We start from the raw sequence: 57,671 nt of genomic DNA, 5'->3' as shown, positions 1-57,671 counted from the left end.
AAGCACCCCGGCGCGGGTATTGGCGAGGCCGCGCGCTGCCACGGCGAGAGCTTCGGACCACGACGCGGCCACGAGTGAACCGTTCTCGCCGCGAATCATCGGTGAGGTGATCCGGTCGTTCTCGGTGGCGTAAGCGAATGCCCAGCGGCCCTTGTCGCAGTTCCACTCCTCGTTTACTTGAGGGTCGTCACCGGCGAGCCGCCGCAATACTTTCCCGCGCCGATGGTCAGTCCGCTGTGCGCAACCGCTGGAACAGTGCTCGCAGACACTCGGGCTCGAGACGAGGTCGAACGGCCGGGCCCGGAACCGGTACGACGCTCCAGTCAGGGCACCCACCGGGCAGATCTGGACCGTGTTCCCTGAGAAATATGACTCGAACGGTTCATTCGTGTAGATGCCGACTTGCTGTAGCGCGCCGCGCTCCATCAGTTCGATGAACGGGTCACCCGCCACTTGCTGCGAAAAACGGGTACAGCGCGCGCACAGCACGCAGCGTTCCCGGTCGAGCAGCACCTGCGACGAAATATTGATCGGTTTAGGGAAGGTTCTTTTGACGTCGGTGAAGCGGGACTCGGCTTGCCCGTTGGACATGGCCTGATTCTGCAGCGGGCACTCACCCCCCTTGTCGCACACAGGGCAATCGAGGGGATGGTTGATGAGGAGCAACTCCATGACACCCTTTTGCGCCTTGTCCGCGACCGCTGAGGTGAGCTGGGTTTTGACGACCATGCCCTCGGTGACGGTTGTCGTGCAGGACGCGAGTGGCTTGCGCTGTCCCTCGACTTCGACGATGCACTGGCGGCACGCGCCCACCGGATCGAGGAGGGGATGGTCGCAGAAACGCGGGATCTGAATGCCGATCAGTTCGGCGGCGCGGATGACGAGCGTGCCCTTGGGGACGCTCACCTCGATGCCATCGATGGTCAGCGTGACGAGGTCAGCGGGAGCGACATCGCTGCTGTGCGAGTTGCTTGTGACTGTCATAGGGCTCCCTCTTCCACTCGTTCGGCCATGAGAGTGGACTTGTACGGGTCGAACGGACACCCATCTGGCAGATGCGCAAGGTACTCGTCCCGGAAGTACTTGATCGACGACATGATGGGGCTTGCCGCACCGTCACCGAGCGCGCAGAACGATTTACCGAGGATGTTGTCGGAGACGTCAAGCAACTTGTCGAGATCCGCTTCCGTGCCGAGCCCGTTTTCGAGGCGTTCCAGAATTTGGACGAGCCAGTACGTGCCTTCCCTGCACGGTGTGCACTTCCCGCACGACTCATGTGCGTAGAACTCCGTCCACCGCAGAACCGCGCGGACCACGCACGTAGTGTCATCGAAGATCTGCAGGGCCTTGGTGCCGAGCATTGATCCCGCCGCGCTGCACCCTTCATAGTCAAGCGCGACGTCGAGGTGTTCCTCGGTGAAAATCGGGGTGGAAGAGCCGCCTGGTGTCCAGAACTTCAGCTTGTGTCCGGCCCGGATCCCACCGGCATAGTCGAGTAGTTCACGCAATGTGATGCCCAACGGAGCCTCGTACTGCCCCGGACGTGTGACGTGACCGGACAGTGAATAGAGGGTGAAGCCGGGCGACTTTTCAGTGCCCATCGACCGGAACCAGTCGATGCCGTTGAGGATGATCGGCGGAACGCTCGCGATCGACTCCACGTTGTTGACCACGGTCGGGCAAGCGTAGAGCCCCGCGACGGCTGGGAACGGTGGTCGCAGCCGGGGCTGCCCGCGCCGGCCCTCCAGCGAATCGAGGAGCGCGGTTTCCTCGCCGCAAATGTAAGCCCCAGCTCCGGCATGCACTATCAGTTCGAGGTCGTACCCGCTACCGAGGATGTCACGCCCCAAATACCCGGCCTCGTACGCTTCCGCGACGGCTGCTTGCAGGCGTCGCAGGACTGGAACGACCTCGCCGCGCACATAGATGAACGCGTGGCTCGCCCGGATTGCGTACGCGGCGATGATGACTCCCTCGACGAGGGCGTGCGGCGTTGCCAGCATCAGGGGAATGTCTTTGCAGGTGCCCGGCTCCGACTCATCCGCATTGACGACGAGGTAGTGCGGTTTGACGGTGCCATCCTTCTCGGGCCCCTGCGGTATGAACCCCCACTTCATGCCAGTGGGGAAACCAGCACCGCCGCGGCCGCGCAAACCTGCATCCTTGACGGTCTGAATCACCTCGTCGGGTGGCATCCGCAGTGCTTTGCTGACGGCCTGGTAGCCGTCGTGACGGCGGTACGCGTCCAGCGTCCAGGTTCCTGGAGCGTCCCAGTACCGGCTGAGGAATGGGGTCAGCGGCATGTCACTCTCCCTTCACTTCCGGCGCGTCCGTCACGTCCGGGCTGGTTTCGGAGGTCGCGGATTCTGGGGGCACGGTGGCTGACGGTGCGGGCGCAGGGGCATCCGCGGTTCGCTCCGCGGCTTCTGGCTCCGTCCCCTCGGCTCTGGATGCCGATAGGGTGGGGCGGTCCGGCGCCTCGGGTGCTTCCATTCCACGTTCCCGGGCGATGCGCAGTCCGATGAGGGTGGGGTCACCAGGTTCGGTGTCCAGCGCGCCAGGACGCGGATCGGGGAAACCAGCGAGGATGCGTGCTGTCTCGCGGAACGTGCAGAGCGGAGCACCTCGGGTGGGTGTGACGGTCTTGCCCGACCGCAGATCGTCGACTATCTGCTTTGCCGACTGTGGGGTCTGGTCGTCGAAGAACTCCCAGTTGATCATCATCACTGGGGCGTAGTCGCACGCCGCGTTGCACTCGATGTGTTCCAGCGTGACTTTGCCGTCGGCTGTCGTTTCTCCATGGCCGATGCCCAGATGCTTTTTGAGTTCAGCGAAGATCATGTCTCCGCCCATCACAGCGCAGAGAGTGTTGGTGCAGACACCGACGTGATAGTCGCCGGTGGGCGTTCGCCGGTACATCGAGTAAAACGTCGCGACCGCGGCGACTTCGGCGCCGGAGAGTCCCAGGTGCCTCGCACAGAAGTCGATCCCCGCGGGTGTGATGCAGCCGTCTTCGGACTGCACGAGATGCAGCAGCGGCAGCAGCGCTGACCGGGACTCGGGGTAGCGCGCGATGATCTGCTCAGCGGCCTCGCCGAGCCGTTCGCTGATGTCCGCTGGGTAGCTGCCGCGGGCACCCTCCCGGACGATGAGACCTTTTTCCTCGGGCTTCTGCCCGAGCTGAAGGAAAACTGGCTCCTGTGTGGTCATCGGTCCACTCCACCCATTACGGGGTCGATGCTGGCGACCGCGGCGATGACGTCGGCAACCATGCCGCCCTCGCACATCGCTGCAACGGCCTGAAGGTTCGTGAACGACGGATCCCGGTAATGCACACGGTAGGGGCGCGTGCCGCCGTCACTTACCATGTGCACGCCAAGTTCGCCGCGCGGCGATTCCACCGCCGTGTACACCTGCCCAGCGGGCACCCGGAAACCCTCGGTGACGAGTTTGAAATGATGGATCAGCGCTTCCATCGACGTATCCATGATCTTGCGAATGTGCTCGAGGGAATTCCCCAGACCGTCGGGGCCGAGTTTCAGCTGTGCAGGCCAGGCGATCTTCCTGTCTTCGACCATGACGGGGCCGGGACGGAGCCGGTCGAGGCACTGCTCGACGATCTTCAGCGACTCCCTCATCTCTTTCACCCGGATGAGGTAACGGCCATAGCAATCACAGCCGGTGTCCGTGATGACGTCGAATTCGTAGTTCTCGTACCCGCAGTAGGGCTGTGACTTGCGCAGATCGTGCGGCAGCCCGGTGGAACGCAGAATGGGACCGGTGATTCCGAGGGCCATGCAGCCTGTGAGGTCCAGGTAGCCGACGTCCTTCGTTCGCGCTTTCCAGATCGGGTTCTCACTGAGTATCAGCTCCATCTCGCGGAGCCTTTTCGGCATCAGCGCAAGGAGGTCACGAACCTTTCCGATGCCCTCCTCCGAGATGTCCTGAGCAAGTCCGCCTGGGCGAATGTAAGCATGATTCATGCGCAACCCGGTTACCGCCTCGAAGACGTCGAGTACCTGCTCACGCTCACGGAAACCGAACAGCATCGGGGTGCTTGCGCCCAGTTCGAGGGCGCCAGTAGCGAGCGCGACAAGATGCGAAGAAATCCGGTTCAGCTCCATCAGCAAGACACGGATGACGCTCGCGCGCTCAGGGATCTGCTCAGTGATGTCGAGCAGTCGCTCAACACCGAGGCAGTAGGCCGTTTCGTTGAAGAACGGGGACAGGTAGTCCATGCGCGTCACGAAGGTGACGCCCTGGGTCCAGTAACGGTATTCGAGGTTCTTTTCGATGCCCGTGTGGAGGTAACCGATGCCGCAGCGGGCTTCGGTGACGGTTTCCCCTTCGATCTCGAGTATCAGCCGCAGCACTCCGTGCGTCGAGGGATGCTGCGGCCCCATGTTCACGACGATCCGTTCGTCGTCAGCCCCCTTGGCCGCCTCGCTGATGCTCTCCCAGTCCTGGCCGGACACGGTGAAGACGGACTCGCCGCGCGTGTCTTCGCTCATCAGTTGTAGGCCCTCCGCTCGTCCGGCGGCGGAATAACCGCGCCCTTGTATTCGACCGGGACACCGCCGAGCGGATAATCCTTGCGCTGAGGATGCCCTTCCCAGTCATCGGGCATTTCGATGCGGGTCAGCGAGGGGTGACCGTCGAAAATGATCCCGAAGAAGTCGTAGGTTTCCCGTTCATGCCAGTCATTCGCCGGATACACGCTGTACAGCGACGGGATGTGCGGGTCAGCATCCGGTGCAGCCACCTCTAGGCGGATGCGCCGGTTGTGGGTGATCGACATCAGCGGGTACACCGCGTGCAGTTCGCGCCCCTCATCTTCTGGGTAGTGAACGCCGCTGACCCCGAGGCACATTTCGAATCGCAGCAGCGTCGCGTCGCGGAGTAGCTTCGCGACGAGCACCAGATGGTCCCGGAACACGTGAAACGTCATTTCGCCGCAGAACACGACGACCTTCTCGACTGCTTCATCGAAAGCCACACCTTCAGCGTCGAGTGCCGCGGCGAGTGCATCCGCCACGTCGTCGAAGTAGCCGCCATATGGGCGGGGTGAGCTGCCGGGCAGCTTCACTGGGCGTACGAGCCGCCCGTATCCGGAGGTATCGCCGCTGCCCCGCACTCCGAACATGCCCCTGCGGACGTCGATCACTTCGGATCGTGCACTGCGATCGGGGACGCTTCCCTCGGGACCTGCTGTCGCCTCTTCCTTGCGATTCTTGTCGTGAGAGTCCGTCAACGAAGCAGTCCCTTCAATTCGATCGTCGGACGGGAGGCGAGCGCAGCTTGCTCGGCCGCACGCACGGCTTCGTCGCGATTGACACCGAGGGGCATCTCCTGGATTTTGTCGTGCAGCTTCAGGATCGCGTGTAGCAGCATCTCCGGCCGAGGCGGACATCCGGGCAGGTAAATGTCAACGGGGACGACATGGTCGACGCCCTGCACAATCGCGTAGTTGTTGAACATGCCCCCAGACGACGCACACACACCCATCGACAGCACCCACTTCGGCTCTACCATCTGGTCGTAGACCTGACGCAGTACCGGCGCCATCTTCTGGCTGACCCGGCCGGCCACAATCATGAGATCGGCCTGTCGCGGTGATGCCCGGAAAGCCTCCATACCGAACCGCGCGAGATCGTAGCGCCCGCCACTGGTCGCCATCATCTCGATGGCGCAGCACGCGAGCCCGAACGTCGCAGGCCACAGGGACCCTTTACGCATGTAGCCCGCCAATTGTTCGACTGTGCTCAGCAGAAAACCGCTTGGCACCTTCTCTTCAAGACCCATTGTTTTGTACTCCCGGCACGCTTAATCCCAGCTAAGACCGCCGCGCCGCCACTCGTAGGCGTAGGCGACGGAGACGTTGAAGATGAACAGGGCCATCGCCGCGAGGCCAAATAAGCCGAGCTCGTCGAAGTGGATGGCCCACGGATAGAGAAATACGATTTCGATGCCGAAAATGATGAACAGCATGGCTGTCAGGTAGTACTTGATGGGGAAACGCCCCGCCATCGGCTGCGCTGCGGGCTCAATGCCGCACTCGTACGCCTCGAGTTTCGCGCGGTTGTATCGCTTCGGCCCCACAACCGACGCGATCACGACGGAAACTACCGCGAAGACTACGGCGATCACTCCGAGTACAAGGATCGGCACAAAAACGTTCATCGCCGGAACTTCCCCTCCTCGCGCTACTGTTCCGAGCCGCCTGTGGGCGGGCCGTCCTGCAACCGCATGGTGACGGGCGATCGCTGTGAGGTGGGCTGGCGATCACTCCATCCCTTGAAGCCGAACATCTTTCGGCCGCACTCTTGTGAGCTAGGTCTCAGCCTACCGGGAGGGTGACGTAGTTGGCTTGATCTTTAACAAGTCCAGTGTCGCGGAGGGGACGCCAGGGATGTTTGACTTCCGCCGCGACGGGCTACGTAACGGGAGTAGCTTGTTTACTGAGTGTTCCCTTTTGGCGGCGGGAGGGCATTCGTGGCCGGTCCGATTGATGAGGCAGCGCAGTTCCCCTTGTCTTCCGCGCAATACGGAATCTGGTTCACGGAAAAACGTGCTGGCGGTCTGCCGCTGGTCATGGCGCATTACGTGGAGATTCGCGGCGCCATCGACACTGGCGCGCTGCAGGCCGCGATTCAGCGAGCGAGCGATGAGTTCGGGTCGCCGTCACTGAAAGTGGTCGAGGTGGCCGGCGAGCCCTGCCAATACGTGGATGCCGCACGCGTGCACCGGCTTGAAGTCGTCGACCTGCGTGCGGAGCGAGATGCGATATCAGCTGCTCAGGCCTGGATGCAGCGCGACTTCAGCGAACCGATGGACCTGGCGCACGATGTGCTTGCGCGAGCGTGTCTATTGCAGATCGCCGATGACCGCTACTTCTGGTATTCGAAGATTCACCACATCGCCACGGACGGGTATGGGGGTCTCGTCATCACCGAGCGGATCGCGGAGATCTACAACGCCGCGCTCCGCGGAGAGACTGCCGCGCCGCAGAAGCGTGCCACGCCGCAACAAATCTTCGATTCTGAAATCGCGTACCAGACGAGCGCTCGGTGGGAAAAAGACCGCGATTACTGGCGGGAGCACCTCCGCGAACTCCCCGCACCGGTCAGTCTGTGTGATAGCTCAGCCCCGCCAGCCGCTTACGACCTCGTGTGCTCGGCTGCGCTGCCCCGTCACGTCGACCTCCGCATGGACGAGGTCGCTGCTGATCAGCGCGTGAGCGCTGCACAGATCCTCATCGCTGCCTTCGGCAGCTACATGCTGCGGATGACCAATTCCGACGACATGCTGCTGAGTCTGCCTGTTACGGGCCGCACCACGGCCGTTCTGCGGCGGTCCGCCGGGATGCTCGCGAATGTCTTGCCGATCCGGATCAGGCTCGCCGCGACGACCACCGTCGGGGAACTGATCCATTGTGTGAATCAGCAGCTCACCGCATCGCTGCGGCATCAGCGTTATCGGTTTGAAGACATGCTGCGCGACGCTGATGTGCCACTGGAGGAGAAGGGTCTGCTAGGGCCGACCGTGAACCTCATGTTCTACGACTCCACGATCGCGCTGGGCGACGCGGTAGGTGAGTACCACATTCTGCGCTCCGGGCTTCTCGAAGATCTGCAGGTAAACGTCCTGCAGACGAGCAACGACTCACCGATCACCGTGGAATTTCACGGCAATCCGAACAGATACTCGCCTGTGGTGCTCGAGCAGCACCACAGGCGTTTTCTCGCCTATCTCGAAGACCTCCTCTCCGCTGACCTAGACAGGCCGGTCATTGCTTGCGGTGATTTCGGGCAGACAGGGGCTGACTGGGGTGGCGAAGCCGCAGTTCCCAGCGGAACGGGTCTGCTCGGGCTGCTCGAAACCGGCGCGACAATTGCGGGTGATAACGCCCCGGCTGTCGTGTGTGGGGGCACCGAGCTGACCTATGGGGAGCTCCTCTCCGCCGTGCGCGCGCTCGCCCGGCTCCTGATCGAGCAGGACGTTGGCCCCGAGGACCTAGTAGCGGTTGTCCTGAGCCGATCGCTGAGCTGGGTGACCGCGCTGTGGGGAACGGTGTACGCGGGTGCTGCTTACATGCCGATTGACCCGTCGTGGCCCAGCGCGCGACAGCATCGGGTCCTCGCCGACGCGGCAGTGCGCGTCGGTATAACGGTCGCGGCACACCGCGAAGCGCTACCGGACTCGGTTCACTGGATCGTCCTCGACGACGTGGACGCGCAGCAGGATCCAGCGCAAGCCAGGATCGGTCTGGTCAACGACGGACCAATCGGTGATGTGGAGCGCCGCGCCCACGTGCGGGCATCGAGCGCGGCATACGTCATCTACACGTCAGGCTCGACCGGCGTGCCCAAAGGCGTCGTCGTGACACACGCCGGGTTGCGGTCCCTCGCCGCCGTGCAAGCACGCCGCTGGCAAATACTCGCAGGTGATCGAGTCCTCGCTGTCGCGTCACCTGGATTCGACGCATCGATGCTCGAGGTCCTGATGGCGCATCCATGCGGCGGGGTGCTCGTCATCGCCCCGCCCGAAATTTACGCCGGTGCTGACCTCGCAGAACTTATGGACCGTGAACAGGTTACTCACACCTTCCTCACACCCGCGGTGCTCGCCACGATTCCCGCCACCGCGCTGAAATCCGTCCGGCATCTAGGTGTCGGGGGCGAAGCCGTACCGCATGAAATCGTCCGGCAGTGGGGCGTTCGCGGCTCGCTGTTCAATGTGTACGGACCTACCGAAACGAGCATGTGGGTATGCGGAAGATACCTTTCGCCCGACAAGCCGGTGGTACTGGGCAGGCCGATACCCGGCGTAGGTGCGGCGGTACTGGATCGCTGGCTGCAGCCGGTGCCGAACGGCTGCATCGGTGACCTGTACCTCATCGGCATACCCCTCGCGCGGGGGTACTTCCGGCGCCCGCAATTGACTGCCGAGCGCTTCGTCGCATGCCCGTTCAGCGCTGCCGGTGACCGGATGTATCGCACCGGTGACCTCGCTCGCTGGGATGCTGACGGTAACCTCGTCTACGCCGGCCGGGCCGATCAGCAGGTGAAGATCCGTGGTCTCCGGATCGAGCTTGGTGAGATTGAAGCGGTGCTTTCGCGCCAGCCGGCTGTGCGCGCTGCTGTAGTCACGGTCCACAATGGCAGCGATGGCGGAACCCGGCTCATCGCGTATGTGCTGCCAGCGAGTGAAGGCACAGAAATTGATGCCGCGGAGGTGCTCGCGGACGCTGCCACGCAGATGCCCGGCTACATGGTTCCGGCGCAACTCGTGTGCCTTGACGAGTTTCCCCTGACGTCGTCCGGCAAGATCGATCGTCGTGCCTTGCCGGAACCACAAGCCTTCACCTCGACCGACGGTTTCGTCGAGCCACGCGACGAGGCTGAACGCCTGATCGCCGAAGCCTTCGCCGACGTACTTGGTGTGCCCGTCACCGATGTTGGCGCTCGCGATTCGTTCTTCGCGCGCGGGGGTGACTCGATCATGGCGATCCAGCTCGTGTCCCGGCTTCGGGCGGCGAACATCGCGCTGACGGCGCAGGATGTCTTTGAACGCGGAACGGTCGCCGAGCTCGCCCAGCTGTTCTCCACGGAACCAGCGCCTGAGCCGGCAATTGAGCTCGCCGGCGAGAACCTCGGGGAAATGCCGCTCACCCCAATCATGGGGTGGCTGGTCGAGCAGGGCAGCGAGACACCGGAGGTGGTGCACCGCTGCGCGCAGACCGCGTTGCTCACGCTGCCCGCCGGAATTACGCACGATGACCTCGTGGCCACGATGCAGGCGGTGCTGGACCACCACGATGCGCTGCGTGTCCAGCTCCACGAGGGAACACTCAGGGTCAGGGGGCACGGTGCTGTTGACGCCTCTGAACTGCTCCAGGCCGTCCCAGTGTCCGGCCTCGCGGGAACGGAGGCTGTCCTCTCCCGCGAAACGGAAGCGGCGGCAGACCGCCTCGACCCCCAAGGCGGCATACTCGCTCAAGCCGTGTGGTTCCACGAGCGTGCTAGCGGCGAAGCTGGCCACTTGCTCCTGGTGGTCCATCATCTCGCGGTCGATGGTGTGTCCTGGCGAATCCTCATCCCCGACCTCATATCGGCATCGTTGCAGGTGGCCGCCGGGGAGCCACCAGAGCTGCCACCGGTGCGGACATCGCTGCGGACATGGACGCGAAAACTGCACGACCACGCCACTGAGCGGCGAAACGAGCTCGAATTCTGGCGACGAAACCTGGATGCGGTCAGGCCCCTGCGCGGATCACGTTCGGTCGATCCCGCGCTCGACGTACACGCCACATGCGAGTCGCTAACGTTTGACCTTCCCGCCGAAATCACCGAACTGATCCTTACTCGGCTCCCATCCAAGTATCGCGCCGGTGCTGCGGATGGTCTGATCACTGCTCTAGCGCTCGCAATAGCTGGGTTCAACGAGCACCCGCGCGCCGCAATCACGCTCGAAAGTCATGGTCGCGAAGACAGTGCGGTGCTGCCCGGCGCAGACCTGTCTCGCACCGTTGGGTGGTTCACCTCGGCGTACCCGGTACTGCTCGACCTCGCCGATGTCGACCTCGACGATGCTTTCTCCGCTGGATCAGCGGCCGGTGTTGCGATCAGACAAATCAAAGAGCAACTCCTTTCCGTTCCAGATAAGGGCATCGGATACGGTCTCCTGCGGTACACCGACCGAGGGACGTCCGACGATCTGCGTGCTCTCCCTCAGCCCGCTGTGAGGTTCAATTATCTCGGCCGCGCGGACGTCCAGCCTGCCGGCGCCGACGCGCAAAGCTGGCTGCCGGTCGGTGGGGGCCGCGCATTCGGGTCTGTCGCGCATCCGCGGATGCCTGTCGCGGCAGCGCTGGATATCACTGCGATCACTGTCGGTACGAACCACGGCCCGGTCCTTGAAATGACGGTGACCTATCCGCAAACCATGCTCGATGTGGCCGAGGTGCAGCGATTCGTGGAGCTGTGGAAGCGCGCGTTACGTGCGCTCGCCTGCCACGCCTCTCAACCGGGCGCAGGTGGCCTTACACCGTCGGACGTGCTGGCGCCCGTCACGATCGAGGACCTCGACTATTTGGCCCAGCAGGGTGGGTTTGCCGACGTGTGGCCGCTCGCACCACTGCAGGAGGGCTTGTTTTTTCACGCCACCGTTGCAGCAGGCCATGCGGATCCCTACGCAGTCCAGTTCGTCCTTGAACTCGAAGGCACCGTGGACGCAAAGCGACTCCAGCGGGCTATCGATGCACTTGTCGTGCGCCATGCCAGTCTGCGCCTGGCGTTCAGGCGGTGCGCGGACGGGCGACCACTTGCGCTTGTCGCCGACGCAGTTGACGTGCCCTTCTCGGTGGTTGAGGCGCCGGCCGGGACATGGCGAGAGATCGCCGACAATGCCCGGGCCGTTCCTTTCGACGTTGACAAGGCGCCCCTACTGCGGGCCACGCTGATATGCGAGCCCCAGCGCGGGCGTGCAAACGATCGGTGGCGGCTGATCGTCACCAACCATCACCTCTTACTCGACGGCTGGTCGATGCCCCTGCTTGTCCGCGATCTCCTCGCCCTTTACGCCGCGGACGGGGAAAGTTCAGCACTGCCGCCCGCAAAACCATTCAGCGACTACTTGCGCTGGCTCGACAGCCGCGCCGAGACAGCGGGTCTCGACGCCTGGCGGACAGCGCTCGCTGGCCTCGAGGAACCCACCCAGACCGCGCCTGCAGCGGAAGCACTCGCTGACGTCAGTGCCCTTCGCACGATCAAGTTCACTCTGAGTGGAGCAGCCACGTCGCGACTGTCAGCTTTCTCGCGCTCAGCTGCGGTCACAATGTCAACGATCATTCAGTTCGCGTGGGGCCTCACGTTGTCCCGCGTGACCGGCGACGAGACCGTCGTGTTCGGTGCGACTGTCTCGGGCCGTCCAGCAGAGGTACCAGGCATCGAGTCGATGGTGGGACTCTTCATCAACACGGTTCCCGTTGTCGTGCGAGTCGATCCGTACGCGCAAGCGGATCGCGCACTCGCGGCGCTGCAACAGCACCACAATGCGATGCTCGATCATCATCATGTGCCGCTGCCTCGTATCCTGCGGCAAGCGCCCCGGTCACTCCGGGGTATCAACCTTTTTGACACGCTTATTGTCCTCGAGTCGTATCCCCTCGATGAGGGTGAAATCGCGGACAAGGACTTCGCCGGACTGCGGGTGACGGGGTATTCAGGTGACGATGCCACGCACTACCCACTCACGCTGCAGACTCATCTCACCAACGGACAGCTCGACGGCGTGCTTCGGTATCGGGGCGACGTCGTTCCTGAAGCCTTGGCACAGTATTGCGCCGCCCTCGTGGAACAGACACTAGAGACCCTCTCGGGTGACCCGAAAACGTCAGTCGGGCGCCTTGGCTTGGCCAGCCGAACCACACATCCCCGCGCTTCTGGAGGCCCACCAGCCGGACAGCATGAAACCCTGGATGAACTATTTCGGCACGGTGCCCGCCTCGCTGGCGCAGAGGCGCCCGCGATCATCACGCCTGGCAGCGACAGCACCTTTGTCAGTTATGGCGCTCTCACGAGTGCAGCCAACCGTCTTGGCCGATTGCTGATCGAGCGCGGTGCCGGCCCTGAGGAAACCGTCGCGGTCGTGCTCGACCGTTCCGAGTATCTGGTGCGCGCGCTGTGGGGGATTGCCGTGGCAGGCGCGACGTATCTCCCAACCGATCCCGCATGGCCTCCTGCCCGGCTTGGATTTGTTCTCACGGATGCCGGAGCCCGTCTTGGCGTCACCGTGTCGCGCTACCGTGACGCGCTGCCCGACTCTGTGCATTGGATCGTGCTCGACGCGGCCGAGACGGAAGCCCGTTCGGCGGAACTCAAAGCGGCGACAGTTACCCAGTCCGAACGTGTCGCCACTCTCCGCACAAACAACACGGCCTACGTGATCTACACCTCCGGGTCGACGGGCATACCCAAGGGTGTGGCGGTCAGCCACGGTGGACTCGGTTCGCTGGCAGCAGTTCAGCGCGAAAATTTCGCCATCGAGCCTTTAGATCGGGTGCTCACGGCTGCCTCGCCGGGATTCGACGCCTCGCTGATGGAGATGCTGATGGCGCTGGCATCGGGCGCTGCCCTCGTCGTCGCTCCAACTGGCATATATGGCGGGGCGGATCTCGCCGCTATAGCGGAGGAAGGGGCGGTGACCCACGCGTTCCTCACTCCAGCCGTGCTCGCATCGCTGCCAGACGGTGCGCTTCCCACGGTACGTGTGCTGGTGACCGGCGGGGAAGCGGTCACCCCCGACGCGGTGACGCGATGGGCGTCCGGGCGCCGGTTTTTCAACGCGTACGGCCCCACCGAAGCCACCATTTGGTCCATCGGCACCCGACTCGACGCTGAGCGCAGCGTCACCATCGGCGCTCCTATCGCGGGCATGGAAGTGCGAGTCCTCGACCGCTGGCTCATGCCGGTGCCCGCTGGTCTGACGGGTGAGGTCTATCTCGTGGGGGAGGGAGTAGCGCGGGGCTATGTGGGGCGACCTGGCCTGACCGCGGAACGTTTCGTCGCGGCTCCCAGCGTCACCCACGGTGCACGCATGTACCGCACTGGGGACCTCGCCCACTGGAATGAACACGGGCAACTTGTGTATGAGGGCCGCGCCGACACCCAGGTGAAGCTGCGGGGTATACGCATTGAGCTGGGTGAAATCGAAGCCACGCTGACACATCAACCGGGCATTTCGCAGGCCACGGTGGTCACTCACCGAGATTCTGCGGAAAGCAGCGAGCGTCTCGTGGGTTACGTTGCGGCTGCGCCGGACATTCAGCCCGCGGATGTGCTCGCAGCTTTGCGGACGGAGCTTCCCGCGCATTTGGTGCCGTCGCAGCTCGTCGTCCTCGAACAACTTCCCATCACGACGTCGGGCAAAGTCGACCGCCGCGCCTTGCCTGAACCGGGGCCGGTAGCTAGCCGCGATTTTATTGAGCCGGTTACTCCGAGCGAGCGCCGCGTCGCCGCGGAATTCGAGGCGGTGCTTGACGCACCTCGTGCTGGCCTCCGCGATTCCTTCTTCGAGTTGGGCGGTGACTCGCTGAGCGCGGCACGCCTCGCGGCACGGCTGGGTGTGGGGGTCCGGGAAATTTTCGACGCGCCGACTGTCGGAGAGCTGGCCCGCCAGCTCTTATCTGGTCCAGTGTCGTGGGCGCCGCTACCGCGACCTGACCCGGTGCCGCTATCGCCCGCCCAGGCGCGTATGTGGATCGTCAACCAGCTGGATACTTCGTCACCCGCGTACAACATCACCCTTGGGCTGCGCTTGCGCGGCCAGCTAGACACCGCCGCGCTAGTTGCTGCGGCAAGTGACGTTGTCGCGCGGCACGAGTCACTTCGCACCGTGTATCCCGCCGGGGAGGGGACACCATATCAACTGGTATTGCCATCGAATTCTTTCAAGATCAGCCACATGCGGGTCGAGAACGATCAGCAATTGAAGGGGCAGATTCGAAACCTCACTCGGAATGGCTTCGATGTCGCGGCAGCGGCCCCGATGCGTATGCATGTCCTGACTCTGAATTCGCAGGATCACGTACTCGTCGCCGTTGTGCATCACATCGCGGCCGATGGTGCGTCGATGCGGCCACTCGCAGCTGACTTGATGACGGCGTACAGGGCGCGGTGCGAGGGACGCGTTCCGAATTGGCCCAGTGAACCCGCACAGCACCCAGACTTCGCGGTCTGGCAGTGGCGTCGGCTGGGAAGCGTGACAGACCCGGAAGCGCTTGCGGGAGCGCAACTCACATACTGGCGACACTCGCTTGCCGGCGCTCCCGAACTGCTGGAGTTGCCTACCGTGAGATCGCGTCCGGCTGTGGCGTCACACGGTGGCGGTGCGGTGCATTTCAGCATCTCCGCAGAGATCGGGAAACGTATCCAGTCCCTCGCTTCGGCCCAGGGCGCGACGCCGTTCATGGTGCTTCACGCGACCCTTTCAGCGCTCCTCTCCCGGCTCTCAGGGATAAAGGACATTGTCGTCGGCACTCCCGTCGCCGGTCGCGGCATACCGGAATTCGACGATCTTGTCGGCATGCTCGTGAATACGGTCGCGCTTCGAACACGGGTTGAACCGAATCAGCGCTTCGAAGACTTTCTCCAGCACGTCAGAATGGTGGACCTCGACGCCCTGCACAACGCGGACATTCCGTTCGAGCAGATAGTCGAGGCGCTGGACCCGCCCCGCACCACCGCACACGCCCCCATCATCCAAGTGGTTCTTGCGCTCCAAGACCCCACGGCCGTTACAGTGCAGCTTCCGGGCATCGACGTGGAGATGCTGCGCATCGACCCGACTGAGAGCCAGTATGACCTGGAAGTGATCCTGGAGCCTGCCCTGGACGGTGCGCCGGGCTATCGCGGCACCCTCGTCTACTCGACTGATCTCTTCGACAACGCCTGGGCGGATGAATTCACAGACACCTTCTGCGGCGCCATCGAAGCCGTAGCCGCATCGCCGCACTCCCCGGTTGGGGCATTGCTGGACGGCGACCACCACCGGCCGGCCCTCACCGGAGGCGATCCGGAGGCGGCGACATCGTTGCGCGACATCCTCACTCGGGGCCGGGTCACCGCAGGCAACGACACACCGGCGGTCATCTTCCCCAGCCTGGCTGGCCGGGTGGAACTGACTTACGAAGAACTCGACCTGAGGAGTTCTGCGCTCGCAGGCATGCTCATTGAGCAAGGCACGCGTCCGGGCGACTATATCGCGGTCGCGACCGGCCGATGTGTCGAGTGGCTCGTCGCGCTGTGGGCGGTTGCGCGACTCGGCGCTGTGTACGTTCCGATCGATCCTGTGTGGCCGTCCTCCCGCATCTCATACGTCCTGACTGACGCGGGAGTCTCGTTAGGCCTCACCGTGTCGGCGCATCGGGGCGAGTTGCCGGATGCCTGCTCGTGGACCGTCCTGGACCAGTCCTTGCCAGTGCGGGGCGAGATCAGCGGTGCGCTGCCCGGCCTCGTCGACGCCGCGGAATGCGCCTACGCGATCTACACCTCCGGGTCGACAGGGACCCCGAAGGGAGTGGCGGTCAGTCACTCTGGACTGAGTTCTCTCGTCGAGGCGCAACGGTCGTGGTTCAGCGCGGGCGCCGGTACGCGCGTCCTCGCCGCCGCCTCACCGGGCTTCGATGCGTCGCTCCTCGAGATCCTCCTCGCACACGGCTGCGGCGGCACCCTTGTCGTCGCTCCCGCTGAAGTCACAGGCGGTGCGCCGCTCGCGGAACTCGTAGCCGCGGAGCGGGTCACTCATGCTTTCCTCACCCCAGCGGTGCTGGCCTCACTTCCCGAGGGGTCGCTGTGCTCGGTGTCGACCCTCGTCACGGGTGCGGACGTCGTCTCCCCGGATGCGGTACGCCGCTGGGCGCCGCACCGGAGCTTCGTCAATGCGTACGGTCCCAGCGAAGCGACAGTGTGGGTGACGGGCGCATCCCTCACCGTGGATGGCGCGGTGACAATTGGAAAACCGATACCGGGCGCGTCCCTGCTGGTGCTCGATGCGTGGCTGAATCCGGTGCTTCCGGGAACGCCGGGGGAGCTATATGTGGCAGGGCCCGCGGTGGCATGGGGCTATATCGGTCAGTTTGGCCTCACCGCATCACGTTTTGTCGCGAATCCGGCCGGATCGGGAACCCGGATGTATCGCACGGGCGATCTGGTGCGCCTCGGCGGCAGCGGAGAGTTGGAATATCTGGGCAGGGCCGACGATCAGGTGAAACTGCACGGTCAGCGTGTCGAACTCGGGGAGGTTGAGGCCGCTTTGCAGGCGTGCCCCGAGGTTGGTCAGGCGGCGGTGGCCCACTGGGGGTCCAGGCTGATCGGGTACGTCGTTGCGGACGGCCCTCTGGATGAGATTGACGTTCTCTCGGCACTGAGTGAGACGCTGCCGCACTACATGGTCCCCGCCCAGTTGCATGTGCTTGACGTGCTGCCATTAACCGCTTCAGGAAAGGTCGACCGTCGCGCGCTGCCCGAACCAAACCGGCTCCCGGCAGCGCGCGATGCCGTGCCACGTACCGACATGGAGCATGCGATCGCGCGGGCGATGGCTGAGGTCCTCCACATCGATCCGTCAGAAATCGGAGTCCGTGACTCCTTCTTCGCGCTAGGTGGCGACAGTATCGTTTCGATCCAGCTCGTTTCCCGCCTATCCGCGGCGGGCATTCCCGTAACGGCACGGGATGTGTTCCAACACAAAACTATCGAACGACTCACGCGCGTGGCAGCGAAGAAGGCAACTGATGCCCCCGAGGTTCTGGCGGAACTGCCAGGTGGGGGCGTCGGTGAAATGCCACTGACACCGATCATGGAGTGGATCCTCGCGAGTAGCGAAGTGGCCACGGCGGGTGATCCCTGGGAAACCCTCGCGACCTTCGCTCAGTCAGCTTTGCTGACGGTGCCTATGGGCGTGACGCGCCGCGAAATCAGCGCGACACTGCAGACCATACTCGACCGGCATCCAATGCTGCGATCACGAGTAGTCCGGCGGGGTAATGAGTGGCGAATGGAGGCGATGCCCACGGGCTCGATCGACGCTGATGCGATCCTCACCGAGGTGGTATGCACACCCGAGGCGTCACCTGGGACAGCAGGTTTCACTTCGTACGTTGAAAGCATGCTGCGCGCAGTCGCGGCGCGGCTTGACCCCCAAGCAGGCCGAGTCGTCGAAGCTGTCTGGTTCCGCGCGGAGCAGGACAGGTTGCTGCTGATCATCCATCACTTCGCTGTCGACGTCGCATCCTGGCGGGTTCTCGTCACGGACTTGGCTGCTGCCTGGCACACGCAGGCTGTAGATGGAGAGCAGCCGGCAGAGATGCCGCACCCGGGCACATCGTTCCGGCGGTGGGCGACCGCGCTGAAAACGAGCGCACACGCGTGGATAAGCGAACTCAACTATTGGACGAACATCCTCAGGCATGACGAACAGCTTTCCGCCCGTCACACGGCGGACGCTGCGCGTAGCCACATCACCGTAGCGGCGCCCGTAGATCTGGCGAAGCGACTCCTCGATATCCCCCGCAGTGCTGGAGGGTCGGTGGACTCGGTCCTCCTCACCGCTCTCGCTCTGGCGACGGCACGATGGTATGGCAACGACATCAGCAACCTCGTTGTCAGTGTCGAAGGGCACGGCCGCGCGGAAACAGCAATTCCGGGCGCCGACCTTTCACGGACCGTCGGCTGGTTCACGACCAGATACCCGCTGCACCTCGGGCCCGTGAGGCATGACTCACGCTGGGATCCCGCGCGAGTGGTCGCTACTTTCCGTCACATACGGCAGGCGCGGGCCTCGGTGCCGCACAACGGCATTGGGTACGGTGTTTTGCGCTATCTGAACGCTGAGACGCGATCAGCTATGGCGGCTTTCGCGCCACCAAGCGTCAGCTTCAACTACCTCGGTCAGATGAACCAGGCACCGCAATTGGGGGCAGACTTCGCGCTCGCGCCTGAGCGTTTGGATACAAGCATGCTTGCGCCGCACGTCGACGATGCAGTCCTGTCAGTGACCGCCGGTGTCGACGAGGGTGGAGAACTCGTAGCGCATGTCAGCGGGGCGCTCGACCGAGGTGCGGTGGAACGCTTTAGCGCATTGTGGATAGAAGCGCTCGGAGCGGTCGCGGGCTGCGCGATGACGAGCCCATCATGGGGCCTGGTGCCGTCAGATGTGCTGGCAGACAACATCACTGTCGCCGACCTGGATCGTTTCACCGCACGCTTTGGACTTTTGGATGATGTGTGGCCCCTGGCTCCGCTGCAAGAGGGGCTGCTCTTCCACACCGCCATGGCGGATTCTGCCGAGCAGCACGCGGATACCTACCTGGTCCAGCTCGTCCTTGAACTCGAAGGCACTGTCGACGCTGATCGGCTCGAGCGTGCAGTGCGGGCGGCAGTTGCGCGCCATGCTGCGCTTCGGGCGGGGTTCACGCGGAACGCGTCGGGCCGACTCGTGCAGGTCATCCCTTCGTCTGTGCACGTTCCGTTCGAGTCTATTGAACTCGCGGGGGAGCAGAGCCGGTGGGACGCAGTCCTGAGACGCGACCGAGAGACCGCGTTCGATCTGAACTCGGCACCGCTGTTGCGTGCGGCGCTCGTACACCTAGGGCACGGGAAGTCGCGTCTGCTGCTGACCCACCATCACGTGCTGCTTGACGGCTGGTCGATGCCGCTGTTCATACGAGAGATATTGCAGCAGTACATATCCCCGGAGAGTGGTGTCCCAGCAGTCCCGGCGGCTGCGTTCAGTGACTATCTCGACTGGCTCCGGTCCCGCGACAGATCTGCGGGAATCGCCGCCTGGTGCGAGGCGTTGAGCGACATCGACGAACCAACGCTGATCCTGCCACCCGAGACGAGCATCCCAGAAACCGCGGACACTGCGAGCACGCAGGTTGATTTGCCGCCGCATGTCTCAGCGGCCGTCGTCGAACTGGCCCGCACACTCGATGTGACTGTCGCGACTGTGATCGAGTTCGCCTGGGCAGTAGTTCTTTCCGGCCTCACCCATCAGAACCGTGTGGTCACAGGTGAGACGGTCTCCGGGCGGCCAGCGGAACTGCCGGGTGCCGAATCGATAATCGGCTTGTTCATCAACACACTGCCGCTAGCTATCCGGCTCGATCCGAGTCAAACTGTCGCAGCCGCGCTGGTGGAACTGCAGCGGCGCAAAGCAGAGCTTGTAGACCATCACGACGTCCAGCTGTCCGAGATCCTGCGCACAATCGGCATGCCCGCCCTGTTCGACACACTGACCGTGTTCGAGTCGTACCCCGGCGATCCAGCAGAACTCGCGAAGGCGCAGGTCGGCGGGATGAAGGTCACCGGTGTGTCGGGCTCAGACCATGCGCACTACCCCCTCATCGTGCAGTCCAGCCTGGCGGCTGAGGGATTACGAATAGTGGTCCGCTACCGGCGTGATCGCGTTCGCGATTCGCTGGCGCAGGCCTGTTCCCATCGCCTCGGCTACGCGCTCGAGAAGGCGATTGATAGCCAGATACCAGTGTCGGCACTCAGAGCAGGCGACGGCGTGCCCTTGCGCTGGGGTGACGAGATTGTTTCACGTGAAGCACTCGACACCGTGCTCCGCTCGGCGCTCGCTCGTGCGGGGAGTGATGCCCCAGCGGTGGTCTGGCGCACCGCGGACGGCATGCACAGCCTCTCGTACGGTGAACTGGACGCACAGTCTGACCGGCTCGCTGAGATTCTGAGAGGTGCGGGAGCGGGGCCGGAGACTCTCGTTGCCGTGGTTACCGGGCGTTCACCGCAGTTGCCCACTGCTTTTTGGGCTGTCATGAAAGCCGGTGCTGGATACCTCCCCATCGACCCGATGTGGCCTCATGCCCGGATTGCCCAGACACTCGCAGACTCCGCTGCAGGCGTGGGCATTACGCTCGCCGCCCACCTTGATTCGGTGCCCACCGGCATCCCGTGGATCGTGGTCGACACGGTAGATCTTTCGCGACCCGCACGCCAGGCGCCACCGCCGCACACAAGGGTCGATCATACGGCGTACGTCATCTACACCTCCGGTTCGACCGGACGCCCGAAAGGGGTCGTCGTCACCCACAATGGACTGGGGATACTCGCCCGAGTTCAGCGCGAACGCTTCCGGATCGCGCCAGGCGCGCGCGTGCTCGCTGCGGCATCACCCGCATTCGATGCTTCCGTTCTAGAGCTCCTCATGGCGTACGGCTCTGGCGCGGCGCTCGTTCTCGCCCCACCGGACACGACGTCGGGTCTGACGCTGGGTGAATGGATCGCCTCGGCCGGGGTCACCCACGGGTTTCTCACCCCAGCGGTACTCGCCACCGTGCCCAGCACTGCCCTGTGTTCGGTTGACGTGCTCGTCACGGGTGCGGAGGCGGTGCCCGAAACACTTGTGCGAACGTGGGCGCCGGGACGACATTTGTTCAACGCGTACGGTCCCAGCGAGGCCACGGTGTGGACGACAGGCACGCGTCTGATCGAGGGTGACCCCGTGACAATCGGAACGCCGATTCCCGCAGCCGGCGCGATAGTGCTGGACGGCTGGCTTCGGCCGGTGCCGACGGGCGTCACCGGCGAGCTTTATCTTTGTGGGCCCGCCCTTGCACGCGGCTATCTCAACCAGCCAGGACTTACCGCAACGCGCTTTGTGGCGAACCCACACACTGCAGAGGGCACGCGCATGTACCGGACCGGCGACCTTGCCCGCTGGACGGCGGAATGGCGCCTGGAGTACCGCGGTCGCGCGGATTCTCAGGTAAAGATTCGAGGTCAGCGGGTAGAACTAGGTGAGATTGACGCCGCCCTCGTCAGCCACACGCACGTACGGGCGGCGGTGACTGTGCTCCACAAGGAAAGCTCCACGGACGGGCAGCGTCCCGTTCAGCAGCTCGTCGCGTACGTGACCCCCACACGCGGCGCGGTGGATTCGGCGGCAGTACTTGCATCACTCGCCGAACGGCTACCGTCGTCGATGTTGCCCGCACAGCTCGTTGTACTCGACGAGCTGCCCCTGACGAGTACGGGCAAGGTGAACCGGCGGGCGCTGCCTGCACCGTCGCGCTCCACTGCCGAGGCCAGTGATCCACCCAGAAATCCGGATGAGCGCCGTGTCACGGAACTCTTCGCAGATGCGCTGAACCTTCCTGCTGCTGCTATTGGACGAAATGAGTCCTTTTTCGCGCGCGGTGGTGATTCGCTGTCCGCAGGTCAGGTGGCTGCGCGGATCGGCGTCAGCGTACGCACAGTGTTCGACATGCCCACCGTCGCGCAGCTCGCACGTGTGGCGCCGAGCGCCGAAGCGGTGATTCCCCGTGATCAGCGGCCTGAACGGGTGCCGTTGTCCCTCGCGCAGACCCGGATGTGGTTCCTCAACCAGTTCGACCCGACGTCTCCGGCTTACAACATCGTGCTGCCGGTACGCGTGCGGGGTGAACTCGATGTCGATGCGCTTCGTGCTGCATTCGCTGATGTCAGTGCGCGCCAGGAGATTCTGCGCACCATTTACCCGGCGGACGCCGGGGTGGGATACCAGCATGTTCTGGATCCACGAGAAGCCGCCGTTGACATGGTCGTCAAACCGATCGACTACGAGAGTGAGCTCGAGCCCGCCGTCCGGAACCTGATGTCGGCGGGATTCGACGTGACACAGGAACTGCCCTGGCGTGCCAGCCTATTTACGCTGGGCCCGACCGACTTCGTGCTGGTGGTCGTGCTCCACCACATCGCAGCTGATGGTGCGTCAATGGAGCCGCTGATGACGGATCTGCTGACCGCGTACGCGGCACGCCGAGCGAAAACGGTGCCGGACTGGACGCCGCTGCCCCTGCAGTACGCCGATTTTGCGCTGTGGCAACGGGCACAACTTGGTGCTGCCGCTGATCCGGATTCGATAGCGGGGCAGCTTGTTCGGCATTGGCGGAAACGCCTCGACGGCCTCCCTGACATGCTTGCGGTGCCATCCGATCTGCCACGCCCTCCGGTCGCCACGCACCGAGGCTCCGCCGTCCGGTTCGACATTCCGGCGGAGTTGCTTGCGCGGATCGCTGAATGTGCGCGCCGCCACGACACCACGGTTTTTATGGCGGCGCATGCGGCACTCGCGACGTTGCTCGCGCGTCTGACCGGCACCAGTGACATCTGTATCGGTGCACCTGTGGCGGGACGCAGCCACAGCGGGGTCGAGGGCCTCGTCGGAATGTTCGTCAACACGCTCGTATTGCGAACCCATATTGATCCGGAAATGACAATCCGTGACGTATTCGCGGAGGTGCGAAGGACCGACACTGACGCACTAGCCCACGCCGACTTGCCTTTTGAGCAACTCGTCGACGCGATGAAGCCTGAACGCGCGACGTCCCATGCGCCCCTCTTCCAGGTGATGCTCGCGCTGCAACAGTCTGGAGCCGCGCCGTTGCGCGCCGGAGATATCGAGATGAGTAGTTTTCCCCTCGATCCGGTCACCTCTCAGCACGACCTTCAGATCGTGCTGGCTCCCGACGGTGACGGGCTCAGCGGAATGGTCATCTATGCGACGGACATCTTCAGTGCGCGCTGGGCGTCCTGGTTTACCTCGCAGTACCTGCGGGCGCTTCGCTTCTTCGCCGACAATGACGACGCGCACGTCGGCGCTCTCACGGCGGGCGCCGCGCCATGGACGGTCAGCGAAACAGAACCACGGGAATCTAGCCGGGCTAGCTTCGCGGAAGTGCTGACCGCGCACGGTAATCCGGCACGCACGCAGACACCGGCAGTGGTGGGCTGGGATGCCGATGGGGTGCGCCACGAACTGTCGTTTGCGGAACTGAACGAGCGCGCGAACTCGCTCGCAGCCGCACTCGTGGCGAATGGCGCGAATGCTGAAACCGTTGTAGCAGTAGCGATCTCACGATCGATTGACGTGGTGATCGCGCTGTGGGCCATCGCCAGGTCGGGTGCCGCGTACCTTCCCGTCGACCCGGCGTGGCCGAGCGCGCGCATCGAGTACGTGGTCACGGATGCGGGTGCGTGGCTTGGCGTATGCGACCGAGGCAGGACACCCGAGATTCCCGAACTGGTGCCGTCAATAACGTGGCTCGCGCCGGATGCGTCCGCCGATCGCCCCGTCACTCTGCGTGCGCCCCGTCCGGCTGAACTCGCCTACGTCATCTACACGTCCGGCTCCACCGGCACGCCGAAGGGCGTCGCGGTGACACATGCCGGCATCGAAACCCTGGCCGAAGTGCAGAGGTCAGAATTCGGTGTTTCAGCTGACGCACGGGTGCTCGCTGCGGCCTCCCCAGCCTTCGACGCCTCCATTCTGGAGGTGCTGATGGCGCACGGTTGCGGCGCGACACTCGTGATCGCACCCCCCGACGTCTACGGCGGGCGCGAACTCGCCCGGCTGATGCGGCGCGAACGGGTGACGCACGCATTCTTGACGCCCGGCGTACTGAGCGAGACACCCACCGAGGGTCTCGATGCGCTGCGCACGGTGATAACGGGCGGCGAATCCGCATCGTCCAGCACCGTCGAACGATGGGCTGAGCACAGGTGCCTGTACAACGCCTACGGGCCCAGCGAAGCGACAGTGTGGGTGAGCGGAACCAGACTCCTTGCTGAACAACCCATCACGCTCGGCGCTCCGATACGTGGTGTGCAACTTGTCATTCTCGACCCGTGGCTCAACCCCGTTCCTGTCGGCGTGACCGGTGAACTCTACGTCGTCGGTGCCGCGCTCGCGCGGGGCTATCTCGGCCGCAGCGCGCTCACGGCCGAACGCTTCGTTGCGTGCCCCTTCGCTGGCGCTGGTGAGCGCATGTACCGCACGGGCGACCTGGCCGCCTGGACGTCAGATCATCACCTTTCGTATCGAGGGCGCGCCGACCTGCAGGTGAAGATCCGCGGGTTGCGCATCGAACTCGAGGAGGTCGAAGCGATCCTCGGCGGGCAGCCAGAGATAGACCGCGCCGTTGCGGTTGTTCCCACGACGAGCGGTCCGACGCGTCTTGTCGCCTACGTGAATCTCGTGCCTGAGCGTGCCGCCCAGTTCGATGAGCGCAGCGTCCTGTCCCGGCTGCGCGCTCAGCTTCCGTCCTACATGGTTCCGGCGCAGCTCGTTGCAGTCGATACGTTCCGCCTGACTACGGCGGGCAAGATCGATCGCCGTGCGCTCCCCGCGCCGCCGCCGTTGCGCCGCGCGAACGACGATGTGCGTGGCCCTCGCACGGAGCGTGAGCGCCTGATCGTCGCGGCGTTCGCTGACGTGCTCGGCGTGCGCAGCGATGACATTGACATCAACACGTCGTTCTTCGACCTCGGTGGAGACTCCCTTTCCGCGGTGCGGGCAGCTGCGCAGATAAGTGATGCACTCGGCGAATCAGTCAATGTGAGAGACGTTTTCGATGCCCCAGCAGCGGTGGACCTTGCCCACCTGCGTACATCCCGCTCGGTCGCGAAACCATTGGTACCGCAACCCCGCGGTGAGTTCGTGCCACTATCCCTCGCACAGACGCGGATGTGGTTTCTGAATCAGCTGGACCCGGCATCACCGGCCTACAACATTTCACTAGCGGTCCGGTTGAGCGGCCCGCTCGATCGGACCGCGCTCGACGCCGCACTCAGGGACGTGGTTGCCCGGCACGAGACACTGCGGACCGTGTATCCCTCCCGTGATGGCGTCGGATATCAGGAAGTGCTTGAGCCGGAGCCCACTCGTGTGCGTCTGGAAACTGTCGCGGTTAGCGGGGAACAGGAGCTGGACGAGGCGCTACGCCGCAACGCCTCCGCCGGCTTTGACGTCTCACGGGCTGTGCCGCTGCGCCTGTGCCTATTCCGGCTCGCGGCAACCGAGCACGTACTGCTGATCGTTGTCCACCACATCAGCGCGGACGGCGGGTCGATGGGTCCGCTTGCTCGCGATGTGATGAGCGCATACGCCGCACGGATACGCGGCGGCGAGCCCGAGTGGGTTCCCTTGCCGGTGCACTACGCCGACTTCGCGATGTGGCAGCGTGACGTCCTGGGGGACCCCCACGATCCCTCATCTCTTGCCGCAGCGCAGATCGACTATTGGCGCAATGCACTCACTGGAGCTCCTGACTTGCTCAGTCTGCCGACGGATCGGCCGCGCCCAGCGGTAGCGTCCGCTCAAGGCGGCACGGTTCGGTTCGAGCTTCCGGCACACACCGCACAGCAGCTGAGGATGCTGGCACAAGACCATCAGTCGACGCTCTACATGGTGCTACACGCGGCGTACGTGGCACTGCTTGCGCGCCTGTCTGGGAGCAGCGACATCTGCGTCGGTACACCGATCTCGGGCCGCGGGCCGCGGGCCCTCGATGATCTCGTCGGGATGTTCGCCAACACGCTGGTGCTTCGTACACAGGTAGACACAAGCGGGAGTTTCGCTGAGCTGCTCGCCCATGTGCGTGAACGGGATATCAGCGCCTTTACCCATACCGAGCTGCCTTTCGAGCAACTCGTCGAGGCGCTGAACCCGCCACGTTCGACCGCGCACAGTCCGCTCTTCAACGTCGCGTATTCCTTCCACAACCTGACGCCCGAAGAGTTTTCGCTGCCAGGACTGCAGGCAAACATCGTGGACCATGAGATAGGTGTATCCCAGTTCGACCTGCATCTCATGGTGGTTGATCACTCGGAGGGTAGCTCGCTGCCGGTGGCATTTACGTATTCCGAAGCGCTGTTCGATCGCGACACTGCCTTTGAATTTGCTGCGTTGCTGAACCGTGTGCTGGACGCTATCTGCGCGGACGTGCATGCCATAGTCGGTGACCTCGAGCTAGTGCCGGCCTTAGAGCGCGAAACCCCTGAGCTGACAGCGGAGTACGGAACGCTCGTGGAGATGTTCGAACACCAGGCGCAACGGACCCCGGATTTGCTGGCTTTCGTGGGCAGGGACGGGGCCCGCACCTACCGGGATTTTCATGCTCGTGCGAATCAGTTTGCGCGGCGACTTATTGCGTGCGGTCTTGGCCCAGGACACACCGTGGGTATCGCGATGCGGCCCTCGGAGCGGATGCTAACGGTCCTCCATGCGGTGATGAAATGTGGTGCGGCCTACGTACCTCTCGATATCGAGCATCCCCCGGAGCGCATCGCGCACGTGATGCACGTGGCCGGCGTCGGGCACGTGGTCGCGGATGACGGGGTACAGCTACCTGCAGATACAGTCCGGATCACGTTCCTGGAGCGGGAGCTTCCGCACTATTCCTCTGCGCCAGTCACGAGGGCCGAACGAACTCGTCCGCTGCGGCCACTCGATCTCGCCTACATCATCTTCACGTCAGGTTCGACGGGCGAGCCCAAGGGTGTGGCGGTGCCACATGCGGCTGTCGCTCATCAGATCACCTGGATGCAATCCGAGTACCCCATCGGTCCAGCGGACACGATGCTCTGGAAGACACCCGCGACCTTCGATCTTTCTGTCTGGGAGATTTGGTGGCCGCTGGCGGCGGGTGCGCGCGTCGTCATCGCGGAGGCGGGAGAGCATCGGGACCCCCGTTCGGTTGCGGCACTCATGAGCGAGTTCTCCGTAACGACAGCGCCTTTCGTGCCATCCTTGCTCGCCGCATATCTGGATACCGCGGAAGCTGGGCGATGTTCGTCGCTGCAGCACGTCCTGTGCATTGGCGAGCCGTTGCCAGCGCGGCTTGCCGACCGGTTCCGTGCGATCTGTCCGGCTGAACTTCACAACCTCTATGGGCCCACTGAAGCCGCTGTGAGTATCACGCATCTGCGCGACGTCACGCACGCAGCGACAGAGTGGGCATCCGTACCCATCGGCGAGGCTGAGGCCGACTGCGGTGTATACATTCTTGATCGTCGACTCAAGCGTGTGCCACGAGGTGTGATCGGTGAGCTATACGTCAGCGGCCCCCAGCTTGCTCGCGGGTACGTAGCACGGACCGGTTTGACCGCCACCCACTTTATTGCGAATCCGAACGGGCCCGTGGGCAGTCGGCTGTACCGGACAGGCGACCTCGCGCGCGTCAATCGCAACGGTGAAATCGAATGCGTCGGCCGCGTAGACCTGCAGGTCAAATTGCGTGGGCTGCGTATCGAACTGGAGGAAATCGAGTCAGTGCTCTCGCGGCAACGAGGCGTCGTGCACGCGGCGGTACGCGTCGACGCTGTTCGCGGTCGCGGTTCGGAGCGACTGACCGGTTTCGTGGTTCCCGAAAAGGGAGAGTTCGATGCGGACACGGTGCTCGCCGGTGCGCGACGCCTATTGCCCGAATACATGGTGCCCGGCGAGTTGGTAGTGCTTGATGCGTTGCCGCTGGGGAACACAGGCAAACTGGACCGTAAGCGGCTTCCCGTGCTCGACGCGGTGACACCGCGCACACAGTTCGTTGCGCCGCGAACTGCGCTCGAACGAAAGATTGCCAGCGTTTTCGCGGAGCTGCTGAACGTTCCGCGGGTGGGTGCGTTCGACTCGTTCTTCGAGATAGGGGGCAATTCCCTTGCCGCTTCTCGCTTCGTCGCGATGCTGGAGTCCCGGCACCGGTTGTCCGTACCGCTGCAGTGGATGTTCTCGGACCCGACCCCCACTTCGCTAGCGCGGCGACTTGGGGCCGATTCCGCAACTCATTCCGCGAGCGATCAGTCCGGGTTCGAAGTTCTGCTGCCGCTGCGGAGGGGAGGGCCGGGGCTGCCGCTGTTTGCCATTCACCCCGCGAGCGGGCTCGCATGGTTCTTCGGTGCGCTGATCGGCCATATTGACCCTGGGAGGCCGGTCTACGGGCTGCAGGATCCTCACGTCGTCGCGGGCGAACCGATGCCGAGTTCAGTTGAAGAGTACGCACGCCGGTACATCGCGGAGATACGGCGGGTTCAGCCGCACGGGCCCTATCACCTGCTGGGCTGGTCGTTCGGCGGTGTCATCGCACACGCGATGGCCGTGACTCTGCAAGCAGACGGTGAGGAAGTTGCTTTGCTTGCGGTGTTCGACAGCACCCTCGAACCGGATCCGCACGTGCCGGACCCGGCGGATATTCCGGATTCGTTCGAGGACCTGCTTGGCGGATGGCGCGACCTTTTCGGTCTTGACCGCGTTGTTCGTGCCACAACGAAGCAAGAGGTCCTCGACATAATCCGGGGGAAGGTCGTGCAGTCCCACATGTTCACTGCCGAACAGGCGGACCACATCATCGACAGCTTTGCCTCCGCCGGGCAGATCATCGAGCAGTACCGGCCGGGCGTATTCGAAGGCGACGTCGTCTTCTTCTCGGCCACTGACGACGCGAACGCTGGTCACCCGAATGGCCGAGCGGCAGCAACGTGGCGTCCCTTTGTCACGGGGGCTGTGTACGTCAACGAAGTCCCGGTCGGGCACCTGGAAATGACGCACCCCAAGGCGATTGCTGAGATCGCGCCCGTGCTGAACCGTTTCCTGACTGCACCGTGAGGTCTACCCGCCCCGCCCTGCCTTCAAATCCATCGGCGCAGGTCAATAGAACCTGCGGAAATTGCCGTGTTTAGACGACCTGAGCAGATGGATTTTGAAACGCGATGAGCCGTCGCGTCGCCTCAATTGCCGCAATGCGACGATCAGCCCGGACGGAATGGGTGAGTCCTGCGGGTGCGTTCCGCTCCGCGACAAGTACCGACGCGGCAAGCGTGCGCGGGATATCGGTAAGCATGATCAGCAGGTCTGTGGCCTTCCACGAGGAATCAATGAGACCTGCACGCTGCCCCCGGCGAATCTCAGCGAGTTTGACTTCGCGGGCGGCGCGGAAGGGGCCTTCGCGGAATAGTATTTCCGGTGATTCGAGTTCGATCCATGTTTGCAGCTGCAGGTTATGCGGGTGAGACAGAAAGCTGTCGTAAAGACGCCCGACGTAGCCGGGCAGATCATCGGCAGTCAGGGCGGCTTCGCCGACAGTTTCCGCTACCCACCGCGCAGTGACCGCGGTGTACAGATCTTCCTTGTTCTCAAAGTAGGTGTAGAGGCGATCTTTGCTCGCCCGGGCTGTCTTCGCGATCCGGTTGATGCGCGCACCCGCGAACCCGAACTCGGCGAACTCTTCAGTTGCTGCCACGAGTATGCGTTCTCGCGTCGCTTCTCCTGCTGCTCGCATTCCCGTCAGTGTACCTTGCCGAACCATCTGGTTCGGCGTACCGTCGAACACCGAATCCGAACCAAAAAGTTCGGGAAAGGAGTTAACAATGAATCTGACCGATGCACACGCTCGTTTTCACGACCTGCAGCAGCACGACGGTCCCGTCGACCCGGCAGAGCTTGACCAGATCTGGGGGGCACTCGAACCTGTTCGGGCGGATGAGATCTTCGGCGAATGGGAGGGAGCTGAATTCACGACCGGACATCCACTATGCGGCACCCTCGAGAAGATCCGCTGGCACGGAAAAAACTTCAATTCCCTCCTTGATGCCCAGCCGCTCATCTGCCGTGACGATAGTGGGGCGCTCTACTCCAATACCGAGACAATGGGCGGGGAAGCCAGCCTGTGGAATATCGAGTTCCGCGGCGAGATCACTGCCACGATGGTGTACGACATGCGGCCGGTTTTCGACCATTTCAAGAAAGTCGATGCCAGCACGCTGATGGGAATCATGAACGGCAAAGGTGTCACGCCCAGAGGGCAGCATTTCTATTTCGTTCTGACTCGCGCCTCATGAAGACCCTCGCCGCAGTTTCACCCGCCCCGGACGCTCCGTTCGTGATCCAGCCGGTGGTACTAGCCGAACCGCGCGCGGACGAAATACTGGTCCGCGTCGAGGCTTCGGGGGTATGTCATACCGATCTGACGTTCAAGTCGAAGGTGCCCATGCCCGCTGTCTTCGGGCACGAGGGTGCGGGCGTCGTCGAATCCGTGGGAGATGCCGTTGAGAGCATCCATCCCGGTGACCGCGTGCTGCTCAGTTATCGGTGGTGCGGGGAATGCCGGCACTGCATAAGCGAGTTGCCGAGCTACTGCACGCACATGCAGGCCCTGAACTCCGCGGGCGGCCGCCGGGACGGTACACCGACCCTCACCCAGAATGGGAAACCGCTGTTCGGCGCGTTTTTCGGGCAGTCAAGTTTCGCGCAGCACGTTCTCACATCGTCGAGCAATGTGGTCGTAGTTGATGACGATGTCGCCGACCTTGCGACAGCGGCTCCGCTCGGCTGTGGATTCCAGACAGGCGCCGGTGCCGTCCTCAATGTGCTCGCACCGGGTACGGATTCATCGCTCGTGATCTTTGGGGCCGGGGCGGTAGGGCTAGCTGCAATCATGGCGGCGAGAGCGTGCGGCGTTCGCACAGTGGTGGCGATCGACCCCGTCGAATCGCGTCGTCAGCAAGCCATCAAGCTGGGTGCGACAGTCGCGCTCCAACCTGGCACCGCAGCGGTCGGCGCAATACGGGAGATCACCGACGGCGGCACCTCGCATGCGCTTGACACGACTGGGATCCCAGCTGTCATTGCGGAGGCTCTGACGGCTCTGGACTCGTGCGGGACGCTGGTCGTTGTCGGGCTCGGGAAGACGATGGCGGAAATCAACATCACCGATCTCATGCTCAACGGGAAAACGCTCCGCGGATGCACGGAGGGTGACGGTGTGCCCCAGAACTTCATTCCCACACTGTTTGACGCGCACGCGGAGGGACGATTTCCCATGGAACAGCTTGTCACCAAGTATTCCTTTCATGCCATCAATGACGCAGTGGCGGACATGCGGGCGGGAAAAACGATCAAACCCGTCCTGGTCTGGGAGGAAAAGAACTGATCTCCGTGAAATGTTTCGCGTGTCAGGTTACGGGATTTCACTGCGCTCGATAGCCTTGAAAGCAGGCAAAGCTGACGAGAACAAGAGGTGGCTCACATGCGGATCTCGGATTTGCTGCGAAACAAGGGCTCAAACGTCTCGACCGCGAACCCCAAAATGACGGTCGCCGAACTTATCGCCGCCCTCGCGGAACACAACGTCGGCGCGCTGGTAGTGGTGGAAGACGGGCGCGTCATCGGGATTGTTTCCGAACGTGATGTTGTCCGGAAACTCCATCGGAGCGGGGCGGCGGTACTTAAAGCGCCGGTCTCCGCGATTATGACAACGGACGTCGTCAGCTGCGTGCCGACCGATCACGTTGATAGTCTCGCCGAAATCATGACCGAACGCCGCGTCCGCCACATGCCGGTAGTAGTAGACGGCCGCTTGACCGGAATCGTCAGTATCGGTGACGTCGTAAAGAGCCGGATCAGTGAGCTCGAAAGTGACCGTGAGCAGCTCGAAACCTACATCGCGGGTGGGCGGTAGCGGTCACGAAGCAGGTCCGTGACAGCTTTGCCCAGCCTGATCGGATCGAGGGGGTGCGGGACTGCAGCCTCAGCTCGTGACCACTTCGCCAGCCAGGCGTCATCGGCTCGCCCCGTCAGTATGAGAATGGGCGGGCAAGGGTCGATCTCGTCCTTGAGTTGTTTCGCGATTCCCATGCCGCCCACAGGAACTGCCTCGCCGTCCAGAATCGCAAGGTCAACACCACCAGCGTCCAGATGTTTGATCACGACGGCGGCAGTCGCGACGTCGATGTACTCCAATTGGGGCAAGTCAGGGTGCGGACGCTTACCTAGCGCCTGCCTGACCTGTTCACGGGTACTGGCATCGTCGCTATAGACGAGCACGCGCAGTGCGAGCGTCGAGCCTGATGGGCTGGAAGCAGCGGTGGCATGGGTCACAAAGCCGATGCTACAGCGCGATTCGCTCGCCACGGCAGTAGACGTTCCTCGTCTCCTCCCACAGAAATCCGGATTGAGAATTACCCAAGCCAGTCGAGCACCGCTGCGGCTGTCCATGATTGCTGCATGCTTCCCAGCGGATTGCCAGTGAACGGTTCGTAGTACTCCGCGAAGCTTCCATCGCTCGCCTGCCGCAGCCCCTCGGATCTCAGCAGGTGGGCGCGTTCCGCCCAGCCGCGGCGTGCGAACACCCAGGAGAACAGCCACGTCATCACGGGCCAGATGGGTCCGCGCCAGTACTCGAATGGCCGGAAGTCCTTGGAGACTGGCGAAGTCGACGGGGGAACCGCGTACCGGAGATCCGGGTGACCGCAGAACTTCGGCCCTTCGAACGTGCGAAGCAGTGCGCGTTCGGCTTCACGATCAAGCCCTCCAGATATCAGCGGAGCGAAGATCGCGATCGTGTCAGTCGCGATCCAGGTGCCACCACGCAGGTCGTAGTCACGCGCGGCGCCGGATCGCTGATCGGTCGTCGAGATGACACCCTTGCGGAATCGCTCAGCCCAATAGTGCAGTTCTCGCACATCGGAATGTGGCTTGGAATGGTCTTCACCGATGATGGCGAGGATCTCGCACGCCATCGAGAACACCGCGCTTACGAAGACGTCTTCCACCGCGAAGCTCATTGTCGCGGATAGTTCCGTGTCCTCGTATCGGGCCGTTTTCATCTCTTCAAGTAGCCACAGGTATCGGTCATATTCGCGGTTCGTTGGCCGTTGAGCTGCGTCCGTGACGTGCGCGAGATCTTCACGCGTGTACGCAGGAACAGCGCCAGCGATGACGTTCGCGTATGCGGTGTCCCATCGGGGCGAGTTGTCCATGCCCGATTCCCAGCCGTGGAACAGGGTGATCCGGCCGTTCTCCGATGTATCGCGCGCGTGAGCAAGCCAGCGGTGCCAGCGCACCAGATCGGGCCAGCGGCGATCGAGGAACTCTTCAGCGATCGCCCGAGTGGTGCGGCCGTGGCGCCGGGAATGATCGAGGATGCGCTGAACTGCGATGGCGTGAACAGGCGGCTGGGTGATTCCGGAGGTCTGCATTCCTAGGGGCGCATTCGCCGCGAGATCCCGGCATCCCCAACGTGCGGGACCGGGAAAGTAGCCGTCAACACCGTTGGCGAAGACGATGTGCGGAATCATGCCGTTGCGCCACTGCGCCGAAAGAAGCGTATCGAGTTCGACGACGGCTCTTTCCACACTGAGTGGCGCTAGGCCGATTGCGACAAATGCGGCATCCCAGCTCCACATATGTGGATAAAGCCGGGGCGCGGCGCTGGTCATGGTCCCCAGATCATTGCCGCGCAACAGGTACGCAGCACGGGCTGCGAGCTGTGTGGGAGTAAATCCTCGATCCGGCATTAACCCATTTTGTGGCCTCGACGGTGTTTCCGCGAATTCAACGGGTCCATGCGAGGAGTTCGTGCAGCGGCCACGTGTTGATCACGCGGCTGGGTTCGACGCCTCGTTCGGCCGCGCGTTCGCACCCATACCCCTGCCAGTCAAGCTGCCCGGGGGCGTGCGCGTCAGTGTCGATACTGAAAAGACATCCGATATCGAGGGCGAGATCGATCAGGCGACTCGGTGGGTCCCTGCGCTCCGGACGCGCGTTGATTTCGACAGCAGTCCCGAAGTCCCGGCACGCGCTGAACACACGGTCGGCGTCGAATTTCGATTCGGGGCGTTTCCCGCGTCCGCCTTCGACCAGACGCCCAGTGCAATGGCCCAGAACATCGACATGCGGATTCTGGACGGCGCGGACCATGCGCCGCGTCATCGCGTTCTTCTCCGCTCGCAGGTTCGAGTGCACGCTGGCGACGACGACGTCGAGTTCGGCAAGCAGTTCCTCATGCTGATCAAGGGACCCATCGTCGAGTATGTCCACCTCGATTCCGGTGAGAATCCGGAAAGGCGCGAGCTCAGTATTGAGCTCGGCGACGACGTTCAGTTGTGTGCGCAGCCGTTCCGCGGACAGGCCGTTCGCTATCGTGAGGCGCGGTGAATGGTCGGTGAGAGCGCAGTAATCGTGGCCAAGCGCCTTCGCTCTCGCCATCATCTCGGCAATTGGGCTACCGCCATCGGACCAGTTCGAATGCGTGTGCAAATCACCCTTGAGTGCGGTCCTGAGTTCCTGCCCGCCGAGACCAATCGGCTCCGCCGACTCTTGCAGAGTGCGCAGGTATTCCGGTACCCCGTGGAATGATTCGCGGATGACGGCAGCGGTCTTAGGGCCGATCCCCGGCAGCGATGTCCACGTATCTGTTTGCTGCTTCTTCGCTCGCTGATCCATCGATAAGCCTGCGACAACGTCGGCCGCCCGGCGGAACGCCCGGACTCGGTGGGTTTCGGCCCGCGAGCGTTCCAGCCAGAACGCGACCTCACGCAGCGCTTCGACAGGATCCATACCCTCAATCGTTACAGATCCAGGACGAGCCGTTCTGTCTTTGCTCTGGACACGCAGATCAGCATCGAATCCGCGCGTTCCTCCTCGGTGAGTCGGCCGTCCAGGTGCTCCGGCGTACCACTCACCACGCGCACTTTGCAGGAGCCGCAGAAGCCTTGCTGGCAGGAGTAACCCACATTCGGCTCGTGCTGCTTGATCACCGCGAGAGCCGATTGATCAGCAGGAACTGGCACTACCTTGCCAGTGCGCGCCAGCTGGATCTCAAACGGTCGCCCGTTGCGTACCGGGGGAGCGCTGAAACGCTCCGAATGGATCGACACCGCGCGATCGTCGGCGGTTGCAGAACGGATGAGCTCGATCAGCGGGGGCGGGCCGCACACATAGACGGCGCCATCTGTGGGCGCTTCAGCCAGGACATCACCCGCAGTGGGGACGCCCTGCTCGTCATCGAGCCGGATTGTCACCCGTTGCTGATCCCACGTGCTGATTTCGGCGAGGAACGGAATTGACTGGCGGTTGCGCCCGCAGTACACAAAATGCCAGTCGATTCCGAGGCGCTGTGCGGCGCGAACCATGGGAAGGATTGGTGTGATCCCGATTCCGCCCGCGACGAAAAGCATGCGTTCGCGCGGTACAAACGGAAACCCGTTGCGTGGGCCGCGGATCTCGACTGACGTGCCGACGCGGAGCGAGTGCATTTCGAGTGAACCGCCGCCGCCGTCAGGAATCTTCCGCACCGCGATGCGGTAGTGCCCAGTATCTGAGGGGTCGCCGCACAGCGAATACTGACGTCGCCTGCCGGACGGCAGGTGGATGTCGAGGTGGCATCCGGGCTGCCAAGCAGGCAACGGGGAACCATCAGGTGCTGCGAATGTCAGCTGCACAACGTCCTCGTCGTGAGCGACAACCTCTCGGTTCACCAGCTCAAGTAGCAAGGCGTGCTCGCGTGCGTGCGCCTTACGTCCTACCGCGTACTGGGAGGAGGTGACGAGTCGCATCCACAATGTTTCCGCGACGACGCCGAAGGTGTCGATAACGCGGTCTGTGTGGGTTCGCTGCAGCGCGAGCGGGGGCGTGCCGGGGGGCCGGTGGAGAACGCTCATTTTAGCTCGCCGCCCTCGCCGCTGGTGACGATGCTAGATACGCGACCGCTTGCGCTGTGTCGCCGACACCTCCGGGTGTGTAGCGCGGCGAGAAATACTGGGCCATGCGTCTAACCAGGTGTGGCAGCGAGGGGAGGACCCCCTGATTCGCTGCCCTGAAGAAGCTGCGCCAGAAGATCTTGCGCTCAGATTCGGGCATGTTTCCGAGTTGGGGGTCGACACTCATGAGGTACCGGACGCCGCGCCAGAAGAGGAAGATCAGCACGGGGCTCGCGATGAGTTGCGTGCGTGCCCGCCGGATGTAGCTGTGGTCGAAGTACTTGAGCGTCTCGTGGGCCACCATGCGATGCTCGACTTCCTCAGCGCCATGCCAGCGCAGCAAGTCCAGAATCGTGGGATGCACTCCCGCCTTGTCGAGGCCCTCCGCATTGAGAACCCAGTCTCCAAGGAAGGTGAAAACGTGTTCGAGAGCCGCGATCACGGCGAGCTTCTCGACGAGGTAATTCTGCTTCCGCAAGCCACTCAGCGGCCTCGGGCCAAGGAAACTCTCGAAGATCCACGTCGCCTGGTCGATAAACGGAGCGGTGTCGATCCCCTTGCTGCGAAGCAGATCCCGGATGCCGGAGTGTGCGTGGGCGTGCATCGCCTCCTGGCCCATGAACCCGATCACGTCTTCACGCAATTTCTCATCTTCGATGAGCGGAAGGGCTTCCTTGAAGGTCTCTACGAACCACTCTTCGCCTGCTGGCAAAAGCAGGTTCAGCACGTTGAGGACATGCGTGGAGAAGGGATCTCCGGGGACGTAATGCAGCGGTAGTCCGGAAAAGTCGAAGGTGACTTTGCGTGCGTGCAGTGCAACGTTGTCACTGACGGGGACATCGCTGTTGAGCAACTTCATCGTTGGCTCTTGTGTGGCCATGGCGGACGCGTACTCCTCGTTGAGTCGGGTCTATGATGGACATAATATTACAACGTACATTGTCACAATGCACGTGGAGTAGATCCGCGCTGGCTGACTTTGCCTAGACATGCCGAACGGCGCTGCCCCGACAGCAGCGCCGTTCGTCTGGAACCCTTGCGGGGTGGTATTTACTTCTTCTTGAAGGTGTCCTTGATGTTTTCGCCGATCTTCTTTACACCTGCCGATGCTTGATCGCCTTTACCTTCGGATTCGAGGTCCCTATTGCGTGTCACCTCGCCGATCTTCTCTTTCGCCTTACCCACAGTGTCTTCAGTGGAGTTCTTCGCCTTATCGATGAATCCCATGATCATTCCTTCCACGTGACCCGACTGCTTCTTTGTTCTAGTTTGTTAAAGCTCAAACCACTGGCGTCGCCTAAGCCGACGTGCAGTGCGCGCCTGACGCAGCCACCTGCGCCATCGCTGCCCTCTGGTTGTGGGATATCCAGATACCGAGCCGTTAAACCTCACGGCCTCAGCCAAGTGGATCCGATCGATTTCGGCGAGTGCCCTGATGTAGACCTCCGGGTCTCCGCCAAAGTCAGGGTGGTGTTCGCGTGCCACTGCCCGACGGGCGGCTTTGTAGTGTGCCCGCTGGTCAGCCATGTGACGCTCCCCTTCCCCCTCGTGCAGTACTAGTTAGTCGCGGTGAGCCTGGAGGACTGCACGCCTGAACTGGTGTGATCCGCACCATAGCTCTTCCCGGAACTGACCGGATGCAGCATTCGAGCAAGCACAGCAGCGCAACAGAACCCCGCAAGTGCCTTCAGGGCCGCCATTGCGATGGTTCCAGCGGTGACGGAGGTTCCGGCAGTGAGGTCATTGGGCACGAGCAGTACGACAAGTAGGTAACAGCCCCAACTGGCTAGCGCCCCCGAGCTGAAGAATGCTGAAGCGATCACGACCCAGCGTCGAAGCGACTGCGGCCGACCCAGTGCTAACGCCATCGCCGCCGCCGCCGCGATAGTGAAAACGATGATCTCACCGATAAGGCGGCCCACGTCTGTACGGTCCGCTGTCATCAAGTGAACAGAGGATGCTACCGCTAGCGCAATCGGCAGTACGAATGCTGCGAACTCGATGGGGCCGGCCCGTCGGCCTTCCGATAGCCGCGCGGCCCATTTCTGTTCAGCTGACCACCGATCCCGCGCGTAAAGCGCGAACCCAGCGATCAGGAAGATGCCCAGTATGGCAAATCCTGCATACACGACAGCGAAGACCCATGACTCGATCGGCGGCTCGGGAAGGTGTTCATCGACTCCGGGCTCACTCGTGGCCCCGATCGCCAGCTGAATGGGCAAGGTGATCAGAATTTGGCCGAGTAGCCCGGTCGCCACCCACATTGGGGCGACAACCAGCAACGACGGCAGCCTGCGTCCCCACGCGGTGACGAACGCAAGCGCGAGCACCACGGCCACGATTTCCATCGCGGCGGTGACCGCATTGAGGGCGAGCATTATCGTGCCCGTACCGAATTCTGGATCGTTCAGACCGATCCGCCCGCCGGAAAGCCAATGCGCCTTTAGCGCTAGATATGGACCCGTAGCGGCGATAGCGATCAGCGAAATCGCCCAGCGAGCCGGGCCTGCTGACGATGACTGATTATTTCGAAGTGTCATGGCTATAAGGCTCGCGCGCCGTCGTCGTGCGTGGATCCCCCTGGAGGACTCATCACCTCCCTCGCGCGGGGGATATCGTAGCCACGGCGGCACTGACAGGATGGGCTGTATGCGCGGGGCCAGAATCACCAGCACGATTCACGCGCTGCTCGGTGCTGCGCTGTTGCTGCCATTTGTATTGCTCGGCTGGGCTTTTGCGGAATCAATTCGGTTGGCGGAAGCGGTGAACGCCGCCTTACTCGTGGTGATCGCCTGTGCCACGGCCGTTGTCGCTATGGCTATCGTGCTGGCTCCGCCCGTCAGGCAACTCGAAGTGACTGCGGCGCGGCTTCTGCTTGGGACGACACTGCCCGATGTCGGGGATCCGCGGTCGTGGTCATCGCGGTGGCGCGGCTTTTGGTGGTTCGTGCTCAATCTCGCAATCGGTGCGGCCGTGACCTTCGCGCTCCTGATTGGCGTGCCGGTTGCGACTGGCTTGCTGGCCTTCCCGTTTCTCGATGAGACGGAGCTGAGGTTCGGTGCAGCGGACGGTGCAGTGATCGAGGCGGGTGGGGGATGGTCCGCCGCATGGGTGCCGGTGGCCGGGGTGCTTGTCGCGGTGGTTACGGGTTTGCTGGTGCTGGCGGCTGGGGCGCTGTTGCGTCGCGCTGCGCCTCGAATTCTCGGTCCCACCGCTGCCGACCAATTGGTTCTGGCCGCTAGCCGCGAACGTGAGCTCGCTGCCCAGAATGAGCTTGCGCGAGAGCTGCATGACTCCATCGGCCACGCATTGACTGGAATTCTCATGCAGGCTACCGCTGCGGGGCGGGTGGTGGACGCCGGTCGCGGTGCGGATCCTCTTGTGCGCCAGGCGCTTGCCGCGATTGAAATAACTGGGAGGGGTGCGCTCGAGGAACTTGATGAGGTGCTCGGAGTGCTGCGAACGGGCGGGATGGGCCGCACACAACCTAAGACGCTGGCTGACGTTCGTGAACTCGCGGAAAGAGCCTCTGCGACTGTCGAGTTCAAGCAGCGGGGCGATGTCGCCTCCGTTCCCCTCAGCATTTCCCGGGAATCGTTCCGAATTGTGCAAGAGGCGCTGACGAACGCGACCAGGTACGGAACAGGATGGGTGAGCCTGGAAGTCGCAGTTGAAGACGGCGTCGCAATCTTCGTGCGAAACCGGATCAGTGCGGCCGCTGCGCCGCCGCGAGAAGGCAATGGGCTACGGGGAATGCGCGAGCGCGTCCTCCTTCTGGGAGGACGTGTCGATGCTGGGCAGCATGACGATGAGTGGCATCTGCAGGCCAGGATTCCCGTTGATCGGAGACAAACATGATTCGTGTCGCGGTCGTCGACGATGATCCACTGGTGCGCACCGCGCTCGCGGCGATCCTGGGAACAGAGCCTGACCTGGAGGTCGTTGGTGAGGCTGATGACGGTGTCGACGTGCCTGCGCTCGTTCAGAACTGCGAGCCTGACGTCGTCCTGATGGATGTCCGGATGCCGCGCATCAACGGTATCGAAGCGACACAGCGCATTGCCGCAACTGGCGGGCCCCGCGTGCTAGTGATCACGACCTTCGAGAACGACTCCTACGTATACGACGCCCTGCGGGCTGGTGCGGCTGGGTTTCTCCTGAAACGTGCGAAGCCAGATGTGCTGATCACGGCGATCCGTACGCTCGCGACGACCGACGCGCTTTTGTTCCCCGAGTCCATACGGCGGTTGGCGATGCAACAGACACGCGGCCGGCACCGGGCGTCCTCGACGGTGAACTTGACGGCTCGCGAGTCCGACGTGCTTCGTGCTCTCGCCCGCGGCCGCACCAACGCTGAGATTGCCGCCGAGTTGTACCTATCGGTCGAAACAGTGAAAACCCACGTGGGTGCGATTCTTGGGAAGCTCGGCGCCCGTGACCGCACCCAAGCCGTGATCTTTGCGTACGAATCGGGCCTCATCAATGTCGGCGAAAACCAGTAGCGGAAAACCCTTGCGGTTGACGTAGCGTCAACGCTTACTGTCTCTACATGGACTGGCCAATCCAAGAGATAGCCCGCCTATCGGGAGTAACGACGCGCACGCTGCGGCACTACGACCAGATCGGGCTGCTCGCACCCACCCGCACCGCCGGGAGCGGTCTGCGCTACTACGACGCGGACGCGCTCACCCGGCTGCAACGCATCCTGATGCTCCGCGATCTCGGGCTCAGTCTGCCCACTATCGGCGACGTGCTCGACGGGCAGAAAGACGATGTGGCCGCATTACGCGTCCATCTCGCCTGGCTCGAAACGGAACAGCAGCGCCTTGCGCGTCAGGTCCGCGCGGTGCAGCACACCATTGAAACGAAGGAACGAGGTGAATCTCCCATGGCAGATCAGATGCTGGATGGGTTCGATCACACGCAATACAAGGAAGAAGTTGAGCAGCGCTGGGGTAAGCAAGCCTATGCCGACGGGGACCGCTGGTGGCGTGGGCTGAGCGCCGAACAAAAAGCCGACTTCATGACCGAGGTCAAGTCGCTGAACGAAGACTGGCAGCGCAGCTACGCGGCCGGCCATGTTCCCGAGAGTGATGAGGCGCAGGCCCTCGCCGGTCGGCACTACCGCTGGCTCACCGCCGCGTACCAGGGCAAAGCGCCTGTCAAGAAACACCTGACGGGACTCGCCCAGATGTATGTCGACGACCCGCGCTTCGCCGCGAACTATGAGGCATCGGCAGGAGACGGCGGTGCTGTGTTTGTGCGTGACGCGCTCGTGGAGTGGGCTGAGCGGAATCTGCAGTAGGTTGATCGTGCTGGGGCGATAACACGCCCCAGCACACTGCGGGGGGATCATTCCGCGCAGATCCCAGAAATTCACATTCTGGCACTGATCCGCGGGTCCGTGCTTTCCACCGGCGCCTCCTTGTCCACCCAGGTGTCGCCATCGAAGTACAGCCGGAAGATCTTCTCAGCCGTCCGGGTAGCGAGTGCCTGGGTTGTCAGCGTCGGGTTCGGTCCTCCGAGTGAATTTGCCAACGCGGAGTTGTCCGCGATGAACAGCCGCTTGACCCAACGCGCCTCCGCGGTACTTTCGAGCACTGAGTTCCGTTCCGATTCTCCCATCCGCATGGAGGAGTGGACGTGCAACAGCAGCGGAGCCCAGTCCAGGCGGTAGACCTTCTTGGCGCCCGCGGCGCGCAAGATCTTCACCGCTTCACGCACCATGAACTCGCGGTTCTCCAAGGTGCGGCGTTTACGTCCACGCAGGGAGATGTCGATCTTGGCAGGCGCGCCGTTCTCGTCAGCAGGGAAGAGTGAGGGGGTGATCCGATTACCCGGCTCGACGTGGTCGTCGGTGATCACGAGGAGGTTTAGCAGGTGGTCGATCCCGCCCATCATCAAGTCTTTGAGCTCGTTGCCGACGAGTCGGCCGGCGGGTCCGTCCCAGGACCCGGTGAAGCCGCGGCCGTTTCCGTAGAAGCCCCGCGCGCCCGAGTCCGAGAGGGATAGCGTAAATGCCTGGATGGCCGGTCCCAGTCCGACGTTCTCGATGCCCCCTCGCCCCGGATAGTCCATTCGCGCTGCGGAATTCACGCCTTTGGAGTTGCCGGTGTACTCATCGAAGCTGCCCACCACCCAGTCGAAGAAGTGATCAGTATGGCCGCGACCAACCCAGTCATTGGGGTTGGGCAGACCGCTGTTGAACCACAACCGGGGGCTTTCGGTTGCGCCACCCGCGAGTACCACGACGTGGGCGTCCTCGGAGAAGATCTCGCCGGTGGTGTTGTTGCGCCACGTCACGCCCTTCGCCACGACGTGCGGCCCCTGTTGCTCGTGACGGATGGACTGCACGAAACTGTCGGCAAGCAGCTCGAAAGGCCGCCCCCCGGGTCGTACGGCGTCCGCCGCGAGCCCTAGCGGCACGTAGCTGTTGTCGGTGGATCGCTTGGCGAGGAGGTTCCGCGGAGCTCGAAGTGGGGTATAGCAGCCCTGGAAGCAGTGCCCACAGAAGGTACACCCGGTGGCAGCCGGGTAGACGAGCAAGTCAGAGCGGTCGGTACGGCCGGCGTTCCCGCCGGGCTGGAGGACCGCGTTCTGCTGGGGTCGGAAGGCTGGGCGCGTGATGTTCCGAGAGGTTTGTACGGGCAGTCCGGCCCCCTCACAGCCGCGGAACATCAGCGCTTCCTTGGTTCCCATCGCAGCGGTCTGCACCGGCAGCGTCGCCTCCACCCATTCGAGGTAGGGGACAAACTCGTCGTAGCTAAAAGGGAACCTGTGCTCGGTGTCGTACTCGCCGGCGTCCGCGCCTACATAGCCGCGAAACACCCCGGGCATCGGGCGAGGGCTGTTGCCGTAGTAGTGCTGGGTGGTGCCGCCCACACCAGAGAGCTGCCAGGCGAACAGGTTGGTCGTCCACTCGCGGAACCAGGCGGGTTTCGACCTATCCTCGGGCCCGAAGCGGAAGTAGCCGTCGTTCGGGTTGTTTGCGTCGTTCTCCGCGCGTGACCACTGGTTTGCTGGGTCGGCGTGCCGGGGGCCGCCCTCGAGGACGAGTACGTCGAGTCCCCGGCCAGCAAGCTCTGCTGCGACGACGGGACCGCCGCCGCCCGCCCCGATGACGATGACGTCACGCATCTGCCGGAACCTCCGTCCGATCCTGGAAGTAGCCTATGAATTCGTCGTGCCCGTCCACGAGGCCGTCCGGCCGATAGTGGGTGAGGTCCCACGAGACTGGCCGCGGCTCCACGACTCCGGTGGCGGGATCGTATGCGTTCATCTCGGAGTAGACGCCGAACGCGGTGCCCTGGAGCAGGATGCCGCCGGCGAAGCGGAGGAAGCCGGACGCCGAGGCGCGCAGTGGGACGGGTAGCGATCGGTCGATGACGGAGAGCAACTCGGGCACGGGTCCCTCGATCGCCTCCAGCACGCGAAATTTGTCGGTGAGGGAGAGTCGGGAGAACGGCGAGCCCAGCGGCCCGGCGATCGAGGTGGGTGCCGCGAGCAGCGCGCCGAAGTTGAACAGCAATGCGACGGGCAGCGACAGTGGTAGGACGCGGTCGCTGTAAACGTAGCCAAGGATCTCGTCAATGCGCCTGCCCTCCTCTTCCTCGAGTCCTAGAAACGGCTCGGCCCGCACGCCGAGGTCGGACAGGGCCTCGCCGAGTCCCAGCGCGAGGGGGCGGGCGAGTTGATCGCCCATGGCGAGGTAGTTATCGAACAGGTCCTTCATAAACTCGCCACCCCCGACCTCGACGGGCCCGGGGTCGGTACGCGGTGTACCTTGTTGGCGCGACCACGGGTCGGGGCCGGGCATCACCATGACACAGATGCCGCGCATGGTGTCGAGCGAGAACGCCTCGACGCTGTCCATTAAGGTGCCGCCCTGGGCGGAGGCCCGGGGCAGCGACCACGGCGCAAGGGGAAGCAGTGTTCCGGCGCTGACGAGGGCGCCGAACATCGAGGCGCGGGAGAGGAACGTTCTGCGGGAGACTGGGTCCACGAGTCCTCCGGATGGAGTGAGGGCGTCGGGTCGGGGGTGAGTGGTCGATTGGGGAAAGTTGAGGCAGGTCGCACCATTTGGCAAAAAAGACTGGTTTGCGGCATGTGTCAGTTCTCTGGCTGCATAGTCAACCATCAATACCCCTGAATTAGCAACACTCTGGTTTTAAGTGTCGCCATCACCGCCTGGCGCGACGGGATAACGGGATGCGCGCAACGCGAGCACCTGCACAAGCGCGAAGCCGCCCACCACAATTGCTTGCAGCACTACCCAGATGCGGCCCACTGTGGTCAGGGCGAGGAGATCTGAAGCCGCTACGACCAGGGAAGCGGCCACCCATGTCACGTTCAGGTAGATGATCAGCGTGGCCATCTGCTTTCTGATCGGGTCGCGAGCGCCTGCCCACGCGACAAGCAGTGCGTAGCCGATAAGGAACACGCCAATTCCAGCCAGAACCGGGGCGGTGGGGCCCAGCAGATCGTCGAGCACGGTCGCCCCGGCGGTGTAGGCGAGGCCATTCGCGCCGGTGACGACCGCGTCGAGATGCAGGGTGGTACGGAGCGAAAGGAGGGCGGGGCGGGATTCACGGTATGTTGTCATGGCTAGAGAGTGGGCCCCACAGGTAGGCGTGACAATTACCTGAAAGGTAATGGGCTGCCCCTGATCAGCGCCCCATCTCGTAGCCGCCTGCGATGCTTCGCGCGTCCGCGACGACCTTGTCGAAGCGCAATTGATCTGCCGCGGGCTGCTGTACAAGGTCGAGCGCCCGCGTCTTCTGGGCTTTGGTGGCGGTGGTCTTGCAGTGCAGCGTGGTCGCGTGGCCGGAAAAGTCGGTCACAAGAAGCTCGAAAAGGTGGTCAAGAATGTAGCCATTGGTGTTTTCGATCTTTGCCTGCTCGAGGATGAGCTGCGCGTACGGCACGAGTGTGAAGAGTTCTCCAAGCGTGAAAAGGAAGTCGACGTCTTTTTGCTGCGCGGGCGTCGGAGAAGCGGCGACCAGGAGTGTTTGCAGAGCCTCGGCCTGGGCGAGAAAGACCGCAACGTTCGGGATGTGAGCGAATTCGCGAAGTAGTGGGCGCCAGTCCGTGAACTGGATCTTGCTCAGGCCTGCGCTCGGGCCCTGCCGGAAGAGGAAGTCGTCATTGGCGGCATCACGCCGGGTTGGGACAGCGGGGAGTTCCGCGCGGACCCTGGGCAGTGTTGCGAATGCGGAACTGGCACCGCGCAGTCCGGTCGCGAGTGTCCTCACGACACCACGCGGTGCGCTGCCCATTGGAAGCACGCGGAGCGCCGCGAGTCCGGCGTCGGTGGCGCGAAACATGTAGTTCTGCATGAACTTCAGTGAGAGCGCCATGTTGACGTGCACGGTGCCTTCAAGGCGCGGCAGTCCCGTCACTCCGAGCAGTGCCATTGTGAAGTACATGTCGCTCTCGAAGGCGCGCGCGGCGATCGTGTCGGACAGCAGTGTGACGATCTTCTCGCCTTCGCGAGTGACGTTCATCTTCTCGATCGCGTTGAACAGGAGGTACCGCCGGTCATCGGGTGCTGCCGAGCGCATGTAGTCGATGGCGCGCTCGCTGTAGAGCTTCATTCCGACTAGGCGTGCGTACGCTTCGGCTGTCATGCGGCGAATCTGGGAAAACTCGGTGACGCGCTGTCCGAACAGTATTCGGTTCTCGGCGTGCGTGAGTGCTTCGAACATGGCGTGCTCACACGCCCCGATCGCGCCGAATCCGAGGTTGAACTTACCGATGTTCACCGTGTTTATTGCGGCGTGAAATGCGCTCTTTCCGGCGTGGAGGATGTCGTCCGCGGCGACCGGATAGTTTTCGAGAACGAAAGCGGCGACGTACATTTGCGCGTCGACGACGTTCTTCCGCAGCTTGTAGTTCTGGTGCTGGCTGTCGGCGGCGAAGAACACGTAGCCTTCGAAGTCCTCCGCTGGGCGATGCCGCTCGATGTCAGCGCTGTCAATGATGGGTTTATCGGATCGCCGCCCGAAGACGGACACCATCGCGGCGAGGTTGCCGTTTCCGATGTAGTACTTGCCCCCGTTCGCGGTGTATCCGCCTTCTGTCTCCTCCTGGGGGTCGAGCACCATGTCGGTGGAGTAGACGTCCGCGCCGTGTTCTTGCTCCGAGAGGCCGAAGGCGAAGATTTCTCCCGCCTCGAGCAGGGCGGCGGCTTTTGCTCGTGCTTTCGCGTTCTTTGACTGCCAGATGGGCCCGAGCCCGAGAATCGTGACCTGCCATACGTACCAGTACTGCATGCCGTAGAAGCCCAGGATCTGGGAGTACATGGCGTTGCGTGCGGTGTCCCAGCGCTTGTCGGGATCCCCATTCGCTTCGCTCGACGGGGTGAGGAATGTGGCGAAAATCCGTTCCTTTTTCACCAGGTCAAGGAAGTCGGAGTACCAGACGCGGTCCCTGTCCTGCTGCTTCAGCCAATCCTTCCCACGCGACTCGAAGAAGCCGATGGTGACGCCGAAAAGTTCCTGCGTCTTCGCGTCGAAGTGGGAGAAGTCTGGGGACTTGGGGTTGAAGAGGTTATTGGATGCAGAAGTCATCGGGGTCCTTTCGGCGGGTGCCGTGCACGCTTGCGGCCGGACATTACTACACCGGTGAATATTTTTGCTACATTGCTGAATGAACTATCTACAACGATGTAGAATTGGTGAACTCATGCAAAGGAGCATGCGATGCCATCCCTGAGGGAACACGATTACGGCTTCTTCGGCCCGGACTCACCGACATGGAAGGTGTGGTCACACCCCACCGCGCTGATCGGCTTCCAGCGCTCTGTGACGCTCGAACACTTCGACCCGTTTCTTACTGCGGCCGTCGCGGACATGGAGGGGATCTACAGGGACCCACACGGACGTCTAGACAGGACCCTGGCGTACTTCCTCACGGTCGCTACCGCAGACAGCAAGACGGCGATCCGTGTGTCCGAACATCTGATGAAGGTTCATGCGAAAGCGACAGGGATCGAGCCTATTACCGGCAAACGGTACAGCGCGAACAACCCCGCTTCACAGCTCTGGATCCATGTCACCGGCTGGCATTCAGTCCTCAAGTGCTACGAGATGTACGGCCCAGGCAAGCTCAGTGCCGAGGAAGAGCGCCGTTACTGGGCTGAATGTGTGATCGCCGCGAACCTGCAGACATGTGATCCGGCGGATGTGCCCTCGTCGAGGGAACAGGTGACTGAGTACTTCGACCGCGTCCGCCCGACACTGTGCGTCTCCGAGCGTGCTTATGAGGCGATGCACTATCTGCTCCACACGCCGAGGAGCAAAGGCATTCTGATCTGGGCTGCTAGCCGGATCATCGCCCCGGCAACGATTGCGACACTTCCCAAGTGGATGCGTGTCAGTGGGGGCTTCGATCAGCCTGCGATCGTCGACAAGGCTGTCGTGCCCCTGACTCGAGCCGCGGTGCGTGTCGCCACAATTCCAGCGGTCGCCGACCGCGTTCTGCGCGTGATCGCCCCCATGACAGGTGCGACTCTGCGGCAGCACCGCACGGCATCGCCACCGGCACAGGCAGAGGTCGTAAGTCCCAGCGATGCAAAGGCACGGTACGCGACGATGGGCACACGCACTGACTACGTCAGAGCCGCTGACGCGGCGGTATAAGAGACAAGCCGGAGGCTGAAGAAAGTGCCGTACCCTGTCGATGTGTCACGTGCCCCTCGCAGCCGGGCGCGCGCCGCCCACCTCGGGCCGGAACGGCGGCGCCCGCAGATCCTCGATACCGCCCTCGCAATCGCGGTGGCTGACGGCGTCGGTGCCGTGACGATCGGAGCCGTCGCCGACCGACTTTCGGTGACGCGTCCCGTTGTCTACTCATGCTTCAACGATCGCGTGGAATTGATCGACGAACTGTTGACGCGGGAATCCGGGATGCTGCTGCAGAACACTCTCGACGCGTTGCGTGCCAGCCATGGGGACGACCTGGAGACTGCTTTCGTGCACGGCTACCAAGCGCTCCTGAGGGTTGTTGCTGAGCACTCGGATTCGTGGCGACTGCTGTTCTTCGCGCAACCTGACCCGGCAGTGGCGGACCGTTTCGCGACGGCCCGTGCAGTCGTCGCAGACCATGTGGCAGCACAGTTACAGCCTGTGCTTGCCGCACGCGAGACGAGTGAACTGGATAGAAAGCTGCCTGTGCTGGTCGAGTTGTTCGTTTCTTCCTGTGAGGCGTCGCTGCGTTCGCTGCTCGCGGGCCGGGGCGATTGGCAACCGGACGAACTTGGCGAGCTGTACGGGCGCGCGATGTGGCGGGCCTTCAGCGCTGTGTGACAATTACCTCGCAGGTAGTGGTCTGAGCACTGCTCCTGCGGTTTAGTAAAGGCATGCCACAGAAGGCGCCGGAGAAACGCGCGATCGGACCGTTGTTGCGCGAGTGGCGCAACAGGCGGCGCCTCAGCCAGCTAGATCTGTCGATCGAAGCTGAAATGTCTGCCCGGCATCTCAGCTTCGTCGAGACCGGCCGGTCCCGGCCCAGCCGCGAACTCGTCCTGCGGCTGGCGCACGTTCTGGACGTCCCGATGCGTGAGCAGAACCAACTGCTGATTGCCGCCGGTTTCGCCCCCGAGTTCGGTGAACGTTCACTCGATGACCCAGATCTGGAGCCGTTCAGTGAGGGCATCGACCTGGTGTTGCGCAGCCACGATCCGTATCCGTGCCTGGTGGTTGATCGTTCGTGGAACCTGTTGCGAGCTAATAAGGGTGTGCAAGTCCTGCTGGCACAGATTCCCGATGACGCGCCCGCACGGTTGCTTTATCCGCCGATCAACGTGCTCCGGCTGAGTCTGCACCCGCAGGGGCTCTCGTCACGGATCGCGAATCTGCCGCAGTGGCGCGCACACGTACTCGGGCGCCTTGGTCGCGAAGCCACTGCGAGTAACTCTGATCACCTGCGTGAACTATTCGACGAGCTGATGGAGTACCCGGGCGGGCTCGATGCAGAGTCAATTGAGGGGGTAGCAATTCCGCTTATCCTTCGGGTAGAAAGCGATGTTGAACTCGAGTTCGTCAGCATGGTGAGCACGTTCGGGACCGCGCACGATCTCACGCTCGCTGAACTCAGTATTGAGACCTTCCTTCCAGCGAACACGGAGACGGCCGCCTACATGAATCGGATGGCAGGCAGCGACGTGACGCTGCGCTAAAGGCGGATCGAGTGACGCTCAACTGATTTCACACCCCTTTCGTGGCAGCCACAACGGTCATGGCCGTGGTGGCTGGCCCGGTACTGTGGTGAACCCGGGGCAGGCGGCGGGAATTGCTGCGCCAGCCGTTGTGAAGCGAGTCACGGGCCCAGGTAGGCTCGAACAGGTGACGCTTGTAGCTGGTATCGATTCGTCCACCCAGTCCTGCAAAGTCTTGATCTGTGACGCGGAATCGGGCCGTGTCGTGCGCGAGGGTCGTGCTACGCATCCGGTCGGCACCGAAGTCGACCCGGCGTACTGGGCGCGCGCACTCGACGAAGCAACGCACGCCGCCGGTGGGTTAGGTGACGTGGCGGCACTCTCGGTCGGCGCTCAGCAGCACGGCATGGTGTGCCTCGACGAATCAGGTGACATCGTGCGCTCGGCATTGCTGTGGAACGACGTGCGCTCAGCGCAGGCCGCGACCAGCCTGATCGACGACCTGGGAAGCCCGGGGCGGTGGGCCGACGCAGTCGGGGTCGTGCCGCTCGCTGCGATCACGGTGAGCAAGCTCCGGTGGCTGGCTGACACCGAACCGCGCAATGCAGACCGAACGGCCGCAGTGTGCCTGCCGCACGACTGGCTGAGTTGGCAGCTGAGCATTCAAACAGATGTTTCGGACCTCGCGACGGACCGCAGTGACGCGAGTGGGACCGGCTACTTTTCTGCGGCAGCGAACCAGTATCGTCGCGACCTGCTCACGCTTGCCACTCGCGGTCGCGACTATGTCCTGCCCCGCGTAGCCGGCCCGAACGAGCAGATTGGCGAGACCACCTGGGGTGCGCCGATCGCTCCAGGCGCAGGTGATAACGCGGGCGCTGCGCTGGCTTTGGATGCGGGTGAAGGCGACGTCATCGTGTCGGTGGGAACCTCAGGTGTGGTCTCAGCGATTTCGAGTACGGCTGCCCACGATCCGGGTGGTTTCGTTGCCGGGTTCGCGGATGCGACGGGCAGGCACCTGCCGCTGGTGTGCACACTGAACGGCGCTCGAGTGCTCGACGCGGCTGCCTCGATGCTCAACGTGGACTATTCCGAGCTGTCTAGGCTCGCCCTGTCCGCGCCCGCGGGGGCTGACGGGCTGGTAATGGTCCCGTACCTCGAAGGCGAACGAACACCGAACCGGCCGAACGCGACCGGTGCGGTACATGGCCTGCGGCTTTCGAATTCGACACCCGCACATTTTGCGCGTGCCGCAATTGAAGGGTTGCTGTGTGGCCTAGCCGAGGGAATCGATCACCTCGTCTCGCAAGGTGTGAAGGTGCAACGAATTCTGCTCGTGGGCGGCGGCGCGAAGTCCGAGGCGCTGTGTGCGCTCGCGCCGAGTGTTTTCGGTGCGCCGGTGGTCGTCCCACAGCCTGGGGAGTACGTCGCGACAGGTGCGGCTCGCCAGGCGGCGTGGGTGCTCAAAGGAACAACCGAACCGCCCGTCTGGGAGCAACCGGCGAACGCGACGTACGAGGCTGACCCGGCACAGCATGTCCGGGACCGTTACGCGGAGGTGCGGGACCTGACCGAGGGTATGGCGTAGACCCTCCCACCCTCCAGATCCATCTGCGCAGGTCATAAGAAACCCCGTTAAACAGCGGGGTTCCGTTGACCTATGCAGATGAACTTCAGGTGGGGGTGGTCAGTGCTTCCAAAGTCGCGCGTGCACCGTCGCGGTGCAGGGAGTTCAGCGTCCACCGGTAGGCGTCGATAAAGCGGGGTTCCTCAGCGAGGGTGCCGAACACAGACGTGTTCTTCACGAACGCGAGCGGCTCCTCATGCTGACGCTGCGCGAGCGGCATGAGCGAGTCCCGCAACTGGTCCACAACCTCGATCGGCTGACCGTGCTCGTCGACGCCCTCGGCGTAGCGCGCCCAACTCGCGACGATCGCTGCCGAAAGCCGGACATCCCCACCGGCCGCAAGGTTTTCCCTGATGACCGGAAGTAACCACTTCGGGATGCGATCGGAGGATTCCGCGCACAACCGCGCGATAGTGTCCGCGATTTCGGGGTTGGAGAACCGCTCGATCAAGGTCTGTTTGTAGTCGTCGAGATCAACACCAGGCACCGGTTTCAGCGTGGGCGTGGCTTCGCGGTTCATGTAGTCGAGAAGGAATCGAGCGAAAAGCGGATCCGACGCTGCGTCGTGCACGAACCGATACCCCGCGAGGTAAGCGAAGTAACAGAGGCCCTGATGGCTGGCGTTGAGCAGTCGCAGTTTCATCAGCTCGTAGGGTGCGACGTCGTCGACGATGTGCACCCCGGCCTCATCGAGGTCTGGCCGCCCGTCGGAGAAGTCGTCCTCGAGCACCCACGAGGTGAATGGTTCGGCGACGACCGGCCACAGGTCATCAATCCCTAGCCGATCTGCGACCTGAGCTGTGACGTCCGGTGTTGTCGCGGGGGTAATGCGGTCGACCATCGAGTTCGGGAACCGTGTGTTCGCGCGCATCCAGTCCGCGAGCGGGGGCTCCTTGAGTTCGGCGTACGCGGTGAAGACCTTGCGGGCGACGTGGCCGTTGCCTTCGATGTTGTCGCAGGACATGATCGTGAACGAGGGCATTCCCCGTTCGCGGCGCCGCGCGAGGGCCTCGATCACGAGACCGAACGTCGTTGCGGGAGCCTTTCCGCTTGTGAGGTCATGCTGAATCGCGGGATTCGTGGTGTCGAACTCGCCCGTATCGTGCTGCAGGTTGTAGCCGCCTTCTGTGACGGTGAGGGAGACGATGCGGGTTGCTGGGGAGGCCATCTTTTCGATGACAGCTTCCGGGTCGTCCGGGGCGTAGAGGTAGGCGACTATCGAGCCGATCACTCGTGCATCCCAGGTGCCGTCCGCATGGCGCGAAACGAGGGTGTAGAGACCGTCCTGCGCGTCGAGTGCGTCTTTCATGCGCTTGTCACCCGGCATGACGCCCACACCGCAGATTCCCCAGCTGGTTGCCTTGTGCGCGTTGAGCAGGGTGTCGATGTACATGGCCTGGTGGGCTCGATGGAATCCGCCGACACCGAAATGAATGATCCCGGCGCCAATTTCGTCGCGCGGGTAGTTGGGTGTGCTGACAGTTGCGGGCAGGCTACCGAGGGTGGCGGTGCTGAGCTGCATGAGGTTGCTCCTGGTGGTTAGAGGCGCACGACGGCTTTGATGGTGCCGGGAGTGCGATCGGCGTTGAGTGCGGCTTCAGCTTCTTCGAGCGGGAAGGTCGCGGTAACCATACGGTCGAGATCGAGGCGGCCGCTCGCGGCTAGTTCGATGGCGGTCGGCCACGTGTGCGCGTAGCGGAACACGCCAGTGAGGTTGAGTTCCCGGTTCTGAATCGTCTGGACGGGCAGCTCCATCGTCTCGGCGCCCATTCCCACAAGCACCACAGTGCCGCCCGGCCGAACAGCCTCGATTCCGGATGTGATCGCAGCGGGCGCTCCTGACGCGTCGATGAACACGTCTGCATGCAAACCCGTGAGGCTGGTTTCACGTGGATCGAGTGCCGTCGTTGCGCCGAACGTCAGCGCGAGGTCACGCCGCCCAGCATCGAGGTCGGTGACGGTAAGAGATGTGGCGCCGAAGGCTGCCGCGACCTGAATTGTGGCTATCCCGATGGGCCCGGCCCCGGCAACAAGCACATGCGAGCCAGCCGTGATTCCACCCTTGCGGGCGGCCGCGATGGCGACTGACAACGGCTCGCAGAGAGCGGCCGCGTCGTCGGACATCGCGTCCGGCACAACGTGCGCGAACTCTGACCCGATAGTGACGTATTCACACAGTGCGCCATCGATCGGCGGGGTGCCGTAGAAACGCATGTGGGGGCAGAGGTTGTAGTCGCCGCGCCGAGTTTCTACGGTATTCGGGTCTGGCCGCTGGGGCTCGATGGAGACGCGCTCGCCTATGCGGGCCTCGGCGACTCCCTTGCCTGTGGCCACGATCGTGCCTGCTGCTTCATGCCCGAGGATCAGTGGTTCGGTCACCACATAGTGGCCGATTCGTCCTTCGCGCAGGTAGTGCGTATCCGATCCGCAGATACCGACTGAGCTGACTTTGACCAGCACATCGCCGGGTCCGGGGTGGGGGACGGGGCGCCGCTGCATTTCGATGTGGCCTTTGGCGAGCAGCACGCTCGCACGCATTGTCTCGGGGATCGGCTCGACCGTGTGACGCCTGGAACTCTGTTCGGAAAGTGTTGTGTGGATCACATCGACCATGTTAGCGTATTGAGCAGATGACCGCACCATGAACATTTGCTCAATCTGAGGAGAGTTTGGTGGTTACTTCACATGCGCCTGGTTCGCCGGATCAGGCGTCGAGTTCCGAGGATCTGCGGGTGTGCTTGCGCGCCGCCACTCTCTACTACCTCGATGGCCTCACTCAGGCCGACGTCGCAGCCCGGCTCGGCGTCTCTCGCCCCACTGCGGGGCGACTCGTGGCACGTGCGCGATCCGAAGGCCTCGTCAGCATCGAAGTTCATGTGCCCAAGCACCTTCGGGAGGATCTGCACAGCGAGGAGGAACGTGCACTTGAGGAGAAATTCGGCCTTATCGAGGCGGTTGTCGTCACTGACAATGTCGACAGTTTCGAGGGTAGTTTCACCAGCGTCGGCAGAGCAGCCGCTGCACTGGTAGCTCGCCGAATCAAACCAAAAGACACCCTCGGGTTTACCTGGGGTCCAGAAACAGTGGCTGTCGCGCAGGCACTTCCGCCGAATACGGCCACGGCGAAGGAGATTGTTCAACTCGACGGCTCGATGAGCGCGATCAATTACCAGACCGGCGTGGAATACATCCTCGGCCGCTGCGGCACCCAGCTTAAAGCCGCGACGGTACGCCTCCCGGCGCCACTCTATGCGGACGCCCCGACCGTGACCGCGATGAAGGCGGACTCAGTCATTTCCGCAGCCCTTAAGAAAGGCAGCGAAGCCAACATGATGATTTTCGGCGTCGGGGCCGCCTCCACGGCAACCACACTTTTTGAAGGGAGCTACATCGACTCCGACACCATTGGGATACTCACCGGCCTCGGCGCCGCCGGTGAGATCGGCGGGCAGTTCTACGACCAGGACGGCGTCGCCGTCGATGGGCCGCTGAACGACCGGACCTTGTCAGTTGGTCTCGACCAGGTCAGAGCCTGCCCCAACTCCATTCTCATCACCGGCGGCACAACGAAGCATGAAGCGGCACTAGGTGCCCTGCGCGGAGGGCTCGCCAAGATGCTCGTCTCCGATATCGAGTGCGCGCAGTGGCTACTCAACCAGAGGTGAATCAGTGAAACAACGAAAACAAGCAGCATCCAAGTGCATTGCTGGCGCGGGCGCGCTCGTCATCGCGCTCAGCGGGTGTGCAGGGGCCGGGTCCCTCGGCGCCTCCGATCAAACAGTGACGATCGCGATGGTCTCCAACTCCCAGATGCAGGACGCACGTCAACTTTCAGCGCGATTCGCTGCGGAGAATCCGGACATCGATCTTCGATTCGTGACGCTCTCCGAGAACGAGGCGCGCGCCAAGATAACGGCGTCCACGGCGATGGGCGGAGGCGAGTTCGACGTCGTGATGATCAGCAACTACGAAACCCCCCAATGGGCCGAACACGGCTGGCTAACGAACCTTTCGGAACTTGCCCGTGAAACAGAAGGGTACGACGAAGACGATTTCATCCCCTCGCTACGCGATTCGCTCTCCTACGAAGGCGACATGTTTTCGGTTCCGTTCTACGGAGAATCCTCGTTCCTCATGTACCGGCAGGACCTGTTCGATGAGGAAGGCATTGAACTTTCCGATCCACCTACATGGACCGAGGTCGCCGCTGCTGCAGAGCAACTGGATAGACCGGGTATGCCGGGCATCTGCCTCCGCGGTAAACCGGGGTGGGGTGAGCTGCTCGCACCACTGAACACCGTCATCAACACCTTCGGCGGGCGCTGGTTCGATGAAGACTGGAATCCGCAGCTGACTAGCCCTGAAGTTGAGCGCGCGGTCCAGTTCTATGTCGATCTGGTACGCGAACACGGTCAGCCGGGCGCCGCGACAAGTGGATTCAGTGAGTGCGCCACTCAGCTCGCCCAAGGCAGGGTCGCGATGTGGTACGACTCCACCTCCGCAGTCTCCACACTGGAGAACCCGGCTTCAAGCAATGTCGTTGGCCAGATCGGGTACGCCGCAGCACCTGTCGAAGTCAAGGAAGATGCTGGGTGGCTCTACAGCTGGGCGCTCGGGATTCCCGCTACCAGTGACAACAAAGAGGCTGCTTGGCGGTTCGTCTCCTGGATGACGAGCAAGGAGTATCTACGTCTGGTTGGTGAGGAACTCGGCTGGGATCGGGTGCCACCGGGCAGCCGCATATCCACCTATGAAATGCCGGAGTATGCCGAAGCTTCGGCTGCCTACGGCCCCCTCACTCTCGATTCCATCGAGAACGCGACACCCTTGCAGCCGACGGTTGACCCCGTTCCGTATACGGGTGTCCAGTTCCTTGCGATCCCCGAATTTCAGGACCTCGGAACACGCGTGAGTCAGCAGATCAGCGCAGCGATCGCTGGTCAGAAGTCCGTAACCGAAGCGCTCGAACAGGCACAGCTGTACGCCGAGGCCGTAGGCGCAAGTTATCGGGAGGAACAACAATGACATCTGTCGCGGAGAAAACCGCAGCGACAGCCAGCGAGGAACGGATCCGCGCTGTCCGGAAAGCCAAGAACGACAGCGTTTCCCGAGCAGAAGGCTGGCGGCGGCGAGGGCCGCTGCTACCCGCGCTGATCTTCATGATCGTGGTCACCCAGATCCCGTTCCTGTTCACAGTGTTTTACTCGACGCAGTCCTGGAACCTGGTACGCCCGGGGTCACGATCGTTCGTCGGATTCCAGAACTATGTCGACGTCTTCCGGGACACACAGTTCCGGGAAGCAGCATTCAACACGGTGCTGCTGATCGTGGGAACCGTTCTGATAGCTGTGGTGCTCGGCCTGCTGCTGGCGCTGCTACTTGATCGGGCATTTCTGGGCCGCGGCATCGTGCGTACCCTGCTGATCACACCGTTCCTCGTTACTCCGGTGGCCGGGGCGCTGATGTGGAAGACGGCGATGCTCGACCCGGTTTTCGGCATAGTCAACTTTGTGCTCTCACCATTCGGTGTTGAGCAGATCGACTGGGTCAGCCGATTTCCCCTCGCCGCCGTCATGGCAAACCTGGTCTGGCAGTGGACACCCTTTATGATGTTGCTGATCCTCGCTGGTCTCCAGTCGATGCCGCGCGACATCCTCGAAGCCGGACGTGTCGACGGAGCGGGGTCATTCGCCCTCTTCCGAGAACTGACGCTGCCGCATCTGCGCCGATTCATCGAACTGGGTGCGGTCCTCGGAGCTATTTATCTGGTCAACACCTTCGACTCGATCTACATGATGACCCAGGGCGGGCCGGGCACCGCAAGTTCCAACCTGCCCTTCTACATCTATCAGCGCGCTTTCCTTGGTTTCGACATCGGGCAGGCCGCTGCGATGGGCGTCGTCACGGTCGTCGCGACCATCATCGTCGCGACCCTTGCGCTGCGGCTGATCTTTAAATCTTTCACCGGCAATGAGGAGGCGGCGTGATGAGCACCGCGACCACGACCAATAAGGCATCCGCTGCCCCGGCCCAGAATGGGCGCCGACACGTCAAGAAGAGTCGCAAGCCCAGCATCTGGGGTGTGCTGGCATGGATCGCAGCGCTCGGCTTCTTCTTTCCGGTCTTCTGGATGGTGCTGACGGCGTTCAAGCAGGAAGCTGACGCTTACTCGGACCCGCCGAAACTGTTCTTCACGCCAACGCTTGATCAGTTCCGCGGAGTATTCGAAACAGGCGTCGGAATCAGCCTCATGAACTCTGCTTTCGCTACCGTGGTGTCCACGATCCTCGTGCTGTTGCTCGGTGTGCCAGCAGCATTCGCGCTGTCACTCCGGCCGGTGAAGCGGACGAAGGACGCGTTGTTCTTCTTCATCAGCACGAAGATGCTTCCGATCGTCGCCGCGATCATTCCGCTCTATGTGATTGTTAGCAATATCGGACTGCTGGACAACATCTGGGCGCTGGTCATCTTGTACACGGCGATGAATCTGCCGATCGCGGTGTGGATGATGCGGTCCTTCTTCCTTGAGGTTCCGGGTGAACTTCTCGAGGCCGCCAGTATGGACGGTGCGAGCTTGTGGACCTCGGTCCGGGAAGTCATTCTTCCACTCGTTTCGCCAGGGATCGCGGCGACGGCATTGATTTGCACGATCTTCTCGTGGAATGAGTTCTTCTTCGCCGTGAACTTGACGGCCGTTCAGGCACAAACTATCCCGGTCTTCATGGTCGGCTTCATCACGGGAGAAGGCCTCTACTGGGCGCAGCTTTCCGCAGCCGCGACCATGGCCGCACTGCCCGTCATCCTCGCTGGCTGGATCGCCCAGAACAAGCTCGTTCGCGGCCTGTCCTTCGGCGCCATCAAGTAAACCTCTGATTTCTCATTAAGGACCTCATCATGGCTGAAATCACCTACGAAAACGCCTCATGCATCTACGAGAGCTCAGACTCGCTCGCGGTGGATTCACTCAATCTGCAGATCGAAGACGGCGAGTTCGTCGTCCTCGTGGGCCCATCCGGATCGGGGAAATCTACCGCCCTGCGGATGCTCGCCGGGCTCGAAGACATCGACGAAGGCCACA

The 57,671-nt window shown here is 62.9% G+C and carries 38 protein-coding genes (2 of these 38 cut by a window edge); 16 read left to right on the top strand and 22 right to left on the bottom strand.

Translation table 11 applies throughout. The features are described 5' to 3' along the window. The 7 genes in view from AS9A_RS21185 to AS9A_RS21155 are tightly spaced (at most 21 nt apart) and all read right to left on the bottom strand, a layout consistent with a single transcriptional unit that may run on beyond the window. A protein-coding gene (locus tag AS9A_RS21185; RefSeq protein ID WP_013809213.1) for an NADH-quinone oxidoreductase subunit G crosses the window boundary here: on the bottom strand, positions 1–984 show its start. It extends 1,434 nt beyond the left edge of the window; the window shows 984 of its 2,418 coding nt (coding positions 1–984); the start codon lies at positions 982–984; its stop codon lies off the left edge, out of view. Further along, entirely contained in the window at positions 981–2,303 is a 1,323-nt protein-coding gene (gene nuoF, locus AS9A_RS21180; protein ID WP_013809212.1) for an NADH-quinone oxidoreductase subunit NuoF, read from the bottom strand. Before nuoF ends, AS9A_RS21185 begins: the two co-directional genes overlap by 4 nt. A gap of 1 nt (position 2,304) precedes the next feature. Further along, positions 2,305–3,210 carry an NADH-quinone oxidoreductase subunit NuoE gene (gene nuoE / locus AS9A_RS21175; protein ID WP_013809211.1) on the bottom strand — a complete coding sequence of 302 codons (906 nt, stop codon included), beginning with the start codon at positions 3,208–3,210 and terminating at the stop codon, positions 2,305–2,307. Next, entirely contained in the window at positions 3,207–4,511 is a 1,305-nt protein-coding gene (gene nuoD, locus AS9A_RS21170; protein WP_013809210.1) for an NADH dehydrogenase (quinone) subunit D, read from the bottom strand. Before nuoD ends, nuoE begins: the two co-directional genes overlap by 4 nt. After that, a complete protein-coding gene (locus AS9A_RS21165; RefSeq protein WP_013809209.1) occupies positions 4,511–5,251 on the bottom strand; it encodes an NADH-quinone oxidoreductase subunit C in 741 nt (246 codons plus the stop codon). The genes nuoD and AS9A_RS21165 overlap by 1 nt, the downstream gene beginning before the upstream one ends. Then, positions 5,248–5,802, bottom strand: coding sequence for a NuoB/complex I 20 kDa subunit family protein (locus tag AS9A_RS21160; RefSeq protein WP_013809208.1), 555 nt, complete (start codon positions 5,800–5,802; stop codon positions 5,248–5,250). The genes AS9A_RS21165 and AS9A_RS21160 overlap by 4 nt, the downstream gene beginning before the upstream one ends. Positions 5,803–5,823: 21 nt before the next feature. Next, the gene (locus AS9A_RS21155; RefSeq protein WP_013809207.1) at positions 5,824–6,180 is read right to left on the bottom strand and encodes an NADH-quinone oxidoreductase subunit A; all 357 of its coding nucleotides are present in this window, start codon (positions 6,178–6,180) and stop codon (positions 5,824–5,826) included. A 312-nt stretch (positions 6,181–6,492) separates the two neighbouring features. Between AS9A_RS21155 and AS9A_RS21150 the strand changes: the two genes are divergently transcribed. Then, positions 6,493–28,938 carry a non-ribosomal peptide synthase/polyketide synthase gene (locus AS9A_RS21150; protein WP_013809206.1) on the top strand — a complete coding sequence of 7,482 codons (22,446 nt, stop codon included), beginning with the start codon at positions 6,493–6,495 and terminating at the stop codon, positions 28,936–28,938. Positions 28,939–29,008: 70 nt separating this feature from the next. On the opposite strand, the gene AS9A_RS21145 is transcribed toward AS9A_RS21150, so the two are convergent. Then, positions 29,009–29,611: a TetR family transcriptional regulator gene (locus AS9A_RS21145; RefSeq protein ID WP_013809205.1), complete on the bottom strand. Its 603-nt coding sequence runs from the start codon at positions 29,609–29,611 to the stop codon at positions 29,009–29,011. A gap of 88 nt (positions 29,612–29,699) precedes the next feature. Here AS9A_RS21145 and AS9A_RS21140 point away from each other — a divergent pair, with 88 nt between their 5' ends. From AS9A_RS21140 to AS9A_RS21130, 3 genes are all read left to right on the top strand, one after another. Next, positions 29,700–30,170: a DUF4334 domain-containing protein gene (locus AS9A_RS21140; RefSeq protein WP_013809204.1), complete on the top strand. Its 471-nt coding sequence runs from the start codon at positions 29,700–29,702 to the stop codon at positions 30,168–30,170. Beyond that, positions 30,167–31,261: an NAD(P)-dependent alcohol dehydrogenase gene (locus tag AS9A_RS21135; RefSeq protein WP_041451268.1), complete on the top strand. Its 1,095-nt coding sequence runs from the start codon at positions 30,167–30,169 to the stop codon at positions 31,259–31,261. Before AS9A_RS21140 ends, AS9A_RS21135 begins: the two co-directional genes overlap by 4 nt. 96 nt (positions 31,262–31,357) lie before the next feature. After that, the gene (locus AS9A_RS21130) at positions 31,358–31,789 is read left to right on the top strand and encodes a CBS domain-containing protein (protein WP_013809201.1); all 432 of its coding nucleotides are present in this window, start codon (positions 31,358–31,360) and stop codon (positions 31,787–31,789) included. On the opposite strand, the gene AS9A_RS21125 is transcribed toward AS9A_RS21130, so the two are convergent. The 8 genes from AS9A_RS21125 to AS9A_RS22960 form a co-directional block, all read right to left on the bottom strand. After that, entirely contained in the window at positions 31,768–32,208 is a 441-nt protein-coding gene (locus AS9A_RS21125) for an Rv3143 family two-component system response regulator (protein WP_049793964.1), read from the bottom strand. The genes AS9A_RS21130 and AS9A_RS21125 overlap by 22 nt on opposite strands. Before the next feature lie 80 nt (positions 32,209–32,288). Next, positions 32,289–33,626 carry a glucosylglycerate hydrolase gene (gene ggh / locus AS9A_RS21120; RefSeq protein WP_013809199.1) on the bottom strand — a complete coding sequence of 446 codons (1,338 nt, stop codon included), beginning with the start codon at positions 33,624–33,626 and terminating at the stop codon, positions 32,289–32,291. 37 nt (positions 33,627–33,663) lie between these two features. After that, positions 33,664–34,668: a PHP domain-containing protein gene (locus tag AS9A_RS21115; protein WP_013809198.1), complete on the bottom strand. Its 1,005-nt coding sequence runs from the start codon at positions 34,666–34,668 to the stop codon at positions 33,664–33,666. Positions 34,669–34,679: 11 nt separating this feature from the next. Further along, the gene (locus AS9A_RS21110) at positions 34,680–35,771 is read right to left on the bottom strand and encodes a PDR/VanB family oxidoreductase (protein ID WP_013809197.1); all 1,092 of its coding nucleotides are present in this window, start codon (positions 35,769–35,771) and stop codon (positions 34,680–34,682) included. A 1-nt stretch (position 35,772) separates the two neighbouring features. After that, complete coding sequence (locus AS9A_RS21105) at positions 35,773–36,690, bottom strand: metal-dependent hydrolase (RefSeq protein ID WP_013809196.1); 918 nt, start codon at positions 36,688–36,690, stop codon at positions 35,773–35,775. A 170-nt stretch (positions 36,691–36,860) separates the two neighbouring features. Beyond that, the gene (locus AS9A_RS21100; RefSeq protein WP_013809195.1) at positions 36,861–37,037 is read right to left on the bottom strand and encodes a CsbD family protein; all 177 of its coding nucleotides are present in this window, start codon (positions 37,035–37,037) and stop codon (positions 36,861–36,863) included. A 45-nt stretch (positions 37,038–37,082) separates the two neighbouring features. Beyond that, positions 37,083–37,337 carry a hypothetical protein gene (locus tag AS9A_RS23940; RefSeq protein ID WP_013809194.1) on the bottom strand — a complete coding sequence of 85 codons (255 nt, stop codon included), beginning with the start codon at positions 37,335–37,337 and terminating at the stop codon, positions 37,083–37,085. 29 nt (positions 37,338–37,366) lie between these two features. Then, entirely contained in the window at positions 37,367–38,350 is a 984-nt protein-coding gene (locus AS9A_RS22960) for a hypothetical protein (protein ID WP_013809193.1), read from the bottom strand. Between the two features lie 109 nt (positions 38,351–38,459). On the opposite strand from AS9A_RS22960, the gene AS9A_RS21090 reads away from it, so the two are divergent. Genes AS9A_RS21090 through AS9A_RS21080 form a run of 3 tightly spaced genes read left to right on the top strand, consistent with a single transcriptional unit; the run spans position 38,460 to position 41,115 of the window. After that, positions 38,460–39,668 carry a sensor histidine kinase gene (locus AS9A_RS21090; RefSeq protein ID WP_013809192.1) on the top strand — a complete coding sequence of 403 codons (1,209 nt, stop codon included), beginning with the start codon at positions 38,460–38,462 and terminating at the stop codon, positions 39,666–39,668. Then, a complete protein-coding gene (locus AS9A_RS21085) occupies positions 39,665–40,312 on the top strand; it encodes a response regulator transcription factor (RefSeq protein ID WP_013809191.1) in 648 nt (215 codons plus the stop codon). Before AS9A_RS21090 ends, AS9A_RS21085 begins: the two co-directional genes overlap by 4 nt. A gap of 47 nt (positions 40,313–40,359) precedes the next feature. Further along, positions 40,360–41,115 (top strand): MerR family transcriptional regulator, encoded by a 756-nt coding sequence (locus AS9A_RS21080; protein ID WP_013809190.1) that lies wholly within the window; start codon positions 40,360–40,362, stop codon positions 41,113–41,115. Between the two features lie 71 nt (positions 41,116–41,186). Here AS9A_RS21080 and AS9A_RS21075 read toward each other — a convergent pair whose 3' ends face one another. From AS9A_RS21075 to AS9A_RS21060, 4 genes are all read right to left on the bottom strand, one after another. Continuing rightward, entirely contained in the window at positions 41,187–42,947 is a 1,761-nt protein-coding gene (locus AS9A_RS21075) for a GMC family oxidoreductase N-terminal domain-containing protein (protein WP_013809189.1), read from the bottom strand. Then, positions 42,940–43,947, bottom strand: a complete 1,008-nt coding sequence (locus tag AS9A_RS21070) for a hypothetical protein (protein ID WP_148262523.1) — start codon at positions 43,945–43,947, stop codon at positions 42,940–42,942. Before AS9A_RS21070 ends, AS9A_RS21075 begins: the two co-directional genes overlap by 8 nt. Positions 43,948–43,977: 30 nt before the next feature. Continuing rightward, positions 43,978–44,412, bottom strand: a complete 435-nt coding sequence (locus AS9A_RS21065; RefSeq protein WP_013809187.1) for a hypothetical protein — start codon at positions 44,410–44,412, stop codon at positions 43,978–43,980. A gap of 64 nt (positions 44,413–44,476) precedes the next feature. Further along, positions 44,477–46,378: an acyl-CoA dehydrogenase family protein gene (locus AS9A_RS21060; protein ID WP_013809186.1), complete on the bottom strand. Its 1,902-nt coding sequence runs from the start codon at positions 46,376–46,378 to the stop codon at positions 44,477–44,479. A gap of 132 nt (positions 46,379–46,510) precedes the next feature. Here AS9A_RS21060 and AS9A_RS21055 point away from each other — a divergent pair, with 132 nt between their 5' ends. The 4 genes from AS9A_RS21055 to AS9A_RS21040 all read left to right on the top strand — a co-directional run bounded on the left by AS9A_RS21055 (position 46,511) and on the right by AS9A_RS21040 (position 50,554). Then, positions 46,511–47,449 carry an oxygenase MpaB family protein gene (locus AS9A_RS21055; RefSeq protein ID WP_013809185.1) on the top strand — a complete coding sequence of 313 codons (939 nt, stop codon included), beginning with the start codon at positions 46,511–46,513 and terminating at the stop codon, positions 47,447–47,449. A 42-nt stretch (positions 47,450–47,491) separates the two neighbouring features. Next, positions 47,492–48,115, top strand: a complete 624-nt coding sequence (locus AS9A_RS21050; protein ID WP_041452340.1) for a TetR/AcrR family transcriptional regulator — start codon at positions 47,492–47,494, stop codon at positions 48,113–48,115. 53 nt (positions 48,116–48,168) lie between these two features. Continuing rightward, a complete protein-coding gene (locus AS9A_RS21045; protein ID WP_013809183.1) occupies positions 48,169–48,987 on the top strand; it encodes a helix-turn-helix domain-containing protein in 819 nt (272 codons plus the stop codon). Positions 48,988–49,153: 166 nt separating this feature from the next. Next, a complete protein-coding gene (locus AS9A_RS21040) occupies positions 49,154–50,554 on the top strand; it encodes a xylulokinase (protein ID WP_041452339.1) in 1,401 nt (466 codons plus the stop codon). Positions 50,555–50,639: 85 nt separating this feature from the next. On the opposite strand, the gene AS9A_RS21035 is transcribed toward AS9A_RS21040, so the two are convergent. After that, a complete protein-coding gene (locus tag AS9A_RS21035) occupies positions 50,640–52,115 on the bottom strand; it encodes a mannitol dehydrogenase family protein (RefSeq protein WP_013809181.1) in 1,476 nt (491 codons plus the stop codon). A 17-nt stretch (positions 52,116–52,132) separates the two neighbouring features. After that, the gene (locus AS9A_RS21030) at positions 52,133–53,131 is read right to left on the bottom strand and encodes an NAD(P)-dependent alcohol dehydrogenase (RefSeq protein ID WP_041452338.1); all 999 of its coding nucleotides are present in this window, start codon (positions 53,129–53,131) and stop codon (positions 52,133–52,135) included. A gap of 134 nt (positions 53,132–53,265) precedes the next feature. On the opposite strand from AS9A_RS21030, the gene AS9A_RS21025 reads away from it, so the two are divergent. The 5 genes in view from AS9A_RS21025 to AS9A_RS21005 are tightly spaced (at most 29 nt apart) and all read left to right on the top strand, a layout consistent with a single transcriptional unit that may run on beyond the window. Continuing rightward, positions 53,266–54,258 (top strand): sugar-binding transcriptional regulator, encoded by a 993-nt coding sequence (locus AS9A_RS21025; protein ID WP_013809179.1) that lies wholly within the window; start codon positions 53,266–53,268, stop codon positions 54,256–54,258. A 4-nt stretch (positions 54,259–54,262) separates the two neighbouring features. Then, positions 54,263–55,618 carry an ABC transporter substrate-binding protein gene (locus tag AS9A_RS21020; RefSeq protein WP_013809178.1) on the top strand — a complete coding sequence of 452 codons (1,356 nt, stop codon included), beginning with the start codon at positions 54,263–54,265 and terminating at the stop codon, positions 55,616–55,618. Then, on the top strand, positions 55,615–56,580 hold the full coding sequence (locus tag AS9A_RS21015; RefSeq protein ID WP_013809177.1) for a carbohydrate ABC transporter permease: 966 nt from the start codon (positions 55,615–55,617) through the stop codon (positions 56,578–56,580). The genes AS9A_RS21020 and AS9A_RS21015 overlap by 4 nt, the downstream gene beginning before the upstream one ends. Continuing rightward, positions 56,580–57,458, top strand: a complete 879-nt coding sequence (locus AS9A_RS21010) for a carbohydrate ABC transporter permease (RefSeq protein WP_041451267.1) — start codon at positions 56,580–56,582, stop codon at positions 57,456–57,458. The genes AS9A_RS21015 and AS9A_RS21010 overlap by 1 nt, the downstream gene beginning before the upstream one ends. Positions 57,459–57,487: 29 nt before the next feature. Continuing rightward, positions 57,488–57,671: the start of an ABC transporter ATP-binding protein gene (locus AS9A_RS21005; RefSeq protein WP_013809175.1), read on the top strand. It continues 899 nt past the right edge of the window; 184 of the gene's 1,083 nt are visible here — the first part of the coding sequence; its start codon is at positions 57,488–57,490; the stop codon falls past the right edge of the window.

It is taken from the genome of Hoyosella subflava DQS3-9A1, from assembly GCF_000214175.1.
In the GTDB taxonomy this organism is placed as follows: Bacteria; Actinomycetota; Actinomycetes; order Mycobacteriales; family Mycobacteriaceae; genus Hoyosella; species Hoyosella subflava.
Note: the sequence above shows the minus strand (reverse complement) of the source record. Positions and strands in the feature narration are given on the sequence as shown.

What these genes read in the sequence shown, in the direction of transcription:
- AS9A_RS23940 (WP_013809194.1), bottom strand. Translation starts at nt 37,337, where the DNA reads ATGGCTGACCAGCGGGCACACTACAAAGCCGCCCGTCGGGCAGTGGCA.
- AS9A_RS21090 (WP_013809192.1), top strand. Translation starts at nt 38,460, where the DNA reads ATGCGCGGGGCCAGAATCACCAGCACGATTCACGCGCTGCTCGGTGCT.
- AS9A_RS21160 (WP_013809208.1), bottom strand. Translation starts at nt 5,802, where the DNA reads ATGGGTCTTGAAGAGAAGGTGCCAAGCGGTTTTCTGCTGAGCACAGTC.
- AS9A_RS21045 (WP_013809183.1), top strand. Translation starts at nt 48,169, where the DNA reads ATGCCACAGAAGGCGCCGGAGAAACGCGCGATCGGACCGTTGTTGCGC.
- AS9A_RS21155 (WP_013809207.1), bottom strand. Translation starts at nt 6,180, where the DNA reads ATGAACGTTTTTGTGCCGATCCTTGTACTCGGAGTGATCGCCGTAGTC.
- AS9A_RS21080 (WP_013809190.1), top strand. Translation starts at nt 40,360, where the DNA reads ATGGACTGGCCAATCCAAGAGATAGCCCGCCTATCGGGAGTAACGACG.
- AS9A_RS21075 (WP_013809189.1), bottom strand. Translation starts at nt 42,947, where the DNA reads ATGCGTGACGTCATCGTCATCGGGGCGGGCGGCGGCGGTCCCGTCGTC.
- AS9A_RS21130 (WP_013809201.1), top strand. Translation starts at nt 31,358, where the DNA reads ATGCGGATCTCGGATTTGCTGCGAAACAAGGGCTCAAACGTCTCGACC.
- nuoE (WP_013809211.1), bottom strand. Translation starts at nt 3,210, where the DNA reads ATGACCACACAGGAGCCAGTTTTCCTTCAGCTCGGGCAGAAGCCCGAG.
- AS9A_RS21105 (WP_013809196.1), bottom strand. Translation starts at nt 36,690, where the DNA reads ATGGCCACACAAGAGCCAACGATGAAGTTGCTCAACAGCGATGTCCCC.
- AS9A_RS21070 (WP_148262523.1), bottom strand. Translation starts at nt 43,947, where the DNA reads ATGGTTGACTATGCAGCCAGAGAACTGACACATGCCGCAAACCAGTCT.
- AS9A_RS21055 (WP_013809185.1), top strand. Translation starts at nt 46,511, where the DNA reads ATGCCATCCCTGAGGGAACACGATTACGGCTTCTTCGGCCCGGACTCA.
- AS9A_RS21115 (WP_013809198.1), bottom strand. Translation starts at nt 34,668, where the DNA reads ATGGATCCTGTCGAAGCGCTGCGTGAGGTCGCGTTCTGGCTGGAACGC.
- AS9A_RS21030 (WP_041452338.1), bottom strand. Translation starts at nt 53,131, where the DNA reads ATGCGTGCGAGCGTGCTGCTCGCCAAAGGCCACATCGAAATGCAGCGG.
- AS9A_RS21065 (WP_013809187.1), bottom strand. Translation starts at nt 44,412, where the DNA reads ATGACAACATACCGTGAATCCCGCCCCGCCCTCCTTTCGCTCCGTACC.
- AS9A_RS21035 (WP_013809181.1), bottom strand. Translation starts at nt 52,115, where the DNA reads ATGCAGCTCAGCACCGCCACCCTCGGTAGCCTGCCCGCAACTGTCAGC.
- AS9A_RS21110 (WP_013809197.1), bottom strand. Translation starts at nt 35,771, where the DNA reads ATGAGCGTTCTCCACCGGCCCCCCGGCACGCCCCCGCTCGCGCTGCAG.
- AS9A_RS21085 (WP_013809191.1), top strand. Translation starts at nt 39,665, where the DNA reads ATGATTCGTGTCGCGGTCGTCGACGATGATCCACTGGTGCGCACCGCG.
- ggh (WP_013809199.1), bottom strand. Translation starts at nt 33,626, where the DNA reads ATGCCGGATCGAGGATTTACTCCCACACAGCTCGCAGCCCGTGCTGCG.
- AS9A_RS21060 (WP_013809186.1), bottom strand. Translation starts at nt 46,378, where the DNA reads ATGACTTCTGCATCCAATAACCTCTTCAACCCCAAGTCCCCAGACTTC.
- AS9A_RS21135 (WP_041451268.1), top strand. Translation starts at nt 30,167, where the DNA reads ATGAAGACCCTCGCCGCAGTTTCACCCGCCCCGGACGCTCCGTTCGTG.
- AS9A_RS21015 (WP_013809177.1), top strand. Translation starts at nt 55,615, where the DNA reads ATGACATCTGTCGCGGAGAAAACCGCAGCGACAGCCAGCGAGGAACGG.
- AS9A_RS22960 (WP_013809193.1), bottom strand. Translation starts at nt 38,350, where the DNA reads ATGACACTTCGAAATAATCAGTCATCGTCAGCAGGCCCGGCTCGCTGG.
- AS9A_RS21010 (WP_041451267.1), top strand. Translation starts at nt 56,580, where the DNA reads ATGAGCACCGCGACCACGACCAATAAGGCATCCGCTGCCCCGGCCCAG.
- AS9A_RS21140 (WP_013809204.1), top strand. Translation starts at nt 29,700, where the DNA reads ATGAATCTGACCGATGCACACGCTCGTTTTCACGACCTGCAGCAGCAC.
- nuoF (WP_013809212.1), bottom strand. Translation starts at nt 2,303, where the DNA reads ATGCCGCTGACCCCATTCCTCAGCCGGTACTGGGACGCTCCAGGAACC.
- AS9A_RS21100 (WP_013809195.1), bottom strand. Translation starts at nt 37,037, where the DNA reads ATGGGATTCATCGATAAGGCGAAGAACTCCACTGAAGACACTGTGGGT.
- nuoD (WP_013809210.1), bottom strand. Translation starts at nt 4,511, where the DNA reads ATGAGCGAAGACACGCGCGGCGAGTCCGTCTTCACCGTGTCCGGCCAG.
- AS9A_RS21145 (WP_013809205.1), bottom strand. Translation starts at nt 29,611, where the DNA reads ATGCGAGCAGCAGGAGAAGCGACGCGAGAACGCATACTCGTGGCAGCA.